Source organism: Burkholderia lata (assembly GCF_902499335.1).
In the GTDB taxonomy this organism is placed as follows: Bacteria; Pseudomonadota; Gammaproteobacteria; order Burkholderiales; family Burkholderiaceae; genus Burkholderia; species Burkholderia lata_B.
In genome coordinates this window covers 228764-286434 of sequence record NZ_CABVQK010000006.1, presented here as the reverse complement: position 1 = coordinate 286434, position 57671 = coordinate 228764, and the positions used below count along the sequence as shown (strand labels likewise).

49 protein-coding genes and 2 riboswitches (1 of these 51 cut by a window edge) are annotated in these 57671 nt (G+C 66.8%); of the genes, 31 read left to right on the top strand and 18 right to left on the bottom strand.

All coding sequences use genetic code 11. From position 1 onward, the window contains the following. Nucleotides 1-7: 7 nt before the first annotated feature. Nucleotides 8-141: riboswitch (guanidine-I (ykkC/yxkD leader) on the bottom strand. 432 nt (nt 142-573) lie between these two features. After that, nucleotides 574-695, top strand: a riboswitch (guanidine-I (ykkC/yxkD leader). Between the two features lie 137 nt (nt 696-832). The 3 genes from BCO18175_RS16975 (at nt 833) to pal (ending at nt 4164) form a co-directional block, all read left to right on the top strand. Beyond that, the gene (locus tag BCO18175_RS16975) at nt 833-1855 is read left to right on the top strand and encodes an ABC transporter substrate-binding protein (RefSeq protein WP_174982635.1); all 1023 of its coding nucleotides are present in this window, start codon (nt 833-835) and stop codon (nt 1853-1855) included. A 198-nt stretch (nt 1856-2053) separates the two neighbouring features. Beyond that, complete coding sequence (locus BCO18175_RS16970) at nt 2054-3265, top strand: porin (RefSeq protein WP_438820502.1); 1212 nt, start codon at nt 2054-2056, stop codon at nt 3263-3265. Nucleotides 3266-3672: 407 nt separating this feature from the next. After that, a complete protein-coding gene (pal, locus tag BCO18175_RS16965; protein ID WP_174982634.1) occupies nt 3673-4164 on the top strand; it encodes a peptidoglycan-associated lipoprotein Pal in 492 nt (163 codons plus the stop codon). 141 nt (nt 4165-4305) lie between these two features. Here pal and BCO18175_RS16960 read toward each other — a convergent pair whose 3' ends face one another. Beyond that, entirely contained in the window at nt 4306-4770 is a 465-nt protein-coding gene (locus tag BCO18175_RS16960; RefSeq protein ID WP_174982632.1) for a hypothetical protein, read from the bottom strand. Between the two features lie 208 nt (nt 4771-4978). Between BCO18175_RS16960 and BCO18175_RS16955 the strand changes: the two genes are divergently transcribed. Continuing rightward, nucleotides 4979-5149, top strand: a complete 171-nt coding sequence (locus BCO18175_RS16955) for a hypothetical protein (RefSeq protein ID WP_174970111.1) — start codon at nt 4979-4981, stop codon at nt 5147-5149. Nucleotides 5150-5238: 89 nt separating this feature from the next. On the opposite strand, the gene BCO18175_RS16950 is transcribed toward BCO18175_RS16955, so the two are convergent. Genes BCO18175_RS16950 through BCO18175_RS16940 form a run of 3 tightly spaced genes read right to left on the bottom strand, consistent with a single transcriptional unit; the run spans nt 5239 to nt 10069 of the window. After that, complete coding sequence (locus BCO18175_RS16950; protein WP_174982630.1) at nt 5239-6498, bottom strand: cytochrome c; 1260 nt, start codon at nt 6496-6498, stop codon at nt 5239-5241. Next, nucleotides 6495-7196 (bottom strand): (2Fe-2S)-binding protein, encoded by a 702-nt coding sequence (locus BCO18175_RS16945; protein WP_174982628.1) that lies wholly within the window; start codon nt 7194-7196, stop codon nt 6495-6497. Before BCO18175_RS16945 ends, BCO18175_RS16950 begins: the two co-directional genes overlap by 4 nt. Next, complete coding sequence (locus BCO18175_RS16940; RefSeq protein WP_174982627.1) at nt 7193-10069, bottom strand: xanthine dehydrogenase family protein molybdopterin-binding subunit; 2877 nt, start codon at nt 10067-10069, stop codon at nt 7193-7195. Before BCO18175_RS16940 ends, BCO18175_RS16945 begins: the two co-directional genes overlap by 4 nt. Before the next feature lie 499 nt (nt 10070-10568). Between BCO18175_RS16940 and BCO18175_RS16935 the strand changes: the two genes are divergently transcribed. The 11 genes from BCO18175_RS16935 to BCO18175_RS16885 all read left to right on the top strand — a co-directional run bounded on the left by BCO18175_RS16935 (nt 10569) and on the right by BCO18175_RS16885 (nt 21918). Continuing rightward, the gene (locus tag BCO18175_RS16935; protein WP_174982625.1) at nt 10569-12119 is read left to right on the top strand and encodes a sensor domain-containing diguanylate cyclase; all 1551 of its coding nucleotides are present in this window, start codon (nt 10569-10571) and stop codon (nt 12117-12119) included. Between the two features lie 244 nt (nt 12120-12363). After that, entirely contained in the window at nt 12364-12639 is a 276-nt protein-coding gene (locus BCO18175_RS16930; protein ID WP_174970106.1) for a hypothetical protein, read from the top strand. A 255-nt stretch (nt 12640-12894) separates the two neighbouring features. After that, nucleotides 12895-13935 carry a succinylglutamate desuccinylase/aspartoacylase family protein gene (locus tag BCO18175_RS16925; protein WP_174982623.1) on the top strand — a complete coding sequence of 347 codons (1041 nt, stop codon included), beginning with the start codon at nt 12895-12897 and terminating at the stop codon, nt 13933-13935. 103 nt (nt 13936-14038) lie between these two features. Beyond that, a complete protein-coding gene (locus tag BCO18175_RS16920; protein WP_174982621.1) occupies nt 14039-14335 on the top strand; it encodes a type II toxin-antitoxin system MqsR family toxin in 297 nt (98 codons plus the stop codon). A gap of 2 nt (nt 14336-14337) precedes the next feature. Next, nucleotides 14338-14739, top strand: a complete 402-nt coding sequence (locus BCO18175_RS16915; protein ID WP_174915582.1) for a type II toxin-antitoxin system MqsA family antitoxin — start codon at nt 14338-14340, stop codon at nt 14737-14739. 317 nt (nt 14740-15056) lie between these two features. Further along, nucleotides 15057-15617, top strand: coding sequence for a GNAT family N-acetyltransferase (locus tag BCO18175_RS16910; protein ID WP_174970102.1), 561 nt, complete (start codon nt 15057-15059; stop codon nt 15615-15617). 55 nt (nt 15618-15672) lie between these two features. Then, nucleotides 15673-16620: an ABC transporter substrate-binding protein gene (locus BCO18175_RS16905; RefSeq protein ID WP_174982619.1), complete on the top strand. Its 948-nt coding sequence runs from the start codon at nt 15673-15675 to the stop codon at nt 16618-16620. Nucleotides 16621-16683: 63 nt separating this feature from the next. Next, nucleotides 16684-17733 (top strand): LLM class flavin-dependent oxidoreductase, encoded by a 1050-nt coding sequence (locus tag BCO18175_RS16900; RefSeq protein ID WP_174982618.1) that lies wholly within the window; start codon nt 16684-16686, stop codon nt 17731-17733. A gap of 7 nt (nt 17734-17740) precedes the next feature. Next, nucleotides 17741-19093: an LLM class flavin-dependent oxidoreductase gene (locus BCO18175_RS16895; protein WP_174982616.1), complete on the top strand. Its 1353-nt coding sequence runs from the start codon at nt 17741-17743 to the stop codon at nt 19091-19093. Between the two features lie 64 nt (nt 19094-19157). After that, complete coding sequence (locus BCO18175_RS16890; protein WP_174982614.1) at nt 19158-20948, top strand: amino acid ABC transporter permease/ATP-binding protein; 1791 nt, start codon at nt 19158-19160, stop codon at nt 20946-20948. Between the two features lie 34 nt (nt 20949-20982). Next, complete coding sequence (locus BCO18175_RS16885) at nt 20983-21918, top strand: ABC transporter substrate-binding protein (RefSeq protein ID WP_174982612.1); 936 nt, start codon at nt 20983-20985, stop codon at nt 21916-21918. A 106-nt stretch (nt 21919-22024) separates the two neighbouring features. On the opposite strand, the gene BCO18175_RS16880 is transcribed toward BCO18175_RS16885, so the two are convergent. Together BCO18175_RS16880 and BCO18175_RS16875 are read right to left on the bottom strand one after the other, a co-directional pair. Then, entirely contained in the window at nt 22025-23119 is a 1095-nt protein-coding gene (locus BCO18175_RS16880) for an LLM class flavin-dependent oxidoreductase (RefSeq protein ID WP_174982610.1), read from the bottom strand. A 52-nt stretch (nt 23120-23171) separates the two neighbouring features. After that, complete coding sequence (locus BCO18175_RS16875; RefSeq protein WP_174982609.1) at nt 23172-24137, bottom strand: ABC transporter substrate-binding protein; 966 nt, start codon at nt 24135-24137, stop codon at nt 23172-23174. Between the two features lie 301 nt (nt 24138-24438). Here BCO18175_RS16875 and BCO18175_RS16870 point away from each other — a divergent pair, with 301 nt between their 5' ends. Beyond that, nucleotides 24439-25356, top strand: a complete 918-nt coding sequence (locus BCO18175_RS16870; protein WP_174915573.1) for an alpha/beta hydrolase family protein — start codon at nt 24439-24441, stop codon at nt 25354-25356. Beyond that, nucleotides 25353-25784 (top strand): MarR family winged helix-turn-helix transcriptional regulator, encoded by a 432-nt coding sequence (locus BCO18175_RS16865; protein ID WP_174970095.1) that lies wholly within the window; start codon nt 25353-25355, stop codon nt 25782-25784. The genes BCO18175_RS16870 and BCO18175_RS16865 overlap by 4 nt, the downstream gene beginning before the upstream one ends. A 51-nt stretch (nt 25785-25835) precedes the next feature. On the opposite strand, the gene BCO18175_RS16860 is transcribed toward BCO18175_RS16865, so the two are convergent. Together BCO18175_RS16860 and BCO18175_RS16855 are read right to left on the bottom strand one after the other, a co-directional pair. Then, a complete protein-coding gene (locus BCO18175_RS16860) occupies nt 25836-26792 on the bottom strand; it encodes a Rieske 2Fe-2S domain-containing protein (RefSeq protein ID WP_174982606.1) in 957 nt (318 codons plus the stop codon). A gap of 18 nt (nt 26793-26810) precedes the next feature. After that, nucleotides 26811-27977, bottom strand: coding sequence for a Rieske 2Fe-2S domain-containing protein (locus BCO18175_RS16855; RefSeq protein WP_174982604.1), 1167 nt, complete (start codon nt 27975-27977; stop codon nt 26811-26813). 121 nt (nt 27978-28098) lie between these two features. On the opposite strand from BCO18175_RS16855, the gene BCO18175_RS16850 reads away from it, so the two are divergent. The 4 genes from BCO18175_RS16850 (at nt 28099) to otsA (ending at nt 35597) form a co-directional block, all read left to right on the top strand. After that, nucleotides 28099-28998: a LysR family transcriptional regulator gene (locus tag BCO18175_RS16850; protein ID WP_174982602.1), complete on the top strand. Its 900-nt coding sequence runs from the start codon at nt 28099-28101 to the stop codon at nt 28996-28998. Between the two features lie 402 nt (nt 28999-29400). Further along, nucleotides 29401-31461, top strand: coding sequence for a TonB-dependent receptor (locus tag BCO18175_RS16845; protein ID WP_254608102.1), 2061 nt, complete (start codon nt 29401-29403; stop codon nt 31459-31461). A gap of 466 nt (nt 31462-31927) precedes the next feature. Then, nucleotides 31928-33547, top strand: a complete 1620-nt coding sequence (locus BCO18175_RS16840) for a methyl-accepting chemotaxis protein (RefSeq protein ID WP_174982600.1) — start codon at nt 31928-31930, stop codon at nt 33545-33547. Nucleotides 33548-34190: 643 nt separating this feature from the next. Next, nucleotides 34191-35597, top strand: a complete 1407-nt coding sequence (otsA, locus tag BCO18175_RS16835) for an alpha,alpha-trehalose-phosphate synthase (UDP-forming) (RefSeq protein ID WP_174915568.1) — start codon at nt 34191-34193, stop codon at nt 35595-35597. 5 nt (nt 35598-35602) lie between these two features. On the opposite strand, the gene BCO18175_RS16830 is transcribed toward otsA, so the two are convergent. Both BCO18175_RS16830 and ftsH read right to left on the bottom strand, forming a co-directional pair. Then, nucleotides 35603-36070, bottom strand: coding sequence for an OsmC family protein (locus tag BCO18175_RS16830; RefSeq protein ID WP_174970090.1), 468 nt, complete (start codon nt 36068-36070; stop codon nt 35603-35605). A 122-nt stretch (nt 36071-36192) separates the two neighbouring features. Further along, the gene (gene ftsH / locus BCO18175_RS16825; RefSeq protein ID WP_174982598.1) at nt 36193-38175 is read right to left on the bottom strand and encodes an ATP-dependent zinc metalloprotease FtsH; all 1983 of its coding nucleotides are present in this window, start codon (nt 38173-38175) and stop codon (nt 36193-36195) included. Nucleotides 38176-38655: 480 nt separating this feature from the next. Between ftsH and BCO18175_RS16820 the strand changes: the two genes are divergently transcribed. After that, nucleotides 38656-40320 carry an acid phosphatase gene (locus BCO18175_RS16820; RefSeq protein WP_174982596.1) on the top strand — a complete coding sequence of 555 codons (1665 nt, stop codon included), beginning with the start codon at nt 38656-38658 and terminating at the stop codon, nt 40318-40320. Nucleotides 40321-40421: 101 nt separating this feature from the next. Here the strand turns inward: BCO18175_RS16820 and BCO18175_RS16815 are convergent, their stop codons facing one another. After that, nucleotides 40422-41918, bottom strand: coding sequence for an FAD-dependent oxidoreductase (locus BCO18175_RS16815; protein WP_174982594.1), 1497 nt, complete (start codon nt 41916-41918; stop codon nt 40422-40424). Between the two features lie 252 nt (nt 41919-42170). Continuing rightward, complete coding sequence (locus BCO18175_RS16810; RefSeq protein ID WP_174970086.1) at nt 42171-42380, bottom strand: hypothetical protein; 210 nt, start codon at nt 42378-42380, stop codon at nt 42171-42173. Nucleotides 42381-42841: 461 nt separating this feature from the next. Here BCO18175_RS16810 and BCO18175_RS16805 point away from each other — a divergent pair, with 461 nt between their 5' ends. Genes BCO18175_RS16805 through BCO18175_RS16785 form a run of 5 tightly spaced genes read left to right on the top strand, consistent with a single transcriptional unit; the run spans nt 42842 to nt 46759 of the window. Then, complete coding sequence (locus BCO18175_RS16805; protein WP_174982592.1) at nt 42842-43258, top strand: nuclear transport factor 2 family protein; 417 nt, start codon at nt 42842-42844, stop codon at nt 43256-43258. Nucleotides 43259-43261: 3 nt separating this feature from the next. Beyond that, on the top strand, nt 43262-44119 hold the full coding sequence (locus tag BCO18175_RS16800) for an SDR family NAD(P)-dependent oxidoreductase (protein WP_174982590.1): 858 nt from the start codon (nt 43262-43264) through the stop codon (nt 44117-44119). 40 nt (nt 44120-44159) lie between these two features. Beyond that, on the top strand, nt 44160-44918 hold the full coding sequence (locus BCO18175_RS16795) for an SDR family oxidoreductase (protein ID WP_174982588.1): 759 nt from the start codon (nt 44160-44162) through the stop codon (nt 44916-44918). 40 nt (nt 44919-44958) lie between these two features. Beyond that, nucleotides 44959-45792 carry an SDR family NAD(P)-dependent oxidoreductase gene (locus BCO18175_RS16790; protein WP_217483918.1) on the top strand — a complete coding sequence of 278 codons (834 nt, stop codon included), beginning with the start codon at nt 44959-44961 and terminating at the stop codon, nt 45790-45792. A 58-nt stretch (nt 45793-45850) separates the two neighbouring features. Next, nucleotides 45851-46759 carry an NAD-dependent epimerase/dehydratase family protein gene (locus tag BCO18175_RS16785; protein ID WP_174982584.1) on the top strand — a complete coding sequence of 303 codons (909 nt, stop codon included), beginning with the start codon at nt 45851-45853 and terminating at the stop codon, nt 46757-46759. Between the two features lie 97 nt (nt 46760-46856). Here BCO18175_RS16785 and BCO18175_RS16780 read toward each other — a convergent pair whose 3' ends face one another. The 5 genes from BCO18175_RS16780 to BCO18175_RS16760 form a co-directional block, all read right to left on the bottom strand. After that, complete coding sequence (locus BCO18175_RS16780; protein ID WP_174982582.1) at nt 46857-48722, bottom strand: phosphoenolpyruvate carboxykinase (GTP); 1866 nt, start codon at nt 48720-48722, stop codon at nt 46857-46859. A gap of 525 nt (nt 48723-49247) precedes the next feature. Beyond that, entirely contained in the window at nt 49248-50024 is a 777-nt protein-coding gene (locus BCO18175_RS16775; RefSeq protein ID WP_174982580.1) for an SDR family NAD(P)-dependent oxidoreductase, read from the bottom strand. Between the two features lie 99 nt (nt 50025-50123). Continuing rightward, a complete protein-coding gene (locus tag BCO18175_RS16770) occupies nt 50124-50879 on the bottom strand; it encodes an SDR family NAD(P)-dependent oxidoreductase (RefSeq protein WP_174982578.1) in 756 nt (251 codons plus the stop codon). A gap of 9 nt (nt 50880-50888) precedes the next feature. Continuing rightward, complete coding sequence (locus tag BCO18175_RS16765) at nt 50889-51755, bottom strand: SDR family NAD(P)-dependent oxidoreductase (RefSeq protein WP_174982576.1); 867 nt, start codon at nt 51753-51755, stop codon at nt 50889-50891. A 50-nt stretch (nt 51756-51805) separates the two neighbouring features. Next, a complete protein-coding gene (locus tag BCO18175_RS16760; RefSeq protein ID WP_174982574.1) occupies nt 51806-52306 on the bottom strand; it encodes a nuclear transport factor 2 family protein in 501 nt (166 codons plus the stop codon). A 212-nt stretch (nt 52307-52518) separates the two neighbouring features. Here BCO18175_RS16760 and BCO18175_RS16755 point away from each other — a divergent pair, with 212 nt between their 5' ends. The 4 genes from BCO18175_RS16755 (at nt 52519) to BCO18175_RS16740 (ending at nt 56930) form a co-directional block, all read left to right on the top strand. After that, nucleotides 52519-53031 (top strand): nuclear transport factor 2 family protein, encoded by a 513-nt coding sequence (locus BCO18175_RS16755; RefSeq protein ID WP_174915553.1) that lies wholly within the window; start codon nt 52519-52521, stop codon nt 53029-53031. A gap of 50 nt (nt 53032-53081) precedes the next feature. Next, the gene (locus BCO18175_RS16750) at nt 53082-53798 is read left to right on the top strand and encodes an EthD domain-containing protein (protein ID WP_174982572.1); all 717 of its coding nucleotides are present in this window, start codon (nt 53082-53084) and stop codon (nt 53796-53798) included. Nucleotides 53799-54141: 343 nt separating this feature from the next. After that, the gene (locus BCO18175_RS16745) at nt 54142-55542 is read left to right on the top strand and encodes a hypothetical protein (RefSeq protein ID WP_174982570.1); all 1401 of its coding nucleotides are present in this window, start codon (nt 54142-54144) and stop codon (nt 55540-55542) included. Beyond that, the gene (locus tag BCO18175_RS16740; RefSeq protein WP_174982568.1) at nt 55539-56930 is read left to right on the top strand and encodes a trypsin-like serine protease; all 1392 of its coding nucleotides are present in this window, start codon (nt 55539-55541) and stop codon (nt 56928-56930) included. The genes BCO18175_RS16745 and BCO18175_RS16740 overlap by 4 nt, the downstream gene beginning before the upstream one ends. A gap of 188 nt (nt 56931-57118) precedes the next feature. Here BCO18175_RS16740 and BCO18175_RS16735 read toward each other — a convergent pair whose 3' ends face one another. Beyond that, nucleotides 57119-57671: the 3' portion of a TetR/AcrR family transcriptional regulator gene (locus BCO18175_RS16735; RefSeq protein ID WP_174982567.1), read on the bottom strand. It continues 137 nt past the right edge of the window; only the last 553 of its 690 coding nucleotides appear in the window; its start codon lies off the right edge, out of view; it ends in the stop codon at nt 57119-57121.

The following is a 57671-nucleotide window of genomic DNA, read 5'->3' as shown; positions in this document are numbered from 1 at the left end:
CATCGCGACCTCCCGGGCTTTTATCCCTCCGTGGAGCCTCGCCGTTTCCTCGAATCGAGGAGAAGACAAGACCGGATTGCTCTCGGACCAGCCATCGCGCGGCGCGAACGCCGCACGACCGGAACCCTAGCGATCCTGAAGATGATGCAAATTGCTTCGCACCTCTCGGGCAACGACTAAGCGAGTTGCGTGCCAGCGTGTGCGGAATCGCCACGCCACGCGGCTTCCCGGCATGCGCGCGTTGACGCTCACCGCACCGGATTCGGATGGCTGCCCTCGCGGCGGGCGTGCCGCGCACCATGCAAACGCGCTCCCGCACCGGCGCAGTGCGCGCCGCGCCCGCCTGCACGACACGATCGGCGATGGCATGGGCATTGCTCGATGCATGCACCTTCACTCGTTACGCGACACCTCATGAACAAGCTCGACCTGCTCCGGCGCGCGCTGAGCGCGCTCTTCTCCGCCCGCTTCATCGAACTGCAGCGCACGTCGCGCCGCCGCTGAGTCCACCCGCCGCGCGCCGTTGGCACGCTTCTCGCTCGGCATGACGCCGAGAGGTGCGGCGGCGTCGCATCTTAGGGGTGCTAGGGTTCCGGTTCATCGAACGTCTGGTCCGAGAGCAGCCCGGCGCGGGTTCGTCCGATCGCGAGACCGGACACGCACGCGCTACACGGCGGGACAAAAGCCCGGGAGATTGGCGATGGCAACGGCCGTCGCGCCTCTCCGTGGCCGCTTCATTCGTTCCGCATCCGCAGGAACCGGCCACGCGGCCGGACCGTGCATCGGCATGGTCCGTATCGACGATCCCGATCCCGGTCTCCTGGAGAAAACGATGACCCGCCCCGCCCTGGCGCTCCGCCGCCTGCTGTCCCGCCGTTCCGTCCGTCACGCATTGGGGGCCGCTGCCACGGCCGCCACGCTACTCATGGCACCCGCCGCGCACGCGGCAGCGCCGCTCAAGATCGGCTACAGCGACTGGCCCGGCTGGGTCGCGTTCCAGGTCGCGCTCGACAAGGGCTGGTTCAAGGAGGCCGGCGTCGATGTCGATTTCGAATGGTTCGATTACTCGGCATCGCTCGACGCGTTTTCCGCGGGCAAGCTCGACGCGGTCGCGGCAACGAACGGCGATGCGCTCGTGACGGGCGCGGCGGGCGCGAAGAACGTGATGATCCTGCTCACCGATTATTCCGCCGGCAACGACATGATCGTCGCCAAGCCGCCGCTGCGCAGCGTCGAGGCGCTGAAGGGCAAGAAGGTCGGCGTCGAACTCGGTCTCGTCGATCACCTGCTGCTCGAAACCGCGCTGCAACAGCACGGGCTGAAGGACGGCGACGTGACGCTCGTAAACGCCAAAACCAACGAACTGCCGCAGGTGCTCGGTTCATCGACCGACATTGCCGCGGTGGCCGCGTGGCAGCCGAACGCCGGCGAGGCGTTGAAGCGCGCCCCGGGCGCACGCGCGATCTTCACGTCGGCGGATGCGCCAGGGCTGATCTACGACGCGATCACGGTCGCGCCGGCGAGCCTCGCCGCGCGCCGTGCCGACTGGGCCAAGGTGATCAAGGTCTGGTATCGCTGCGTCGCCTACATCAACGATCCGAAGACGCAGGCCGACGCGGTCAGGATCATGTCCGCACGCGTCGGGCTCGCGCCGGAGCAATACCTCCCGCTGCTGAAAGGCACGCACCTGCTCGACGAGGCTGCCGCGAAGCGCGCGTTCCGCAAGGGTGACGGGCTCGACTCGATCTACGGCTCGACGCGCAACGCGAATGCGTTCAACGTGCGCAACGCCGTGTACAAGCAGTCGCAGGACATCGACGCGTATATCGACCCGCGCCTGGTTGCACCGCATTGACGAACGCGGGGCCGGGCTTCGTGCGCCGGCCCCGCACGCGGTCGCACACGCACATCCTCCTGTTGCCGCCGCGCCGCGATTCTGCGCGATTTCGCAGAGGACCTTTCCTGTGCAACGCCTTAATCGACCGCCACACGATCTCCAATAATGGCCGCTCGATCCGCCGGCCACCGGGCCGGGAAAACGATAAAAACTCCTATGCATTCCTACACGATGAACAAGCACGCCAGCACTCGACTCGCGGGGACCGCCATCGCCACCTGCCTGACCGCCCTCGCGTCGGGCGGTGTACACGCACAGAGCAGCGTGACGCTGTACGGCCTGATCGACACGTCGATCACCTACGCGACCAACCAGCGCACGCACGGCGCCGGCTCGCCGGGCAGCGGCACCGTCGCGATGACGAGCGGCGCACTGAACGCGTCGCGCTGGGGGCTGCGCGGCCGCGAGGATCTCGGCGGCGGGACGGCCGCGGTCTTCACGCTCGAAAACGGCTTCTCGGGCACCACCGGCGCGCTGTCGCAGAAAGGCGTCGACATGTTCGGCCGCCAGGCATGGATCGGCCTGAGCTCGCAGACGGCCGGCACGCTCACGTTCGGCCGCCAGTACGACCTGATCCTCGATTTCGTGACGCCGCTCGGCGCGTCCGGCCCCGGCTGGGGCGGCAACCTCGCGGTGCATCCGTACGACAACGACGATTCGAACCGCAACCTCCGCATCAACCAGGCGGTGAAGTACACGAGCCCGACGTACCGCGGGCTGACGTTCGGCGCGATGTACGGGTTCTCGAATACGGCCGGCCAGTTCTCCAACAACGCGGCGTGGAGCGCGGGCGTGTCGTATGCGAACGGGCCGCTGAAGCTCGGCGCCGGCTACCTGAAGATCAGCCGCGACCGCAATGCCCCTAACCCGAACGGCGCGCTGAGCACGGTCGACGGCTCGGCGACGATCACGGGCGGCAACCAGCAGATCTGGGCCGCGGCCGGCCGGTATGCGTTCGGGCCGCATTCGGTCGGCGCCGCATGGTCGCACTCGACCACCGACGGCGTGACGGGCGTGCTCCAGGGCGGCAGCATCGCGCCGCTGAAGGGGGAATCGCTGGTGTTCGACAACTTCACGGTCGACGGGCGCTTCTTCGTCACGCGTGCGTTGAGCCTCTCGGCCGCGTACACGTACACGATGGGCCGCTTCGACACGCGCACCGGCCAGACCCGCCCGAAATGGAACCAGGTCGTCGCACAAGCCGACTATGCGCTGTCGAAGCGCACCGATGCGTATCTCGAAGGCGTCTACCAGAGCGTGAGCGGCGGCAACGGCAATCCCGCGTTCAACGCGACCGTCTGGACGCTGACGCCGTCGGCAAACAGCAACCAGGTCGTCGTCGCACTGGGGCTGCGGCACAAGTTCTGACGGTGCAACACGGGGCGGCGCAGCGCAACGCTGCTGCACCGACCGTGTCGGGCACGCATTTCCAGCACCGCTCGAACGTCATGCCCCGAGCCGGAAAGGCCGCGCCCGTGCGCGGCCTTTTTCGCTGTGGCATCGCCCCGCGCGACGGCAGGAATGCCGGCCTATCTGTCTCGTCCGCGCAAATAAATGCGGAGAAACTGGTCACGCTGTGACATTTTTCCTAATCTGTTTGCAGCGACGCCGAGATTTGGCGTTCCGGTCGCAACACTCTTTCATATGGCGCACCACCGGCTTACGAACATGATTCGCGTCGTGGATGCCGGACCTTTCGCGCCATTGCGGCCGGATACGGACGTGCCGATCGCACGTCCCACGCGTTCAACGCAGTCAACCGCTGGAGGCGAACGATGAGCAAAACGAACCGATTTGCGGTCCTGGCAACCGTGGTACTGCTGGCCGGTTGCCACCATGCGGCGAAGACGCCCGAGAATGCCGGCACCGCGCCGACGCCCTCCAGCGAAGCCGTCGCAACGGTGACGGCCGACGATCTCGACAATCCGAACAGCCCGCTCGCGAAGCGCAGCATCTACTTCGATTTCGACCAGTACTCCGTCAAGCCCGAATACCAGTCGCTGCTGCAGGCGCACGCCGACTACCTGCGCAGCCACCCGGCGCGGCACGTGCTGATCCAGGGCAACACCGACGAACGCGGCACGTCCGAATACAACCTCGCACTCGGCCAACGCCGTTCGCAAGCCGTGATGAGCGGGCTCGAAACGCTCGGCGTGCCGGCTACGCAACTCGAGGCGGTCAGCCTCGGCAAGGAAAAGCCGGTCGCGCTCGGCCACGACGAGGATTCGTGGGCACAGAACCGCCGCGCCGATCTCGTCTATCGTTGATCGCGGGCCGCCGTGACGGCGGCATCCGCAACCAGTGAAGCATGACAGCGCGCGGGCCGCCGTTGCGGTCACGGGTACCGTTCGGTTCGTCCCGTTCATACGGGTCGCCGCTCACGCACGCGACCTCACCCCGCGTCGCGCTCAACGCCGGCGTTCGAGCCGCCGATGGAGCCAGCTCGACAACACCGCCGACGTCACGATCGCATCGATCGTGGCGATCGCGTTGATGTCGCCAACCTTGTCGGCGTTGATCAGCCAGGTCTGGAACAGCACGTAGCCGATCATCGTGGCGGTGCCCACAACCATCCCCAGCAGTACGTACCAGCGCCGCCGGATCCGCGTGCCGATTGCGCCCATGATGCCGCCCGCGACCGTCGCGGGCAGGAAATAGCCGAATACGAACGACGCGATAAAAATCATCGGCACCATGCCGGCACTGACTTTCAGGACGTCCCACGACGGGCCGTCGATCAACGACCATGCAATCAGCATCACGCCGGGCCAGACGAGCGCCGCGACCAGCGGGCCGCCGACGGCGAACGACATGCAGCCGAGCACGACGGGATGGGACGGACGCGATGGCGGACGTTCGGAGGTAGCACTCATGTTTTTTGTAGTCGGAATCGGAATGGCGGCGTGCCGGAGTGTACCAAGGCACGGTGCGATGGCTCCGGTCCGGCCCCTTTGCGTTCGACGATCCGCAATCAAAACACATGGAATAAACAGCCTGCCCGAAACGTTTCGTCAGCGTGCAGACGCGCGGTTCACGCGAACCGGGGTTTCCCGCGGCCTGCGCGTGGCAAGGAGGCGGAAAATGAAATCGTCAACGTTGGCCGCGGCGCTGATCGCGGCGCTGGTGCTCGTGCTGTCGGCGGGATGTACGTCGTCGGATCGCGGCGTATCGCAAGGACCGGGCATGAGCCGGTACGGCGGCGGTGGCGCGGGAGGTAGCGGAGGGGGTGGCGGAGGAGGCGGCGGCTACTGAAGAACCGCCGCAAAAAATCGGGCGACGCGTCGCGCGCGAGCACCGGAAACCGGCTGAATCGCGCGCGACGCCCCGCCCTGCGGCACGACTTAACGCATGGCCTTCACGTCGGCCGGCGTGACGCTCGCGGGCTGGCCGCCCCACGTCGCACGCAGGTAGTTCGCGAGCTGTGCGAGTTCGTCGTCGCTCAGCGTGTGCGCGAAACCGGGCATCGGCTGCAGGTTCTCGAACCCGGCAAACTTCTGCTCGCCGATGCCGTCGAGCATCGCGACCAGCAGGTTGCGCGGGTCGCCCTGACGCACCGTCGAATTGCCGTTCATCGGCACCGCCACGTGCGGCTTGCCTTCACCGTCGAAACCGTGACAGCCCGCACAGACCGCGAGATACACCGAGCGGCCGGCCGCAAGTTGCGCGGCGTCGGCCGACACCGGCTTCACCGGTTGCGGCGCGGGCGGCGTATCGCCCAGCAGGTACACCGACAGCGCGCGCAGGTCGTCCTTCGTCATGTACTGCGTGCTCAGGTGCACGACCGGGTACATTTCGCCGAATGCCGAGCCTTGCGGCGCGATGCCGACGCCGAAGAACGTCTGCAGGTCGGCGCCCGTCCAGCCGCGCGCGGCGAGGCCCGCCGGCGTGATGTCGGGCGCGGCCACGCGGCCGAGCGCGGCGCCTGCAAGCGGCTTCGCGCTGTCGAGCTGGCCCGTGAACGCGCGCGGCGTATGGCATTCCGCGCAGTGGCCGAGCGCGCCCGCCAGATAGCGGCCGCGCTGCCAGTCGGCGGACTGGCCCGTCGATGCATCGGGCAGGCTGTCCTTCAGAAACACCATGTCCCAGAAGACCATCCCGAAACGCAGGTTGTACGGGAACTTCAGCTCGTGCTCGCGGTTTTCCAGTGCGACCGGCTTGACGGTCTTCAAGTACGCGTACATCGCGTCGGAATCGGCACGCGTGAGCTGACGGTACGACGTGTACGGCATCGACGGATACAGGCGCTTGCCCGGCGCCTTGCCGTCATGCAGCGCGGCGTAGAAATCGTCCGCGCTCCAGCTGCCGATCCCGTGATCCTTGTCCGGCGTGATGTTCGAGCCGTAGAACGTGCCGAACGGCGATTCGAGGGGCGCGCCGCCGGCGAACGGCGCGCCGTCCTTCGCGGTGTGACACGCCGCGCAGTCGGCGGCCTTGACGAGATAGCGGCCGCGCGCGATCTGGTCGGCACCGGGCGCACCGGACGCCGCGTTCGAGACCGGTGCGTCATGGCCGCCGCACGCGGCGAGCAGCAACGCGCTGGCCACGGCCAACACGGGGAGGCCCGCGGCCCGCGCGACACGATGAGCGAATGTGCGTTTCATGCGGCGTCCTTCACGAGTCCCGGCGTCGTCAGCACCACGTCCTTGACGGCTTCGTAGTAGCGGACATAGCCCGTGCAGCGGCAGAGGTGCGCATCGAGCGCCTCGGTGATCGTGCGTTCGACGTCGGCCTTCGCAATCGGCTCGCGCTTCAGGCGTTCGATCAGCACGGTCGCCGCGTTGACGAAGCCCGGTGTGCAATAGCCGCACTGGAAGCTGAAGTGCTCGAGGAACTTCTGCTGGATCGGCGACAGCTCGACCACTTCGCCCGCTTCGTTGCGCTTCGCGTGACCTTCGATCGTGCGGATCGAGCGGCCGTGGAAGAAATGCGCGCCGGTGATGCAGGTACGCATTTCCTCGCTCGTGCCGTCCGGCTTGTCGACGATCACGACGCACGCGTGGCAGATGCCCTGCCCGCAGCCGAGCCGCGAACCGGTGAGGCCCGCGTACTCGTGCAGGAACTCGATCATCATCAGCCCTTCCGGCACCTGCATCGGGCCGACGGACTTGCCGTTGATATTGATCGACAGCGGTTTCGACTGGAACCGGACGAGCGGACGCTCGACGGCGGCCGGCGCAGATGCCGATGCCGGCACGGCCGGGACCGATGCCGGTGCGGCCGAAGCCGCGCTCGGCGCGGAAGCGCCGGTCGCAGCGGCGCTGGCGCTCGCGGCCGAAGCCGCGGTTTGGGCGGTCGTCATGCGAGCACCTCCTGAATCTTTTGCGGGGTCACCGGCAGGTCGGTGAAACGATGGCCGATCGCGTGCGCGATCCCGTTCACGATCGCGCCGACGACGGGGATCATCACCACTTCGGCGACACCCTTCGGCGGATCGGTCTCGGACAGCGGCGGCAGCACGTCGCCCGTCTGCGTCCAGACGGCGACGTCGGACGCGCGCGGCAGCTGGTAACGGTTGAAGTTCCACGTGCCGTTGCCGGGGCCGTCTTCATACAGCGGCAGGTATTCGTGCAACGCGTGGCCGATACCCATCGCAAGGCCGCCCTGCAACTGGCCCGACACGAGCTGCGGCGAAATCTGGTTGCCGCACTCCATGATCGAGTGATGCGTGAGCAACTCGACCTTGCCGGTCGCTTCGTGCACGGCCAGCTCGACGAGCGTGCCGACCGCCGTGTAGTACGTGACGGCCGCGTTGTTGCGGCTCGTCGGCGGGATGAACACGCGCTTGCGGTCCAGCACGCGGTAGCCGTTCGCGGTCGGCGCCAGCGTGCCGCGCATCGCGGTCGCGCCGGCCGGCGCGGCGGTGCCGGGCACCGGGCCGTTGTCGCCCGTCTTCGGCGCGCCGACGCGCAGCGACAGCCCGTCGATCGGCAAACGCTCGACCGTGCCGCCCACTTCGAACTCGGCGTCGGTCCACTGCCAGCGGTTGAACACGTGCACGACGGCGCCGGTCGGCAGGCCGAGTGCATAGGCCTGCTTCGCGAGCTGTTCGAACGACAGCGGCTCGAGGCCGTCGGCGGTCAGCTTGCCGTCGACCCAGCGCGCGTCCTCGATGCGGATCGCATACGGCGCGGCCTGGCCGCCGCCGAGGCCGCGGGTCCAGATCGACATCGCCGCCGGCCACAGGCCGTAGCGGAACACGGCGCGCGCGGCTTCGCGCGTGCTGTGCGTGAAGTAGTACGCGGAGTTCGTCGCGCTCGACGGCGACGCATAGCTCGGCGACCAGCGCGGGTTCGCGCTCAGGCGATCCTGGTCGGCCTGCGACATGAGGTACGGATCGCCGCTGGTCTCGACCGGCAGGTCCGGCCATTCGGTCACGGCCACGCGCACTTCCGTCGCCGGGCGGCCCAGCCATTTCGCGACCGCGACGGCCTGCGACGTCGACATCCCGGTGCCGATCTCGGCCGCCGTGTGCTGCAGCGACACCTTGCCGTTCTCGTCGAATTCGACCTTCGCGAACGACGCTTCCGCGCCCGTACCGAAATCCTTCTGCACGCATGCGAAGCCGACGCCGTAGCGCTTGCCCGGATTCGCGGCCTCGAATTCGGCCTTGCGCGCGGCGCGGCGTGTCCACAGCGGATGCTGCTTCGAGCGCTCGAGTACCTCGTCGACGCGCAGCGCGCCGGCGGGAATCGCCCCTTGCGTGTTCTTCATCCCCGAACGCAGCGCGTTGCGCAGGCGGAAATCGATCGGGTCGATGTTCAGCTGCGCGGCGATCTCGTCGACCGCCATCTCGGTCGCCGCCATGCTCTGCAGCGTGCCGTAGCCGCGCGCGGAGCCGGCATCGATCGCGCGCGACGCGATCGCGACCGCGGCCAGGTCGCTCTTCGGGAAGTAGTAGATCGATTGCGCGGCCGTTGCGCCGACCATCGCGACCGACGGCGAGAAATTCGAGCGCCCGCCGCCGTTCGCCTCGAAGTCGCCCTTGAACGACTGCAGCAGGCCCGTGTTGCGGTCCACCGCGATCCGGTAGTGCATCTTGAACGCGTGACGCTTCAGCGACGTCTGGAACTGCTCGTAGCGGTCGTTCGCGAAACGCACGGGGCGGCCGTCCGCGTACAGCGCGCAGACGAGGCCGTAGAACGGCACGTTGAAGTGATCCTTGGAACCGTAGCCGACCGTGTAGCACGGATGCACGAACAGCTTCTTCACCGGGAAGCGGCACTTCGCGACCATCGCGGCCGCGTTCTCCGCCACTTCGAGCGGCGACTGGGTCGGCACGACGAGGTGCAGCGACTGCGTCGCGGCGTCGTACCAGCAGTTCGCGTTGTCCGGCTCGAGCGCGGACGTATCGACCGACTGCGTGTTGTACTCGCGGTCGAACACGAGCCAGTCGGCCGACGGATGGTCGAGTTCGCTGGCGATCTGCCCGGCCAGGAACATGCCCTGCTCGTCGAGCTTGCCGTGCTCCTTGCCGTCCGGCCACACCGGCAGGTGCTTGCGCATCATGCTCGGGAAGATCGGCGCATCCTTCAGGCTCGAATAGACGTCGTCGTCATAGGCCGTCTTGCCGCCCACCCGCACGTAGCGGAAGGTGCCCCACGGATCGCGCTCGAGCGGGCCCGTGACCGCACCGTAGCGGATCACGTCGTCGCGGAACTTGAGCGTGTTCTTCGCGAAGCGGAAGCGCGCGAAGTCGTGGTAAATGAGGATTGCGACCGCATGACCGAGATACGCGGGTGTCTTGCCGGCGGGCAGCAACATGTCGTCGCCGTAGAACGTCGGGAACGCAACGCCGTCGCGCGCGAGATCGTCGGCCGTGACCACGCGGTCCGGCTTCAGCTCGTCGCCGAGCAGCGAAAGGTCGAAGCCTTCGTACGTGCGGTCGGCCTGCGTGACGCGCAGGATCAGCGCATGCGACTGCTGCTGCGGCCAGTGCGGCATGTCGGCTGCGCGCACGTCACGGGCGAACACTTTCGAGCCCGTGACCTTCGCGATGCCGTCGATGCGGAATTGGGGGATGCCGGTGACGCTATCCCATTTGACGGGGGTGAGGAGTTTTTCTTCGAAGAGCGCCGCGAATGCGCGGCTGCCCAGGGGCGCGACATACACCGCGACGCCCGCCAGCACGCTGGCTTTCAGAAAACCCCGCCGTGACAGGCCGTGGTTTTTCATTGGGGGGAACCTCCTGATGCGGCTCGGACGGCGATCGGGTGTCGCGACGTTCGGAGCGGCGCGCATTCTGGCATTGTTTTAGATATATCGCCTATAGTATTTCTCGCATGAAATACTTATTGAATTTCTTATAACGGTATTCAGCCGGGCTGCGGCAGCCGGTCGCGGGCGGCAACTCGACCGCGTCGCGTACCCGGTTGCAGCGGCTTCGATCATGCCGGCCGCGCCGGGCGCGCACGCGCACCGTGCGTGGCGACCGGTCTCCTGCCGGTCGCCGGGCCGCATTCGTTCGCAACGATGCTGCCCCCGCCCCGGTGAATGCGCAAGGCTTTCGCGGGCGTGGTTTACGACTAGTGGCGCCGCTCTGCCGGGCAACCCGCGCCGCCCGCGTTTCATGGTAATGTCGTGCGCATCCGGCCTGGCCGGGCTTCCGCCATGTGCCGTGCGGGCGCCGCCAGGCATCGCGACATCACGCGACACCGTGTCGAGGTCAAAAACCATGGCAGTCAGGACATCTCTCCTGCACTCCGTTCTCGCCACTCCTCCCTCCGGCAACCACCGTGTGACGGCCGCGCTGCGCCCGTCGATGCTCGTTACCCTGTTCGAAGACGTCCGCCCGATGGCGCTCTCCGGGCTCGCGAGCGGCTTCGTCGCGGCCGTCGCGCTGATCCGGCTGCAGCAGCTCTGGTGTCTCGCGTGGCTGATCGTCGACGCCGGCCTGCTCATCGCGCGGCTCTCGATCGCGCGTGCATACACGGTTCAGCGCGACGCCGGTGACGACCGCGCCGAATACTGGGCGATGCGTTACGCGCCCGTGTCGCTCGTCGCATGCTTCGTGCTCGGCCTCGGCGTGATGGGCTGCGTGCAGGCCGTCGACGTCGAGCTCGGCACGCTGTCGGTGATGGTCGCAGGCGGCGTGTTCGGCGGGATCGCGTCACGCAATTCGGCGTTGCCGCGGCTTGCGATGATGCAGGTCACGCTCGGCGTGCTGCCGATCGGCGTCGGTGCGCTCCTGGCCCACCGGTCGGGCGCGTGGCTGCTGCTGCCGCCGCTCGCGATCTATCTCGCCGCGATGCGCACGGTCGTCCAGCGTCACTATCGCGTGCTCGTCGCGCTGATCGCCGCGCGCCAGCGCAACGCCGAACTCGTCGCGCGCTTCGACGCCGCGCTCACCTACATGCCGCACGGCCTGTGCATGATCGACGGCGAACGGCGCGTGATCGTCGCGAACCGGCGCACCGCGCAACTGTTCGGCTCGCCGCGCGAGATCATGCTCGATACGCCCCTGCCTGCCGTCGTCGCGGTGCTCGGCGCGAACGACGCGACCGATCCGGGCGGCGCCAGTCTCGCCGCGCAGTGCGAGCTCTGGCTGACCTGCGACGAACCCGCGCCGCTCGACGTCGTGCTCGCCGACGGCCGCCAGCTCGAACTGACGCGCCACCGCGTGCCGGACGGCAACGCGGTGATCATCGTCGAGGATGTCACCGCGCGCCGCCAGACCGAGCAGCACATCCGGCATCTCGCGCGGCACGATGCGCTGACGGGTTTGCCGAACCGTCACGAACTGCATGCCCAGCTCAAGCGGATGCTCGCGCGCCGGCCGCGCATGCCGGGCCCCGCGCTCGCCGTCATGTATCTCGACCTCGACGGCTTCAAGGCGATCAACGACCGGTTCGGCCACCAGGCCGGCGACGACGTGCTGACCCAGGTCGCCGAGCGGCTCGGCAAGACACTGCCGCCCGGCGAGCTGGCGGCGCGCATCGGCGGCGACGAGTTCGTCGTCGCGATCGACGACACGACGATGCACGCGTGTTCGATCCTCGCCGCACGCATCATTCGGCAGATCTCGGCGCCGTACACCCTGTCGATCGGCGAGACCGTGAGCCTGGGTATCAGCATCGGCATCGCGCTCGACGACGGACATGGCTCCCCCGATGAACTGATCCGGCAGGCCGACAGCGCGCTGTACGACGCGAAGTCGGCCGGCAAGGGAATCTACCGCTTCTATTCGAGCGGCAGCAGCCGGGTCACGCCGGCCACCGCGACCTGATCCGGCTGCGCAGCCGGCTTTCACCCTTCTCCGCCTCCTCCCGACGATTCAATTCCGAAACGCTTTGCGTGGTCGCACGTGGCGCCGCGCGTTCGCGTGTCACGTGACGTGTTCCGTAACATCGCCGCTCGCCACCCGTCACATTGGCTGCAGAAGCCGGCACGATCGAAGCAGCGCAAGGCTTTTCGAGCCTGGCACTCTTATTGCTCCTTGTCATGGAAACAGGTTGTCAGGGAGACCCAACATGAATACCGTCGAAGTCCTCAGCCGCAGCGAAACCATCGACGAACTGGATGTGATCGACGGCGCCTCGCTGATCCGCCGGCTCGTTTCCGAACGCCGCATGCCGGCCGCGCGCGAAGCCCGATGCGTCGACAATCCGCCGCTGACGCTGTACGGCGCATTCCGCCAGGGCGTCGCCGATCACGGCGCGCACCGCGCGAATCCGTATCGCGCCGGCAGCCGTTTCTGGGCACTGTGGGAAGAAGGACGTCTCGAAGCTGAAACATCGGGCCGGTAAGCCGGTTGCGCGCGCCGGCCCTGCCGCGGCAAGGGGCCGGCGCGAAACATCACACCCGAATGCGGCCGGCCGGCGTGCCGGCATGTGTTCACCGCTGCAACATCGCACGGGGTCTCGCGTATCGGCTTTGCAACTCGCCCGTACGCATCCATGCGTTTGCCGCTTGATGGCGTTCGGCGTTGCGCTCGCCCGGCGCGCCGCGCGGCGGTCGTTTCCCGATAAGATGGCAGATTCCGTTCATCGAACGATGCCGCCATGACCGCCTCTTCCTCACATCGCAATCCCATCCACTGCGAAATCGATCTTGACGCACCAGGCAAGCACGCGGGTTACCTGCGGCTGCCGCATTCGGTACACCGCTCGGCATACGGCTGGCTGCCGATCCCGATCGTGTCGATCCGCAACGGCGACGGCCCGGTCGCGCTCGTGATGGCCGGCAACCACGGCGACGAGTACGAAGGCCAGATCATCGTGTCGCAGCTGATGCGCGAGATCGAACCCGAGATGGTCAGCGGGCAATTGATCCTGCTGCCGATGGCGAATTTCCCGGCGGCGGATGCGGGCCTGCGCGTGTCACCGCTCGACGGAGGCAACCTGAACCGCAGCTTCCCCGGTGATCCGACCGGCACGCCGACGCAGATGATCGCGCATTACATTGAGCATGTGCTGCTGTCTCGCGCGCAGTATCTGGTCGACCTGCACTCGGGCGGCAGCTCGCTGCTGTACCAGGGCGGCAACATGCTCGCGATCGATCCGCTCGACGCCGACGAAGCCGTGAAGCTCAACGGGCTGCTGGTCGCGTTCGGGTTGCACAATGGGCTGCTGCACGCGCCGAATCCCGTTCATTCGGCATCGGCCGCGCGCCGGCAGGGCGCGATCTCGATCGTGACCGAACTCGGCGGTGCGGGCATGGCCGATCCTTCGCTGATCCGGATGGGCCGCCACGGGCTACTGCACTACCTCGGCCATATCGGCCTGCTGCACGGCGCGCTCGTGCCCGATGCACCGCCGACCACTACGCGCTTCATGCGTGTCGACGGCGACCGCCATTTCGTCTACGCGTACGAGCGCGGGCTGTACGAGCCGCTCGTCGAACTCGGCGACCAGGTGAAGGCTGGGCAGCCGGCCGCGTGGGTGCATTTCCCCGATACGCCGCTGCGCGAGCCGGTGCTGCACCGCTTCAAGGGTGACGGCGAAGTGGTGTGCAAGCGCGTGCCCGCGCAAGTACAGCGCGGCGATTGCCTGTTCCAGCTGGCGGAGCTGTCGGCGCCCCCGAGCATCGGCCAGACGGCCTGAATCCGGACCCATCTCTGTTCCTTGCTGTCTGCCAGTCATGGCGGACGGCATGCGCTCGCCATTAACCAACTTGACAAATTAACTTACTTGGTTAGTATCGCAGATGGAAAAGAGAACGCCTCATTGCAAGCTGCCCCGCGTCAAGGCGCTCGTCGAATCCGGCAAGGTCCGGTTGACCGCGAGTGCGGTGCTCGGCGCCCGACTATTGGGTTTCACGGAAAAGGAGGCGCTCGATGTCGTGCTATCGCTGACCGACCTCGACTTCCACAAGAGCATGACGACGTACGCCGACCACACGATCTGGCAGGACGTCTACCGGCCTTTCACGGTGCGTGGCGACGTGCACCTGAAACTGACCGTGATCGACGATGTGCTGATCGTGTCATTCAAGGAGCGATGAAAATGAAATGCCCTGCATGCGGCGCCGCCAAGCTGGTCCGCGACACACGCGATATCCCCTATACCTACAAGGGTCAGTCGACTGTCGTCCGCGACATCACCGGCGACTTCTGCCCGGCCTGCGGAGAGTCGGTACTGGAGCTCGACGAGGCCACCCGTCTCGGCGAAGCGATCACCGAGTTCAACAAGCAGGTGAACGCCACCATCGTCGACCCGAAGTACATCGCGAAGGTGCGCAAGAAGCTGAGGCTGGATCAGCGCGAGGCTGCCGAGCTGTTCGGCGGCGGCGTCAACGCGTTCTCCCGTTACGAGACAGGCAAGACGAATCCGCCGCTTGCCCTCGTGAAATTGCTGAAGATCCTGGATCGTCACCCCGATCTGCTCGCCGAAGTTCGAGCGGCATAGGCGCTCGCAAGGCGGCACGCGCATGCGTCGAGCACCGGCTTCGACGCATGCGCACTCCCCCCGCCACACTCACCCCACTCCCGCTGCAAGCCTTCTGACGCCCGCCGCGAAATCCTTATCGAAATTGCTTCGTTCGCCTTTGCCGGCCGCGCCGCTAACGTGTTCAAAACGGCGGCGGCCCGCCATCTGTATCGCAGCAGGATTCGCACCGGCCGCCGCCATCACGACAACCGCGTCGCGATAACGGAACAGACCGGACGGGCCGCGTGCCCGCACCCCGCCAGGAACGTCCGCATCGCGCGCCCTTCGCGATGCCCATGGCCACGACCGACCGCATCATCGACACGACGCCGCTCGACGTCCGCGCGCAACCGCTGATCGACGCGCTGATCGACGAATATTCGACCCGTTACAACGCGTACCGCCCCGACAGCCACGCGTCCGCGCGCGATGAGCTCGCACGCTACCCGGCCGAACTGTTCGCGCCGCCCGAAGGCGCGTTCGTGCTGCTGCTGCGCGACGGCGAGACGATCGGCGGCGGCGCATTCAAGCGCTACGACGCACAGACCGCCGAGCTCAAACGCATCTGGACCCGCACGGACCTGCGCCGCCAGGGCCTCGCCCGCGTCATCGTCGAGGCGCTCGAACTGCGCGCCGCGCAGCAAGGCTATCGCCGCGTCTACCTGACCACCGGTTTTCGCCAGCCCGAGGCATGGGCGCTGTACGACCGCACCGGCTATACGCGGCTGTTCGATTCGTCGATCGACCCGGAAGCGTATTTCCACCTGCGGTTCGGCAAGGATCTCGCCGATCCGTCGCGCACGTCGACGCTGGCCGACCTGTGGGCGCCCGTGCCCGAACCCGTGCTGCCGCGCTGACCGCGCCCGCCCCCTCTTTCCCTCCGATCTCCGCTTGCCACCACAGGACGCTTTCATGCAACGAGCCGTACCGCTTTCCTCCCGTGCCGCGCGCACGCTGGCCGCCGCGCTGATCGGCCTGACCGCGTTCGCCGCAGCCGCGGCCGCCGCGACGTTCGACCTGAGCCCCGAACAGCGCGGCCGCCCGCGCGGCATAGCCGATGCGGCAGTCGAGCGCGCGGTGCCCGCGTCGTTCAAGTTCGCGGAACCCGGCACGCTGACGATCGGCGTTGCGCCGAGCCTGCCACCGATCAGCTCGTATGCGACCGACGCGCGCACGGTGATCGGCTTCGACGCCGACGTCGGCCAGCTCGTGTCCGACAGCCTCGGCCGCAAGCTGAAGATCGTCGCACTCGCATGGGCCGACTGGCCGCTCGCGCTCGAATCGGGGAAAGTCGACGCGGTGATCTCGAACGTCACCGTCACCGAGGAGCGCAAGCAGAAGTTCGATTTCTCGACCTACCGCAAGGACCAGGTCGGCTTCTACGTGCGCAACGACAGCAAGATCCAGGCGATCCGCGAGCCGAAGGACGTCGCCGGGCTGCGCGTCGTGACCGACGCCGGCACCAACCAGGAAAAGATCCTGCTCGCGTGGGATCGCGAGAACGTGGCTCACGGGCTGAAACCCGTGCAGATCCAGTACTACGACGACCAGGCGATGCGCATCGTCGCCGTGCAGTCGGGCCGCGCCGATGCCGTGTTCAGCGTGAACTCGGTGCTCGCGTACCAGAGCGCGCAGCAAGGCAAGACGCGCCTCGTCGGCGCAATCAGCGGCGGCTGGCCGCGCACGGCCGACATCGCGATCGCGACGCGCCGCGGCAGCGGGCTCGCCGATCCGCTCACCGTCGCGCTGAACGGGCTGATCAAGAACGGCCGCTACCAGCAGGTACTCGACCGCTGGAACCTCGCGTCCGAAGCGATCGACCAGTCGCGTACGAATCCGCCCGGGCTGCCGAAGAGCTGAACGCCGCGCACGCTCACCGTCCATTCCCGCTCACTTCACGCTCACGCAGGAACGCCGCCCACCATGTCTTATTCGCTTTCGTTGCTGGACAAGAGTCCGATCGCCGACGGCGCGAACGCCGCCGATGCGCTGCGCTTCACCACGACGCTCGCGCAACGCGCCGAACAGCTCGGCTACGAGCGTTTCTGGGTCGCCGAACATCACGGCACGCCGGCCTTTGCAAGCTCGGCGCCGGAGATCGTCGTCGCGCATCTGCTCGCACATACGTCGCGCATCCGCGTCGGCTCGGGCGGCGTGATGCTGCAGCACTACAGCCCGTTCAAGGTTGCCGAGACCTTCAAGGTACTCGCCGCGCTCGCGCCGGGCCGCGTCGATCTCGGCGTCGGCAAGGCACCCGGCGGGTTGCCGCTGACCACCCGCGCGTTGCAGTGGTTCCACGACAAGGCGCGCAAGCCGGACTTCGCGGGCCTGTTGGCGGAACTCGATGCGTTTCTCGGCTGGGGCGTCGCCGAGGATCACCCGCTCGCCGGTGCCGTCGCACTGCCCGTGCCGCCGCAGCCGCCCGAACGCATCCTGCTCGGCGGCTCGCCGGACAGCGGCGCACTCGCCGCGCGCAACGGCTGGCGCTTCTGCTACGCGGGGCATTTCAACGGCGACGACGCGAACCTCGAACGCTCGCTGGACGCGTACCGCAGCGCGGGCGGCACCCGGCCGCTGGTCGCGCTGTACGCGGTGGCCGCGCCGACGCGCGACGAGGCCGAGCAACTGATCGGGCCGCTGAAGATCTTCAAGCTGCAATTCGCGGGCGGCCAGAGCTTCAATCTCGCCAGCGCGCAGGCAGCCGCCGAGTTCGCGCGGCAGAGCGGCGCGTCCGACTACCGGATCGACGAGCTGCGCCCGACGGTGCTGGCCGATACGCCCGAGCGTGTGCACCGCGCACTCGATGCTCTGAGCCGGCGGCTCGACGTCGATGCGTTCGTGATCGATTCGCCGGTGACCGACTACGCGGCGCGGCTCGCATCGGCCGAATGGCTCGGCGGCGCGCTGTCGGCTACACCGTTGCAGGCGGCCCTCGCGGCCGACGGCTCCCTCTCCCCTGACCAGAACGCGTAACGCTCCCATGACGACCCGACGATCGATCCCCTTCGGCCTGATGCTGCAAGGCGCAGGCAGCCACATGAACGCATGGCGGCACCCGAGCAACCCGCCGGACGCGAGCATCAACCTCGATTTCGCGATCGGCATCGCGCGCAAGGCGGAAGCCGCCGGCATCGCGTTCGCGTTCGTCGCGGACGGCCTCTACATCAACGAGAAGTCGATCCCGCACTTCCTGAACCGCTTCGAGCCGCTGACCGTGCTGTCGGCGCTCGCGGTCGCGACGAAGAAGATCGGGCTCGCGGGCACGATCTCGACGTCGTACAGCGAGCCGTTCACGGTCGCCCGCCAGCTCGCGTCGCTCGATGCGATCAGCGGCGGGCGCGCGGGCTGGAACGTCGTGACGACGCCGCTCGAAGGCACCGCGAAGAACTTCGGCAAGGCGCATCCCGATCACGAACTGCGCTACGAGATCGCCGACGAATACCTCGACGTCGTGCAGGGCCTGTGGGACAGCTGGGACGACGACGCCTTCGTGCGCGACCGCGCGTCCGGCCGCTTCTTCGATCGCGACAAGCTCCATACGCTCGACCACCACGGCCGCTTCTTCCAGGTCGCGGGCCCGCTCAACATCCAGCGCTCGCCGCAGGGGCAGCCGGTGATCTTCCAGGCGGGTTCGTCCGACACCGGCATCGGGCTCGCGGGCAAGTATGCGGATGCCGTGTTCACGCATTCGCCGTCGCTCGACGAAACGGCCGCGTTCACGCGGCGCGTGAAGCAGAGCGCGATCGAGCACGGCCGGCAAGGCAGCGATGTGAAGATCTTCCCCGGCATCGGGCCGATCGTCGGCCGCACGGCGGCCGAGGCCGAGGACAAATACCAGGCGATCCGCAACCTGCTGACGATCGACGAGGCGCTCGCGTATCTGGGCCGCTATTTCGATCACCACGATTTCACGCAGTACGCGCTCGATGCACCGTTCCCGGAACTCGGCGAGCTCGGCCGCAACAGCTTCCGCTCGACCACCGACCGGATCAAGGCCGACGCGAAACAGCAAGGCCTGTCGCTGCGCGAGACGGCGCTCGCGGTCGCCACGCCGCGCCCGAACTTCATCGGCACGGCCGAGCACGTCGCCGACGAGCTGATCCGCTGGCACGACGCCGGTGCCGGCGACGGCTTCATCCTCGGCTTTGCGGTGCAGGCGCAGGGGGTCGAGGATTTCGTCGAACTCGTGATCCCGGCGCTCGAGGCGCGCGGCCGCTACAGCCGCGATCTGCCCGGCGCGACGCTGCGCGACCACCTCGGCCTGCCGCGCAAGGCCAGCCGCCATGCGGTGCCTGGCGCGTCGCACGAAACCGCGGCCGAAGCGCACGCCTGACACCCGCCGCCGCGCCGCCCGTGCGCGGCGCGCCCGCCCGACCGATTCGAGGATCTCCACCGACATGAGCGACACGACCCACCTCGGCGGCGCGCTGCCGCCGCTCTCTTCCCCCGGCGCGCGCGACGCCGGCACGCGTTTCCGGATCGTGCCCGCGCGCCACCGGTCGCGCACGGTCGGCACCGTGCTCGCCGTCGCGCTGATCGCGATCGTCCTGCATTCGATTCTCGGCAACCCGCAATGGGGCTGGCCGGTGTTCGCCGAATGGTTCCTGTCGCCGCCGGTGCTGTCGGGGCTCGCGCGCACGCTGGTGCTGACGCTGCTCGGCGCGGTATTCGGCCTCGTGCTCGGCGCGTTCGTCGCGCTGGCCCGGCTGTCGCGTTCGCGGCTGCTGTCGGCGAGCGCGTGGACCTTCGTGTGGCTGTTCCGCTCGATTCCGCTGATCGTGCTGCTGCTGATTCTGAACAACCTCGGCTACCTGTACGAGCATGTCCGGCTCGGCGTGCCGTTCACCGACATCGTGTGGTTCGACACGCCGACGACCGACCTGATCAGCCCGTTCCTCGCGGCCGTGCTCGGCCTCACGCTGCACCACGCGGCGTTTTCCGCGGAGGTGATCCGCGGCGGCATTCTCGCGGTCGACCAGGGCCAGCTCGAAGCGGCCTCCGCGCTCGGGCTGCCGCGCGGCCGCCAGACTACGCGAATCGTGCTGCCGCAGGCGATGCGCGCGATCCTGCCGACCGCGTTCAACGACCTGATCATGCTCGCGAAAGGCACGTCGATGGTCTACGTGCTCGCGATGCCGGAGCTGTTCTATACGGTGCAGGTGATCTATCGCCGCAATCTCGAAGTGATTCCGCTGCTGATGGTCGCCACCGTCTGGTACCTGATCATCCTGACCGTGCTGTCGGCCATCCAGGTGCAGGTCGAGCGGCACTATGCGCGCGGGGCGCTGCGCAACCCGCCTCCGTCCGTCATCACGTTCGCGCTTGCGCGCCTCGGCGTGCTGTGGCGGCGTGTCGCGTCCCGTCACGCGGCATCGGTCGCGCGGCCCCAGGACGAGAAAGACGCCGCGACCGTCGTAGCTCCACGCGCCGGCGGCGAAGTGGCCGTGCATGGCGTATCGAAGCAGTTCGGCATGCAGCGCGTGCTCGACAACGTGTCGTTCGTCGCGCCGCGCGGCAGCGTGACCGTGATCGTCGGGCCGTCAGGCTCGGGCAAGTCGACGCTGCTGCGCACGATCAACCATCTCGAGCGCGTCGACGACGGCTTCATCGACATCGACGGCGAACTGATCGGCTATCGCCGCGACGGTGACGTGCTCTACGAACTGAAGGAACGCGACGTGCTGACGCGGCGCACGGCCGTCGGGATGGTGTTCCAGAACTTCAACCTGTTCCCGCACCTGACCGTGCTCGAAAACCTGGTCGAGGCGCCGGTCGTCGTCGGCGGCGTCACGCGCGACGCGGCCGAACGCATCGCCCGCTCGCTGCTCGCGCGCGTCGGTCTCGCGGATAAGGCCGATGCGTATCCGCGCCAGTTGTCCGGCGGCCAGCAGCAGCGCGTCGCGATCGCGCGGGCGCTCGCGCTGCGCCCGAAGGTGCTGCTGTTCGACGAGCCGACGTCGGCGCTCGATCCCGAGCTCGTCAACGAGGTGCTCGACGTGATCAAGGAGCTGGCGCGCTCGGGCACGACGCTCGTGATCGTCACGCACGAGATCGGTTTCGCGCGCGAAGTCGCGGACAACGTTCTGTTCATGGAGCGCGGGCGCATCGTCGAGGCCGGGCCGCCGGCCGTCGTACTCGACGCACCGACGCATCCGCGTACGCGTGCGTTCCTGTCGCGGGTGCTGTGATGCACGCCGCTCCCGACCTGCGAGGTGCCGCACGATGACCGACCGACGCCAGTTCATGACCGCCGCGCTGGTCGCGGCAGCGGGTAGCCTTCCATGGCACGCGGTGCATGCAGCCGCCGCGACCGCGGATCTCGATCCGCGCCAGGCCGGCCGCATTCGCGCAACACGCGATGACGCCGCCGTTCGTGAGGCGGCCGGCTACCGCTGGGTACGCGACGGCGCGTTCACGGTCGCGATTTCACCGCATGCGCCCCCCGTGTCGACCTACGCGACCGATGCGCGCACCGTGGTCGGCGCCGATCCCGACTATGCGCAACTGGTCGCCGACGCGCTCGGCCGCACGCTCGTGCTGCTGCCGATCGCGTGGGCCGACTGGCCGCTCGGGCTGACGTCCGGCAAGTACGACGCGGTGATCTCGAACGTCGGCGTGACCGAAAAGCGCAAGGAGAAATACGATTTCACGACCTACCGGCTCGGGCTGCACGGTTTCTACGTGCGCACCGGCAGCCCGATCGAGAAGATCGCCGAGCCGAAGGACATTGCCGGCCTGCGCGTCATCACGGGCGCGGGGACGAGCCAGGAGCGCATCCTGCTCGAATGGAACAAGCGCAACGCGGCACAGGGGTTGAAGCCGGCCGAGCTGCTCTATTTCGACGACGATGCGGCGTCGCGCGTCGCGTTGCTGTCGGGCCGCGCCGATGCGGAGTTGAACCCGAACGCGTCGCTCGCGTACGAGGCCGCGCGCACCGGCAAGATCCGCCGCGTCGGCGTCGTCAATGCAGGCTGGCCGGCCAACGCCGACGTGGCGATCGCGACGCGGCGCGGCAGCGGGCTCGCGCCCGCGCTGACGCTCGCGACGAACGCGTTGATCGGCAACGGCCGCTACGGGCAGGCGCTCGCGCGCTGGGGCTTGCAGAGCGAAGCCATTGCACGCGCGGAAACCAATCCGCCGGGGTTGCCGTCGTTCTGACCGCGTCGAAACGTCGGCGACCAAAAATGACATCGCCCCGGCATCCCGTAACGGAAATGCCCGGGCGAATCACGGAGGCCGCGTACGTCGTTGCGCCGCGATGCGTCTACGCCAGCACCGCCGCGTGATACCGGTCGAGTTCCGCGACCTGCGCATGAATCGCCGGAATCAGGTCGCGCCCGTAATCGAGTGCATCGTCGAGCGGATCGAACCCGCGAATCAGGAACGTCGATACACCGAGCCGGTAATACGCGCCGAGCGCCCGCGCGACCTGTTCGGGCGTGCCGACCAGCGCGGTCGAATTCCAGCGCGCGCCGGTCAGGTTCGCGACGCCCATCCACAGCCGCTCGTCGAGCACGTCGCCCTGCGCGGCGGCCGCCATCAGCCGCTGCGAGCCGGCATTCTGCGGCGCATGGCCGGCGATCGGCTGGCCATTTGCGAGCCGTGCCGCGCGCACGCGCTCGCGGATCGCCTCGGCCTTCTCCCATGCGGCAGCCTCGGTGTCGGCAACGATCGGCCGGAACGACACGCTGATGCGCGGCGCACGCCCGAACGGCGCGGCGGCAGCCCGCACCCGCGCGATCTGCTCGCGCACCGACGCGAGCGGCTCGCCCCACGTCATGTAGACATCGGCATGCTCGCCCGCGACCGCCAGCGCGGCCGGCGACGAACCACCGAAATAGATCGGCACGTGCGGCCGTTGCGCGCCCTTCACGAGCGGCGACGCGCCACGCAGCCGGTAAAACGCGCCGTCGTGGTCGACCGGCACATCGGCCAGCCAGATCCGTTTCAGCACGTCGAGATATTCGCCGGTGCGGCGGTAGCGCGCATCGTGCGACACGAAATCGCCGTCGCGCTGCAGGTCCGCATCGTCGCCGCCGGACACGACATTCAGCGCGAGCCGGCCGCCGCTGAACACGTCGAGCGTCGCGATCTGCCGCGCGGCGGCCGACGGCACGATCACGCCCGGCCGGTGCGCGAGCAGGATGCGGATGCGTTCGGTCGCGGCGGCCGCGAACGACGCGACGATGAAGCCGTCCGCCGCGTTGCTGAAATGGCCGACCAGGATCTGGTCGAAGCCGGCGGCCTCGTGCGCCTGTGCGAAGCGGCGCACGTAGTCGGGCTGGACGGCCTCGCCGCCCGGTACGTCGACCTCCGCGCCGGGCGTCGCGGTGATCATGCCGATGATGTCGACTGGCATGTCGGATTGTCCTTGTGGTTCTCGATCGAAAATCGCGGCCGGGATGGCCCGCTTACTGCGCGGCGGCCGTCTTCTGCACGGGCGCGGCGAACGCGCCCGCATACGAGCGGTCGAGCAGCTTCGACGTGTCGTATGCGGCCGGGATCACACCGGCCTTGTGCAGGAAATCGGCCGTGTTCTGCGCGTCCTTCGCTGCCGCCTCGTCGACCGGGCCGACGCGCTGCTTCGCGTTGTTGAGCCAACGGTACGCGACGTCGGGTTCGAGCTTCGCGCGCTTTGCCCACAAGTCCGCGTATTCACGCGGATGGCTGTCGACCCACTGGCGCGCGACAACGACGCGCCGCAGGAAATCGGTGATCTCGGCGCGCTTGCCCGAGGCGGCCTGCTCGTTCGCCGCAACGAAACTCAGCGCCGGCATCAGCCCCTGCGCGGTCGTCACGGGCCGCGCACCCTGCCGCAATGCGAGCGTACTGACGAACGGCTCCCACAGCGACACGGCGTCGACCGAGCCGTTCGCGAGCGCGTTGGTCGCATCGATCGGCATCAGGTACGCGTACTTGACCGAATCGGCGCGCAGCCCCGCGTGTTCGAGCGCACGCAGCACGAGCTGCTGGCTCCATGCGCCGCGCCACACAGCGATGGTCTTGCCCTGCAGGTCAGCCACGGTGCGCACCGGCGAATTCTTCGGGACGAGGATCGCGACGCCGTCGAGGCTCTGCCGCGACACGGCGACGACCTTCACCGGCGCTCCGCGCGCGGCCAGCGTGAGCAGCGCGGAATCGCCGAGGAAACCGACGTCGATCGCATTGCCGTTCAGCGATTCGGCAACGGGCGCGGCGGCCTGGAAATGCTTCCACTCGATCGTGTAAGGCAGGTCCTTCAGCACACCGGACGCCTCCATCGACGCCTGGATGTTGAAGTAGTTCTGTTCACCGACGCGCAGCGTGACGGTGTCTTTGGCCATACCCGGCTGCGCGGCAAGCGCCAGCAAGAGTGCCGTGACGATTCGGCTCAGCAACGTGATCTCCCGTAGGGTTGGCGGGCGGCCGCGCGATGGCGGCGCCTCGTGTTCCGCCTTGCACGACGGCCGGCGGAACGGATGGAACCGGTGAAGATACGTCGATCCGCTTCATGAAACAAACGCAATATTATTCTATGCAAAGATGCAAATATTTTATGAAGTGACCGGTATCGCCTGATGCCGCCTGCCGCCCTCCCGGGAACCCGGTTCGAATGAATCCTCGACAGATATTTCGCGCGCGAAATAAATCACGGACTATATTTCGCATACGAAATAACTACCCGTGACGAGGATGGCCATGACCTCCCAACCCATCGAGTTTTCCGCCGCCGACGGCTACGCGCTGCACGGCACGCTGTGGTCGCCGGACGCGCCGCCGCGTGCGCTGGTGCTGATCCATCCGGCGACGGCCGTGCCGGAGCGGCTGTATGCGGGCTTCGCGCGCTTCCTGACCGAACGCGGCTTCGCGGCGCTCACCTACAACTATCGCGGCATCGGCGCGTCGCGGCCCGCGCGCCTGGGCGCGCTGCAGGCCCGCATGCGCGACTGGATGGAACTCGACGTGGGCGCCGCGACCGCGTGGGCACGGCAGGCGTATGAAGGGTTGCCGCTGCTGGCCGTCGGCCATAGCGTCGGCGGGCATGCGATCGGGCTGTCCGCCGCTACGCCGCACCTGCGCGCGGCGGTGCTCGTCGCCGCGCATGCGGGCAGCACGCGGCTGATCACGCAGGCGGCCGAGCGCCTGAAGGTGAGGCTCATCCTGCGTGTACTCGGCCCGCTGATGTCCGCGCTGCTCGGCTACGTGCCCGGCAAGCGGCTCGGGCTCGGCGAGGACATGCCGGCCGGCGTGTTCCGCGAATGGAGCCGCTGGACGACGCTGCCGCACTATTTCTTCGACGATCCGACACTCGGTGCGGCCGAGCGTTACGCGAAACAGCAGTTGCCGATCCTCGCGCTCGGCTTTGACGACGACCCGTGGGCGAACCCGACCGCCATCGGGCTGCTGGTAAGCTATCTGACCCGCGCGGCGGTCGAACGCCGCCAGATCGATCCGCACGCGGCGGGCAGCGGCCCGGTCGGGCACATGGGCTTCTTTCGCAGCCGCCCCGGCACCGTGCTGTGGCCCGACGTGGCCGACTGGCTCGCGCAGGCGCTGGACACGCCGCGAGCCGCGGGCCGTCCCTCCCTTTCCATTGCAGCCGGGAACCCAGCTTGAGCGAAGACCGACGACTGTTTTTCATGTTGAACATCGGCCAGCGGCGCGTGCAGCGCTGGATCGACCGCAAGGCGGAGACCGAGACCCGCGCGAGCGCCGCGCAGGCCGGCGCACTGTTCTGTCTCGCGAAACAGGATGGCGCGCTGATCGGCGAGATCGGCGCCGCACTGCAGCTTGCGCCATCCGCGATGACGGGGCTTGCCGACCGGATGGCGAAAGCCGGCCTCATTACGCGTCATGCCGATTCGGACGACGGCCGCGCGACACGGTTGTACCTGACCGACGACGGCCACGCGGCGCTCAAGCGTGCACGTGTGCTGCTGCGCGAGCTGAACGGCAAGCTGTGCGACGGGTTTTCCGACGACGAACTCGATGTCGTCGCACGCTGGCTGCATGCGTTGCAGGACCGGTTTCCGGCGGAACGCTGAGCGCGCGACGCGGGATTCGCACCAGCCGGCCCCGCCTCGCGCGTGCCACGCTCAGTTCGCCGGCAGCCGATCCTCGAAGAACTGCCGGTACCAGTCTCGCAACTGGAACAGCGGACCGTCGCCGTCGCACAACAGCGGTGCCGCACGATAGATCTTCCGGCGCCACAACACGACATCCTGATCGAACGCATCGTGCGCGTAGCGCGCGTATTCCTGCGCGATCGCATCGGTGTCGGGCAGCGCGGGATCGCGCTGGATCTTGATGCCGTAGCAAACGTCCACGTGCTCGGTATCGATCGGCGTATGGATGTTCACCTGCTTGCTCGCGTAGGTTCCCTCCATCGTCACGTGCATCACGGCCGGGCCGTAATAGGTTGCTTCGGTCGTGAGCTGCTTGCCGAGCGTCGGATGCCCGCCGATCGTCGAGCGTTGCGACGCGACGTGACCATCGAAATGCACCGAGATGTCCTCGATCGGCGAGCCGTGCACGTAGGTGAAATGCGGCGCATCGACGAGGTTCTCGATGATTTCCTTGCCCTGCGTGCGCACACGCCACCGCTTGAAATACCACCGCGTCCAGCCGTCGGCGCCGTTCATCGCGGAATCGACCGGCAGTTCCCATGTCGGCGACCCGCCGGCCGGATCGAACCACATGTGAACGATCTGGTTGACCTCGCGCACCGGATGCGCGGCCAGCGCGCCCTCCTTCGCCTTGATCGGAATGCGCTTCGCGTAGGGCACGTCCACGCACGCGCCGGTTTGCGAGAAACGCCATTCGTGGAACGGACAAACGATCGTGTCGCCCTGACACCGACCGTCGCCCAGATGCGCGCCGAGATGCGGGCAGAACGCATCGAGGATCGATACCTGTCCGCTCTCGCCGCGAAACGCGACGTATTCCCGGCCGAAATAGCTCAACGACTTGATTTCGCCCGGTTTGATCTCATCAGAAAATAGGACTGCGAACCAGCCTTTCGGGTATTTTCCGGAGAAATAATCCGATGTCATACATGTCTCCTGTTTTATTTACTTGCCAGACGTTGCCGCTTCCTGCTGCACCTTCGCCGCCCCTCGCACTTCGTCGAACGAGCGAACGATCCGGACGGGATCCTGGCGGTCGAGATCGAAGCCGTGCTCTTCCATCACCCACTGGCGCGTGTCCTCGCGACGACGGGTCACGTAGACGTGCTTGTCGGCGATCGACGGCGGAATGTCGCCCCGGTCGACATAAAACTGCTGATACCAGTCGCGCAGCTGATAGACGGGGCCGTCGCCGTCGCAGAGGATGGGATTGTCGACCCGCGTCTTCTGATCCCAGATGCGCAGATCCTGAAAGAAGGTTTCCTGCCCGTTCGCGATGTACGCGGCGATCAGTTTCTGGTTCTCGGAAAACGAGAGTTCCGGAACCGCCCGGACCTTCATCCCGAAATGCATCATGAACTTGTCCTGATGAATCGGCACGCTGCCGATCATCATGATGCATTCGAGGCGATGCCCCCACATTTCCGCGTCCATGTCGGCGATGACATACGACGGGCCGTAGTAGTAAGCGATGCTGCGCAGACTGTCGCCGGTTCCGATCAGCTGATTGCCGCCCGTCAGCATCTGGCAATACGTATGCCCTTCGGCAACGTTGATGAAGCTGCTCACGGGAGAGCCGTGAACCGGTTCGAAATGGTAGACGTCCGACAGATTGTCGATCAGCTCGCGACAATTGGTATTCGCCGGCCGGCTGATGACGACCCAGTCCGACCAGCCGGCCTCATTGCAGCACCGATGCGGCGGAATCCGTTGTTCGTCGATGGACGGCCTTTCTTCGTGATCGTGCCAGACGAACAGCAATTCGTTTTCGATCATCGTTTCCCATTCGCGAATACGCGCCTTCATCGGAATGCGCGACGCATAGGGAATATGCTCGCAGTGGCCGCCGTCGCCCCACTGCCAGGAATGAAACGGACACTCGAGGTTGTTCCCCTTGACCGTCCCGAGTGCGAGATTGGCGCCCATGTGCGGGCACACGCCGTCGAACACCCGAATTTTTCCGTCTTCGCCGCGATACGCCACCAGCTTCGTGCCGAATGCTTCGAGACTGGCGATTTCGCCGGTGCGAATATCGCGCTCCAGTCCGAAGCAGTGCCAACCACGTGCGTATCGAGTCGGTGTCCAGGAAATGATTTTTGCATAATGCGGCATTCAAGGCTCCTGCATGTTGATTGAACGGTTCAGTAACTATCTGGTCGCATAGTTCGATACACTTTGGCCAAGTGTAGAGAACGCCGAACAACCAGAAAATGAGTTTATTTGCACCCCCGCCATGCAAAAACACACACATACCGCAGTCAAGTGGGATGACCTTCGGTATTTCCTCGCCGTCGCGAAATCAGGCTCCTATCTTGCTGCCGGAAAGGTGCTAGGCGTCGACCGGACCACCGTCAGCCGGCGCGTGGACGTGCTGGAAAAATCAGTGGGATCGCAGCTGTTCGTGCTCGACGACGGCGGTTTTCAGTTGACGGTCGCCGGGCGCACAGTGCTGTCGGTCGCCTCACGCATGGAGGAGGAAGCGAACCTGCTGTCCACGCTCCGGCAACGGACCCACGGCGGGATCGATGGCACGGTGCGGCTCGCCGTTTCCGCATCGCTCGGCGATGCATTCATTGCCGACATCGTCGCGTTTCATCAACGCAACCCGTTCGTCAATCTCGAGGTGAGCAATGTCGGCGATCCGCTTGCGGTCGTGACGGAACGAAGCGCCGATCTCGGCATCTGCGTTTCGCACGAAGCCCCTGCACGACTCGACAGCGTGGCACTCGGCGAAGTTGAAGTTGCAGTCTACGGCCCTGCCGGATGTCGCGAGCCGGAGATAACCGGAACCTGGGTCGGCTGGAGCGGCGACATCCCGAAGCCGTTCGCTGACTGGCTGCGCGAATACGCGCCTCACGACGCGCGCGTCAGCACCAAGGTCAATTCATGGGATGCGCTCAAGAGCGCGGTCCTGTCCGGCGGAGGCGTCGCGCCGCTGTGGTGCATGCTCGCGGATCGCGAGCCGGGCCTCGTCCGCGTGTTTCCCGACGCGAAAAAGCACTATCTGACGCTCTGGCTGGTATCGCATGAAAGTGCCAAGCGCAATGTGGCCCAGCAGGCGGCGTGGCTATTTCTCACTGAACAGCTCCGACGGGCGTTGCGCACTGACGATCGGCCCGCGAGCAGTCCATGACGGACATCGCTGTTGGGCTCACCTCGCCCGATGTTTTTTCGCGGCGCGCCTGAAACCTGAAAGACCGGTCGCATCGTCACGACCGGACGCGCACACGACGCGTCCATTGACGCGCCCGGCAGCTCATCACGCCACCATCAAGCCAGCGCCGATCGCGTCATCCTCCATTTCGATCCCCCGACGGAAATCTTGCGACTGGTCTCGATGTTGCTTGGATTATGTAATGATATAACATATCATTTCGCGTGCTCGTCCGCCTGACGCCGTTCCACTTTGGGTGGTCGAGCCTCGCCGAGCCATATTCCAACGGGTCACTGCGCGTCGCATACGCAACAATATATCGTATCCAGCCGTGATCCGCATCGCTCGTTATCCGATCCGATTCCAACCGATTCACCGACCATGCGCGACCTCCCTCGTCTACCGCTTCGCCCGCTCTCGTCCCTGTCGCTGATGCTGTTCGCCGCCGTCGCGCACGCGCAGACCGATACGCCGCCGACCACCTCGCTCGCCCCGATCTTCGTGACCGCGAACCCGCTCGGCGACAACGAACTGATCGCGCCGACCGTCCAGCTTTCCGGCGATGCGCTGACGCGCCGCCAGGCCGATTCGCTCGGCGAAACGCTCAACGGGCTGCCCGGCGTGTCGACCACCACCTACGGGCCGATGGTCGGCCGCCCGATCATCCGCGGGATGGACGGCGACCGGATCCGGCTGCTGCAGAACGGCGTCGCGGCCTACGATGCGTCGTCGCTGTCGTACGACCATGCGGTGCCGCAGGATCCGCTGTCGATCGAACGCGTCGAGATCGTGCGCGGCCCGGCCGCGCTGCTGTACGGCGGCAACGCGGTGGGCGGCGTCGTCAACGCGATCGACAACCGGATTCCGCGCGAAGCGATCCAGGGCGTGACGGGGGCGCTCGACGCGCGCTACGGCGGGGCGAACTCGGTACGCGCGGGCGCCGCGCAGGTCGAAGGCGGCAACGGCCGCTTCGCGTTCCATGTCGACGCATTCGACCGCGAAACGAGCAAGCTGCGGATTCCCGGCTACGCGCGCAGCGGCGCGCAACGCGCGATCGACGGCCCCGACACGCCGCAGCCGGAAGGCAACGTGCCGAACAGCGACGGCCGCGTGCACGGCGGCGCGGTCGGCGCGTCGTACACGTGGGCGGACGGCTTCGCGGGGCTGTCCTACAGCGGCTACGAATCGAACTACGGCTCCGTCGCGGAAAGCGACGTGCGGCTGCGGATGCGCCAGGAACGCCTCGCGCTCGCGTCCGAGGTGCGCAACCTGAGCGGGCCGCTCACGAAGCTGAAATTCGACTTCGCGTACACCGACTACCGCCACAAGGAAGTCGACAACGGTGAAACCGCGACCACCTTCCGCAATCGCGGCTACGAGGCGCGCATCGAGGCAACCCATCGCAAGATCGGCCCGTTCGAAGGCGCGATCGGCGTGCAGTTCGGCCAGAACACGTTCTCCGCGCTGGGTGACGAGATGCTCGTGCCGTCCACGCGCACGAACAGCGTCGCGCTGTTCGGCCTCGAGGAATGGCAGGTCGTCCCGGCGCTCAAGCTGAGCCTCGGCGGCCGTTTCGAGCACGTGAAGGTCGATCCCGATCCGGCCGGCGTCGAGAAATTCGCGGGGGCTCAGCCACGCGAATTCAACGCGGGCAGCCTGTCGGCCGGCGCGCTGTTCTCGCTGACGCCCGTGTGGTCGGTGGCGGCCAACGTCGCGTACACCGAACGCGCGCCGACCTTCTACGAGCTGTATTCGAACGGCCCGCACGATGCGACCGGCCAGTTCCTGATCGGCAACCCGAACGCGTCGAAGGAAAAGGCCGTGTCGACCGACCTTTCGCTGCGCTATGCGAGCGGCCCGAATCGCGGCAGCGTCGGCGTGTTCTACAACCGCTTCTCGAACTACCTGGCCGAGTACAACACGGGCCGCGTGGTGAACGACGACGGCGAACCGGTCGCGCCCGGTACCGATGGCTCGCTGAACGAGGCGATCTACCGCGGCGTGCGCGCCGAGTTCTACGGCATCGAGCTGGACGGCAAGTGGCGCGCCTTCGCGCGGCGCGGCCATACGGTCGACCTGGAACTGACGGCCGACTACACGCATGCACGCAACGTCGACACGGGCCAGCCGCTGCCGCGCATCGCGCCGCTGCGCGCGACGCTCGCGGCCGACTACGGTTACGGCCCGTTCGGCGCGCGCGCGCAGCTCACGCATGCGTGGTCGCAGCATCGCGTGCCCGACAACGACTTTTCGACGGACGGCTACACGTCGCTCGGCGTGATGCTGACCTACAAGTTCCGCGTCGGCCCGACGCACTGGCTCACCTACCTGCGCGGCGACAACCTGACGAATCAGGAAATCCGCTATTCGACCTCGGTCGTGCGCGGCTTCGCGCCTGCGGGCGGCCGCAGCGTGATGGCCGGGCTGCGCACCACGTTCTGACCCTCTCATGGTCCGCGGCGCCCGCCGCGGGCCGCTTTCCGGCGCCTCTTTCCGCCGCGATTTTCCGTTAATCGGTTATCACCGCCAATTGCGCGGCACACGCCGACAACGCGTATCGGTTCCCTCCCCAATTAGGCCGAAACGAAATTCCCTTATTTACCCATAAATCGAAACAAATTCATCAGACAATTATTATCAAAAAGCCTGTTTTTGTTTCACCCAAGAAAACCGGTTTCAAATTCCACGTATAAACCTTTGAATCACGGGCGCTCCGCCGAATCTTGATCAAAATCAGGAACGCCCACCTGGCAACGATTCCAGCGCTAAAAAAACTAATATCAGGGTTTTCGAAGGGTAAAGAATCATCCCGTATACCCGTTAATGCCGGCACGAGCCCGTATCTGGTCGAACAATAAATTCAATTCGTCAACCACACGCACAGAGGCACACTGTGAAAATCGCCAGAATGAGCATCAAGACCAAACTCCTTGGCGGCTTCGGCCTGCTCGCCGCGGTCGTCGTGATCGTGTCGGGCATGGCACTCAAGGCGCTATCCGATACGAACGCCGAATTTTCCCGCTACATGAACGGCGTCAGCGCGCGGGCCAACCTGTCCGCGCAGATCCGTACGGCAGTCGACCGGCGCGCGATCGCCGCGCGCAACCTCGTGCTCGTGACCAAACCGTCCGACCTCGAGCTCGAACTGGCCGAAGTGAACCAGGCGCACAAGGACGTGCAGGAACGTCTCGCGAAGCTCAAGGACATGATGGCGAACGCGACCGACACCTCCGATCGCGCGCGCGAACTGGTGGCCGACATCGTGCGCATCGAAGGCAACTACGGGCCCGTCGCGCTGCGCATCGTCGGGCTCGCGCAGGCCGGCAAGAAAGACGAGGCGACCGCCGACATCGACGACAACTGCCGCCCGCTGCTCGCGCAGCTGGTGCGCGCGACCGACGCCTACGCAACCTACACGCATGAACGCGAACTCGCGATCGCGCAGCAATTCGCCGATCGCTATGCGATGGAGCGCAACCTGCTGGCCGGCATCTGCCTGGTCGCCGTCGCGGTCGCGGTCTGCGGCGGCCTGTGGCTGACGCGCAAGATCACGGTGCCGATCGGCTCGGCCGTGGACGTCGCGCGCACGGTCGCGAACGGCGATCTCGGCAGCCGCATCGACGTGAGCGGCAACGACGAGACGCGCGATCTGCTCGACGCGCTGCGGACGATGAACGAGCGGTTGATCGGCATCGTCGGCCGCGTGCGCGATTCGTCGAACAGCATCGCGCATGCGGTGGGCGAGATCGCGTCGGGCAACCTCGACCTGAGCCAGCGCACCGAGGAACAAGCCGCATCGCTGCAGGAAACCGCCGCGACGATGGAGGAATTCACGTCGACGGTGCGGCTGAATGCCGAGAACGCGCAACAGGCGAGCACGCTCGCCGCGAACGCATCGGATGTCGCGCATCGCGGCAGCTCGGTGGTCGGCCGCGTGGTCGACACGATGACGGAGATCGGCCACAGCTCGTCGAAGATCGCCGACATCACCGGCATCATCGAAGGCATCGCGTTCCAGACCAACATCCTTGCGCTGAACGCGGCCGTCGAAGCCGCGCGTGCGGGCGAACAGGGCCGCGGTTTCGCGGTCGTCGCGAGCGAGGTGCGCAGTCTCGCGCAGCGTTCGTCGACGGCTGCGAAGGAGATCAAGGAACTGATCTCCGCGTCGGTGCAGACGATCCGCGACGGCTCGGCACTCGCCGGCGAGGCCGGCAAGACGATGTCGGACGTCACGCAGGCCGTTGCGCGCGTGACGGACATCATGGGCGAGATCGCGGCCGCATCGGCCGAGCAGAGCCGCGGCATCGACCAGGTGAACCTGACGATCACGCAGATGGACGAGACGACGCAGCAGAACGCCGCGCTCGTCGAGCAGGCCGCGGCCGCATCGAAGTCGCTCGAGGCGCAAGGCCGCGAGCTGTCCGAAACGGTTGCCGCGTTCCGGATGCCGTCCGGTTCGCACCTGACGTCGCCGAACGCGCACGCGCAAGCACCCGCCGCACATCACTGGCAACCGGCCACCGCGTAACGGATACCGCAAGGAGACGACGATGCGCACATGGTTCCGCCGCCCCGCCTGCGTCACGCTTGCGCGCACCGCGCGAAGCGCGGCCGCACGCGGCACGCGGCACGCGGTGCGGCCGTGCATCGTCGCCGTCCGGCGCGGCCGGTTCGCACGCGCGACGTCGCGCTTCGCCGATTCGCGCCGCACGCTCGCGGCACGCGTACATGTAGCTCGCACATCGGCATCGCTGCATCGTCGCCGGTCGTTTCTACCGACCGGCACGACATCGTGCGTGTGTCCGGAAAGGCGCATTGTCACGACCGATCTCGCGCGATGCGTTCTCCTCCTCCGCATCGCATGACGCATGCTGCGTTTGCAGCGTGGCGCAAGTTTCGATCCCGCGTGTGTCTCTCGCGTTGCCACACCGGCGACATGGAGATCGCGCTGCATTCGCACGCGCATCGCTTGCCGATGCAGACTTTTAAATCGAACGAATGACGAGTATGCTTAAAAAAGCACTCCCCGTTCGGACGGCGAATCGCGTGCCCTGACTCCCGTCCGATCGTATTGCGGCCCCATCGCTTCGCGCACCGCGTGTCGATGGCGGCGTCTGCTTCTCGCGCCACGGCCGCACGAACCTTTCCCCCAACAATCGTCAGGAGAGCTGGTGAGCCGACTCGTCGTCGTATCCAATCGCATTGCAGATCCCCGTAAAGCCGCGGCCGGCGGGCTCGCCGTCGCCGTAAAAGACAGCCTGCAGGAATCCGGCGGTGTCTGGTTCGGCTGGAGCGGGAGGCTGCGCGGCGGCGACGATCAGCCCACGCATGGCGACGAGGTGCAGATCCAGAACGTCGGCGGCATCCAGCTCGCGACGATCGATCTCGACCCGCAGGATTACGACGCCTACTACCTCGGTTATTCGAACAACGTGCTGTGGCCGGTGTTTCACTACCGGCTCGATCTCGCGCAGTTCGACCGCCGCTTCGCGGACGGCTACCGGCGCGTCAACCAGCTGTTCGCGCGCAAGCTGCGCACGCTGCTGCGGCCCGACGACACCATCTGGGTCCACGACTACCAGTTGATTCCGCTCGCCGCCGAACTGCGCGCGATGGGTTGTACGAATCCGATCGGCTTCTTCCTGCACATCCCGATGCCGCCGCCGCCGATCATGGCCGCGATCCCGGAACACGAATGGCTGATGCGCTCGCTGTTCGCGTACGATCTCGTCGGCTTCCAGACCGAGTCGGATCTGCTCCACTTCGAGCACTATGTCGAAGCGGAAGCCGGTGCCGCGCGACTGCCCGACGGCCGCCTGCGCGCATTCGGCCGCACGCTGTCGGCCGGCGCCTTCCCGATCGGCATCAACGTCGACGAGTTCGAATCGCTCGCACGCGATCGCGACGGCATCGACATGTTCGAGCGGATGCGCGACGAATACTCACGCCGCCAGCTGCTGGTCGGCGTCGACCGGCTCGACTACACGAAGGGGCTGCCGCAGCGCGTGAATGCATTCCGCCAGCTGCTCGAACAGTATCCGGAGAACCGCAACCGCGCGACGCTGATCCAGATCGCCGCGCCGAGCCGCGAGGATCTCGGCGCATACGACGACCTGCGGCGCGAGATGGACAGCCTGTGCGGTGCAATCAACGGCGACTACGGCGAACTCGAATGGATGCCGATGCGCTACATTCACCGCACCGTCGCGCGCAAGCGCTTGCCAGGCCTCTATCGTGCGAGCCGCGTCGCGCTCGTCACGCCGCTGCGCGACGGGATGAACCTCGTCGCGAAAGAGTTTCTGGCCGCGCAGGACGCGGCCGATCCGGGCGTGCTCGTGCTGTCGCGTTTCGCCGGCGCGGCCGAGCAGTTGAAGTCGGCGCTGCTCGTCAATCCGTACGACACGCAAGGCACCGCGCAGGCGATCCAGCGCGCGCTCGCGATGCCGCTCGAAGAACGCCGCCAGCGTCACGCGGCGCTGATGGCGATCGTGCGCAAGACCGACGTGCACTGGTGGCGCACGCGCTTTCTCGACGCACTCGCCGAAGCGGCCGAAATCGCGGCCGCGACCGAATCCTGACGCGCTCACACGCCGGTCGTCTCGCGGTCGAGCACCGCTCCATTCACGTCCTGCACCGTCACCGAGATCGGAATGCCTTCGCGCATGCTCTCGGTCACCACGCAATACGCATCGAACCGGTGAAGCATGCGTGTCGCCGCCGCGAGATCGGCCCACGCCTTGCCGACCGACAGCGTCACGGCCATCGCGCCGACCCGCACCCTCCCCGCGTCGTTCTGTTCCATGTCGACGTCGATATGCGCGGCCACCGGCTGCGGATCGACGCGCTGTTTCTCGAGCGCGAACAGCAGGCTCGCCGCGAGACAGCTGGCGACTGCCGCGGCCAGCAGCCGGACGGGGTTCGGGCCGCGGCCGGCGCCGAGCGGCGGCGGCTCGTCGGTCAGCACCGGCGAAAGATCGGTACCGGCAAACGTGACCTCGAAACTGAAACGCGCGTGCTGCGCGGCATCGACCGATACGTGCGCCTCGCTCATGGCGACTCCGTGACTGAAAAGAGGAAATGGATGGCCGGCGCAGTGCCGCGCCGACGCGCGTGAGTGGCAGCCCGGCGCGACGCGGTCATGGCCGCCCGCCGGCTGCGCGCGAGACCCGGACTTCAGCGCTCGGGTTCGCGTGGCGGCCCGTACGCGACGAAATCGCGCTCGACCGCTGACGCGTGCTCCGTTTCGATCGCGCCGCCGCGTGCGCCGGCTTCGTCGTCCGGCGCCGCCGACGACGCCGTGGCGGACGACGGCTCGACACGCCCGTCGATCAGCGCCTGCAGCGTGTCGCGTTCGAGCACCTCGCGCGCAAGCAACCGCTGCGCGATCCGCTCGAGTGCGTCGCGACGTTCGCCGAGCGTTGCCGCGACGCGCGCATGCGCGTCGGTCAGCAACGTATGCACCTCGTCGTCGATCAGCCGCGCGGTGTGCTCGCTGCAGCGGCCGTCTCCCGCATGCCATACGCCCGGTATGCCGGTACGCGTGTCGCCGTCGTCGAAGGTCACGAGCCCGATCTTCTCGCTCATCCCGTACTGCATGACCATGTGACGCGCCATCGCGGTCGCGCGTTCGAGATCGTTCTGCGCGCCCGTCGACACGTCGCCGAACACGAGCTCTTCGGCCACCCGCCCGCCGAGCAGCGCATCGATCCGGTCGAGCAGTTCGCTCCTGCGCAACACGTAGCGATCCTCGGTCGGCACCTGCTGCGTATAGCCGAGCGCCGCGACGCCGCGCGGAATGATCGACACCTTCTTCACCGGATCGCAATGCGCGCGGCTTTCCGCGACGAGCGCGTGGCCGGCTTCGTGATACGCGATGGTCAGCTTCTCCTGTGCGTTCATCACGCGGCTCTTGCGCTCGAGGCCCGTCAACGCGCGGTCGATCGCCTCGTCGAAGTCGGCCATCCCGATCGCCGGCTTGCCGAGTTCGGCCGCATGCAGCGCGGCCTCGTTGACGACGTTCGCGAGATCCGCACCGACGAAGCCCGGCGTACGCGACGCGAGCTCGCCGAGATCGACGTCGGCCGCGAGCTTCACGCGCTTCACGTGCACGCCGAGGATCTGCCGGCGGCCGTTCACGTCGGGCCGGTCGATCGCGATGTGGCGATCGAAGCGGCCGGGCCGCAACAGTGCGGGATCGAGGATCTCGGGGCGGTTCGTTGCAGCCATGATGATCACGCCGGAGCCGGCCTGGAAGCCGTCCATCTCGACAAGTAGCTGATTGAGCGTCTGCTCGCGTTCGTCGTTGCCCGACATCGGGCCGACGCCGCGTACCTTGCCGAGCGCATCGAGCTCGTCGACGAACACGATGCACGGCGCCTTCTGCTGCGCCTGCTCGAACAGGTCGCGCACGCGCGCCGCGCCGACACCGACGAACATCTCGACGAATGCCGAGCCGCTGATCGAGAAGAACGGCACGGCCGCCTCGCCGGCCACCGCGCGCGCGAGCAGCGTCTTGCCGGTGCCCGGCGCGCCGACCACGAGCACACCCTTCGGGATCTTGCCGCCGAGCCGCTGGTAGCGGTCGGGGTTGCGCAGGAACGCGACGAGCTGCTGCAACTCGGCCTTCGCTTCGTCGATGCCCGCGATATCGTCGAACGTGATGCCGGTTTCCTGCTGCACGTACACGCGCGCGCGGCTCTTGCCCATCCCGGTGAAATCCTGCAGCCCGCCGCGCCTGCGCAGCATCATGTTCCAGATGAACACGAACAGCACGAGCGGCAGCAGCCACGACGCAAGCGATGCGATCCAGCTTGTATCGGGCGCACCGTGATAGCGGATACCGGCGGCGGTCAGTGTGTCGGTCAGGTGCTCGTCGGTCACGCGGTTGGTCGTGAAGCGCCACGGCGCGCCGGCCTGCTGCACGGCCGTGACTTCGGACGCCGGCAGCATCGTGCCGGCCTGCGGCATCTTCAGCGTGCCCGAGATCGACACGGGGCCGACTTCGAGATCATCGACGAGCCGTGCGGCGACGAGCCGGTGGAAATCGCTGTACGCGATCGGCGCCGACGACGGGCGCAGCATCAGCAACTGCGCGGCGAACAGCACGAAGAAGCCCGCCGCGATCAGCAATCCCGGGTAGTCGAATTTCCTGTCCATGGCATCGGGCCGGACGTGCGCGCTACGCTACGCTGCGCGACACGGCGGACGTGTGCGGACACGCGCGCAACCGGCGCGCGCCATCGGCGGCCATGCGGAAGCGGCAGTCAAGCGCGCCATCGTCGCCTCGCTTCATCGCCTCGTTCGTCGCATCAATGGCGCCACGGCGACGCCATCGGCCGGCGCCGCCGGGCAATCCTCGCCCGGGCGGCACGCCGCGACGCGCCGCCCCTGAATCCAGTCTAGCTCGCGCACGGGCGTCGCGCATCGCCCGAGGCGCGACTCGAATCGTCCGACAAACACCTTTCATCTGCCCCCGTTGCCGCGTTATAGTCGCGTTCGTGACATTTTTGTGACAGATGCATCGCGCCTGCCCATACGCAACACGGGCCGTTGCTTTCCGTCCCGCGGCGCGGCAGCCTGTGCAACGCCGCCGCGCATCACGCCCCCGTCCACCCGCCCATTCGAGGAACCCACGACGTGAACGACACCCCCGATCGCCCCGACGACCTTCCCGCCGATCCCGACCGCCGCCGAGTGCTCGGCGGCCTCGCCGCGCTCGGTGCGGGTGTCGCGCTCAGCGGCTGTGAAACCACGGCAGGCAGCGCGCCCCGTTCCGCCGCCGACCTGCGCATCGACGAGGCGTTGCGCCAGCGCGTGCGCCACATCGTCGTGATCTACGCGGAAAACCGCAGCTTCGCGAACCTGTACGGCGATTTCCCGGGCGTGCGCCATCCGCTGAGCGAGGTGCGGCCCGAGCACGCGCAGCAGCTCGATCGCGACGGCAAGACGCCGCTGCCCGTGCTGCCGAAAATCTGGGGCGGGCTCGTGCCGCAGGCGCAGGAAGTGGACGGCAAGCGCTACGCGATCGCCGAGCGCGACATCGACAAGCTGCCGAACGCACCGTTCCTGATTACGGACGCACAGGGCAAGGCGCTGCCGAACGGCGTGATCACGCGCGACCTGTGGCACCGCTTCTACCAGAACCAGATGCAGATCGCGGCAGGCCGCAACAACCAGTTCGCCGCGTGGGCCGACTCGGGCGGCCTCGTGATGGGCCACTATCGCAACTCGGCCGACACGCTGCGGCTGTGGAATCTCGCGCGGCAATACACGCTGTGCGACAACTTCTTCATGGCGGCCTTCGGCGGTTCGTGGATGAACCACATGTTCCTGATCTCCGCGCAGCCGCCGCTGTATCCGGACGCGCACAAGCATCCGCATGCGGCGAAACTGCTGTCGAAGGTCGAAGGCGACGATCCCGCCGGTACGCGCCTGAAACTCGCGCACGATTCGCCCGCGTCCGCGCTCGACGGCCCGCCGAAGTTCGCGGCCGACGGCTCGCTGACGCCGGACGGCTACGGCGTGAACACGATGGCGCCGCCGTACCAGCCGAGCTACGTGCCCCCGCCCGATCCGGGCAACGCCGCGTATGCGGATCCGGCCGACCATCGCGTAATGCCGCCGCAGGGCTATGCGACGATCGGCGATCGCCTGTCGGAAAAGAACGTCGACTGGGCGTGGTACAGCGGCGCATGGCAGTACGCGCTCGAGCATCGCGACACGGGCACCGTGCCCGATTTCCAGTACCACCACCAGCCGTTCAACTATTTCGCGAACTACGCGCCCGGCACCGATGCGCGCAGCAAGCACCTGCGCGACGCGGGGCTCGGCGACGAGCCGTCGACCAACCGTTTCATCGCCGACATCGACGCGGGCCGCCTGCCGGCCGTCACGTTCTACAAGCCGCAGGGCAACCTGAACATGCATGCGGGCTATGCGGACATCGAATCGGGCGACCGCCACATCGCGACCGTGATCGACCACATCCGGCGCGGGCCGCAGTGGGACAACACCGTGATCGTGATGACGCACGACGAGAACGGCGGCTGGTGGGATCACGTCGCGCCGCCGGAAGGCGACCGCTGGGGCCCGGGCTCGCGGATTCCGGCACTCGTGATCTCGCCGTTCGCGAAGAAGGGTTTCGTCGATCACACGCTGTACGACACGAACTCGATCCTGCGCTTCATCAGCCGCGTGCACGGGCTCGCGCCGCTCGACGGCGTGGTCGCGCGCAACAAGGCGTTCGCCGCGCGCGGCGCGACGCCGCCGGGCGATCTCACGAATGCGCTCGACCTCGGCTGACGGCTGATCGGCTTGGCCGATTAGCCACCTGGCGACTTGAAACGACGACGCCCCGGGCAATGCGATTGCCCGGGGCGTCGTTCATTTCCGGCCGGCAAACGCTACGCGGCACTGCGCAGCGCGTCGCACCCCGCCTGCGCGGCGTGACGGCCCGCCTGACGGCCGAAGAACGTCGCATCGGCCAGCGACAGCCCCGAGCTGTACCCGGCGCCCCAGCGCGGCAGCCCGCAGGTCGTGCGGCCGGCCGCATAGAGCCCCGGCACCGGCGCGCGCGCCGCATCGACCACCTGCCCGGTCGGCAGCGTGTCGAGCCCGCCGAGCGTGAAGTGCGGATAGAACGCGTAGTCGATCCGGCAATCGAGCGCGACGAACGGCGGCTCGATCAGCGGTTGCAGCCACTTCTTCGCCTTGTGGAACAGCGGATCGGCGCCTTCGGCCGCATGGCGGTTGTAGACGTCGACGGTCGCCGTCAGCGTGCCGGCCGGCATCTGCAGGTCGCGTTCGACTTCCTCCCACGTTTCGCCAGCCGCCGCGATGCCGATCCGTGCGATCGCCGGCGGCTCCTGATATGTGGCCTGGTCGACCAGCAGGTAGATCCGGTCGTCGGCCTGGTGAAATGCGTGATGCCCCGTGCGGCCGTGATAGCCGTCCTCGTTGATGAAGCGCTGGCCACGCGCGTTCACGAAGATGCCCTTGATCAGCGATTCGGGCGCATAGAACGGCAGGCTGACGAATCCCTGGTCCATGTGAATCGCCGCACCGCCCGCGCCCTGGCCGAGCAGGATGCCCGAGCCGTCGTCGCCGGGGCTGCCGATCGGCTCGTCCGAGCGCAGGAACTGCGGCGCATGCCGGCGCACCATCTCGCGATTCATCGCGAAGCCGCCCGCGCAGAGGATCACCGCGCGGCGCGCCCGCACGAATGCCGTCTCGCCATATGCGCGCAGCACGACGCCGCGCACCGCGCCTCCGTCGTCGACGATCAATGCGAGCGCGCGCGTGTCGTAGCGCGTCGCGACGCCGAGTGCCGCGACGCGTTCGGCCAGCACGCGCATCAGCATCTGTCCGCCACCCCAGCCCGGCCATTGCGGCGTGTGGCCGCGCGGGCACGGTTTCGCGGCCTCGCTGAACGGCCAGGCTTCCTCGCTGCCCGACCAGATCAGGCAATCGTCGGTTTCCGGTTCGACGATCCGCTCGGCGATGAACGTGTTCTTGTACGTGAGGCCTTGCGCGACGAGCCAGTCGTGGTGCGCCAGGCTTTCGTTCGCGTACAGGCGCACTTTCGCGTCGTCGGCGTCGCGGCCGCCGGCCAGCATCAGGTAGCGGTACAGATCCTCGGTGTCGTCGGTAAAGCCGGCCTGCCGCTGCGCGGGCGTGCCGCCGCTGCCGCCGAGGTAGATCTCGCCGCCCGACAGCGCGCTCGTGCCGCCGTAGCTCGACGCGCGCTCGACGATCAGCGTGTCGGCGCCGGCGCTCGCGGCTTCGATCGCCGCGCAGGCGCCGGCCGCGCCGAAGCCGACGATCACGACATCGTGTTCGGCATCCCAGCGATGCACGTCGCGGGTATTCAAGGGGTGAGTCAGGGAATAGTCGGATGACATGAGGAATAGGTCAGCGTGGTGGAAATCCGCGGAAAGTGGTGATTGCGGTGAATGCCAGGCAGGCGGCCCGACACGGCCGTCGCCGCGGTGCCCCGTTACCTGGACGGGCGTGTGACGGTGCGCGTGCAACGCGCACGCTATCTCATTCCCGGTTGAAGCCGAACCGCGTGATGCGGGATCGGCGCGCGACGATTGCGCCGTGGTCGGAGTCGCCACGGCTTCCGCCCGGTGCGGCGCGCGGCCGCGCCGGCGTCACATGCCGCGCATCGCGGCGAAACCGAAGTGCGACGGATCGATCGGCACGCAACCGGTCGGCAGGCCGTTCACGTCGACCGAGCGGCATTGCAGGATGCCGGCCGCGTACGGCGGCGACGGGACCTGATCGGCGCCGTATCGCGCCATCGCCATGGCAGCGAACGTGCCCATCGCCAGTACGCACAGCTTGCGAGTCGTCAGTCTCATGATCGTCGTCTCCTCCGGTTGTCCGCTGGTGCGGTTCGTGTCCGGCGTGCATCGCATGCGGCACCGGATGACTGCACGGTAGCCAGCGCCCGGCCGTCGGCCATCGTCCGTTTCGACTAGGGGCAAACGCTGAGCGGACGATGCGCGACCTGCCGCATCGCAACATCGCGCGCCGCGGCTTCGCATACATGAAGGAAACGCGACGCGTCGCGCGCCTCTCGCAGCCGGCCGCACGAATCGTCAGACGCATGTCGCGCACCGGTCGCTGCGCCGCACCATCGATACACCCTCGCGTGACACGCGGCGGCCTGCCCCGGTGTTTTCCCCGACCCTCGCCCTGCTCCGTATGGATGATGAATCCCGGCCTGCCCGGTGCGAACCTGCGCGTCGACGTCGCAATGCCGCCGCGTCGGCCCGCCTCACGCGGCCGACGCGTTCCGTTCTTCCACGGGAGCCCACGCATGACCGATTCCAATCCCCACCACGCGCTGTACGAACTTGCGTGCCGCTACGCGCAAGCCGTCGACCGGCGCGACTGGCCACGACTCACTGGCCTTTTCACCTCCGATGCAACCCTGGCCGGCCCCGGCTTCCGCTTCGACGACCGCGACGCGATCGTCGCGGGCATGCGCGTGATCGAGCGCTACGAAGCGACCCAGCATCACGTGCACAACCAGCTCGTGACGCTCGATGGCGGCGAGGCCGACGTCGAGACCTATGGCGTCGCATGCCACGTCTACGTACGCGACGGCGTGAAGCGCAAGCTCGACTGGGGGCTGCGCTATCGCGACCGCTGCGTGTTCGACGGCGGCACGTGGCGCTTCGCCGCGCGCACGCTGCATGTCGACTGGGCGCAAGACCTGCCGCTGGAGGGCTGAACGATGCACACCTCTGCTCCCCTCGACGGCCGCACCGCGCTCGTGACGGGCGGCGCCGGCGGCATCGGCGCGGCCTGCGCGCACGCGCTCGTCGCCGACGGCGCGGCCGTCGTGCTGATGGGCCGCCGCCGCGATGCGCTCGAACGCACGCAGCAGCAACTGACCGACGCCGTGCCCGGCAGCCGCGTCGCGATCCATGCTGGCGACGCCTGCGACGAAGCCGACCTGCAGGCCGCACTCGACTGCGCATGGGCCATCGACCATCGCCTCGACATCGTCGTGCCGACGGTCGGCGGTGCGGGCTTCCGGCCGCTGCTGCTGCACGACGCCGACACTTTCCGCGCGGAAATCGACCTGAACCTGCACAGCGCGTTCGCCGCGATCCGTCATGCGGCACCGCGGCTCGCCGACAGCGGCGGCGGCGCGATCGTCTGCATCTCGTCGACGGCCGCACAGATCAACTTCCGCTGGCTGTCCGCGTACTGCACCGCGAAGGCCGCGCTCGAAGCGCTCGTGCGCGGCGCGGCCGAGGAACTGGCCGGCGCGAAGATCCGCGTGAACGCGGTGCGCCCGGGCCTCACGCGCTCCGAAGCCACCGCGCCGATGTTCGACAACCGCGCGCTCGTCGACAGCTTTCTCGAGCAGATCCCGCTCGGCACGCTCGGCGAACCGGAAGCGATCGCGCATGCGGTGCGCTATCTCGCCGGCCCCGAGTCGGGCTGGGTGACGGGCCAAAGCTTCGCCGTCGACGGCGGCCATGAGCTGCGTACCAACCCGCGCGTCGACGACACGATCGCGCAGATCTACGGCACGGCCGCGCTCGACGCGATCAAGGCCGGCCGCGCGCCGGGCGCCGCATGAGCGCCCGCCTTCTTTCAACATCAAAGGAATCCGACCGACCATGAATCGAGTCGCAAACAAGGTCGCGCTGGTCACCGGCGCGGCAAGCGGCGTCGGCCGCGCGGATGCGCTGCTGCTCGCCGCCGAAGGCGCGCGTGTCGTGCTCACCGACATCGACGAAAACGCAGGCCGTGCGCTCGCACGCGAAATCGGCGACGCGGCATTGTTCGTCCGCCACGACATCGCCGACGAGGACGGCTGGCGGCACGCGATCGCATCGACGCTCGATCGCTTCGGCCGCCTCGACGTGCTCGTCAACAACGCGGCGATCTGCCCGGTCGGCTCGATCGAGGACACGAGCCTCGACACATGGCGGCGCGTGATGCGCACCAATGCCGATGGTTATTTCCTCGGCTGCAAATACGCGATCGGCGCGATGAAGGGCAACGACACGCCGGGCTCGATCGTGATGATGTCGTCGGTCGCCGCGCTCGGCGGACTGCCGATGATGTGCGCATACACGGGGTCGAAAGGCGCGGTGACGGCGCTCGCGCGCAGCGTCGCCGTGCACTGCAAGCGCAGCGGCTACCGGATCCGCTGCAACTCGATCCATCCGGACGGGATCTGGACGCCGATGACGCAGGCGCTGATGCCCGATCTCGACCCGGCCGCACTCGGCATCGGCAGCGATCCGATGGCACGCATGTGCGACCCGCAGGACGTCGCGAATCTCGTGCTGTTCCTCGCGTCCGACGAATCGCGTTTCGTGAACGGTGCGGAACTGCGGATCGACAACGCGCAACTGGTGTCGTCGCTGTGACGCGGCCCACTGCTTTCCCGTACAGAGGAGTCCATCGATGATTTCATTCACCGGCAAGACCGTGCTGGTCACCGGCGGCGGCGCAGGCATCGGCCGTGCGTGCGCGGAAGCGTTCGGCGCGGCCGGCGCGCGCGTCGCAGTGGCCGAGATCGACCCGGCCCGCGCGCAGGACGTGCGCCAGGCGCTCGAAGCGGCGGGCGTGGAGACGCTCGTCGGCACCGTGGACGTCACGCGCCGCGACGAGGTCAATGCGTTCGCGCGAACCGTCGACGCGCGCTTCGGCGGCCTTGACGTGCTCGTCAACAATGTGGGCGATTTCCTGCAGATCGCAAAACCGTTCGACGACTGCACCGACGACGACATCGCACGGCTGTTCGACGTGAACCTGCGCCAGGTCTTCATCGTCACGCGCGCGATGCTGCCGTTGCTGCGCAAGCGCGGCGCGGGTAGCAGCATCGTCGGCGTGTCGTCGATCGAAGGCTTTCGCGCGATTCCGAACTGCACCGTGTACGCGTCGTTCAAGGCCGCGCTGACCGGTTTCACGAAGAGCCTTTCCCTCGAACTCGGGCCGGCCGGCATTCGTGTGAACCAGATCGCCCCCGAAACCACCGAGACGCCGCAGGTGCCCGTCAGCGCGATGGTCGCGGCCGAGCATCGCGACCACATCCCGCGCTGGATCCCGCTCGGGCGCTTCGGCGCGGCCGGCGATATCGCGGGCGCCGCGCTGTTCCTCGCAAGCCCGCTCGCCGCGTGGGTCACGGGCACGACGCTGCATGTCGACGGTGGCGCGCTCGCGGCGGCCGGCTGGTATCGCGACCCGAACGGTTTCTGGACCAACATGCCCGTCGTCACGGGCAACGGCTTCAATTTCTGAGCGGCATCGCTCGCCTGTTCCTTTCACGCGGCGCGGTTGCGCCGCTACCGGAGACTCCATGAAGATCCTGATCGTCGGCGGCACCGGCCTCATCGGCGGCCATGCCGCGCTGCACCTGCACGCGCAGGGCAACCACGTCACGCTCGCCGCGCGCAAGCCGCCCGCACCCGGCAGCGCGCTCGCGCAGTTCGACGTGCTGCTGCGCGACTACGTAGCCGGCAACTTCACGCGTGACGATCTCGCGCCGTTCGACGCGGTGGTATTCGCGGCCGGCAACGACATCCGTCACCTGCCGCCCGGCACCGACGAAGCCGCGCACTGGGAACGCGCGAACGTCGACGCGGTGCCGCGCTTCTTCGCGCTCGCGCGCGACGCGGGCGTGAAGCGCGCGGTGCTGGTCGGCAGCTTCTATCCGCAAGTCGCGCCGGCGCTGGTCGATACGGTGCCGTACGTGCGCTCGCGCCATCTCGCCGACGAGCGCGTGCGTGCGCTCGCAACGCCGTCGTTCGCCGTGTGCAGCGTCAATGCCCCGTTCGTTGTCGGGTCGGTACCGGGGCTGCGCAACGAGATGTTCGCTGCCTACACGGGCTATGCGCAGGGCCAGTTCGCGGGGCTGCCCGTGTTCGGGCCCGCCGGCGGCAGCAACTTCATCTCGACGCAATCGCTGTCGGAATCGATCTGGGGGGCGCTGCAGCGCGGCGAAGCGGGCAAGGCCTACCTCGTCGGCGACGAGAATCTCAGCTTCGCCGACTACTTCGCGGCCTTCTTCCGCGCGGCCGGCAATCCGCGGGACGTGCCGTCGCTCGACCAGGAGCACCCGCTGCTGCCCGACATGGCGATCTACACGGGGCGCGGCAACGTCGTGTCGTACGAGCCCGATCCGGCCGACAGCGCGCTGCTGCGCTACCGGCGCGGCGACGTGCAGCGCGCGGTGAACGAAGTCGTCGCGCATTGCCTGGCGCAATAAGCGAACGGCGCGTGCCTGGCGCGGATGCAAAAACGTCCCGCCGCCGGCGATGAATGCCGGCGGCGGGACGTCATGACGACTATGCGGAGGCGGACCGTCAGGCGCCGATGCGCTGCTCGATCTTCTTCATCGTGTCGGTCATTTCGGCCGGCAGGCGCAGCTTCAGCGTATCGAACAGCGCCGCATGCAGCTTCAGCTCCTCACGCCATTCGTCGGCGTTCATCGACGTCACCGCATCGAACTGCTCGCGCGTGAAATCGAGGCCGTCCCAGTGCAGGTCTTCATACGCGGGCGACACGCCGAACGCATGCTCGCCACCACCACCCGTGCCTTCGAGACGGTCGAGCATCCACTTCAACACGCGCATGTTCTCGCCGAAGCCCGGCCACACGAACTTGCCGTTCGCATCCTTGCGGAACCAGTTCACGCAGTAGATCTTCGGCAGCTTTGCGCCCGCGTCTTCGAGCTGCTTGCCGAGTTTGAGCCAGTGCGCGAAATAATCGCTGACGTTGTAGCCGCAGAACGGCAGCATCGCGAACGGGTCGCGGCGCACGATGCCCTGCTGGCCGACTGCCGCGGCAGTCGTCTCCGAACCCATCGTCGCGGCCATGTACACGCCTTCGACCCAGTCGCGCGCTTCGGTCACCAGCGGCACGGTCGTCGAACGGCGGCCGCCGAAGATGAACGCGTCGATCGGCACGCCGGCCGGATTCTCCCAGTCGCCGTCGATCGACGGGCACTGCGCGGCCGGCGCCGTGAAACGCGAATTCGGATGCGCGGCCTTGCGGCCCGTTTCCTTACCGATCTCCGGCGTCCACGGGTTGCCTTGCCAGTCGGTCAACTTCGCGGGCGGCGTGTCGGTCAGCCCTTCCCACCACACGTCGCCGTCTTCCGTCAGCGCGACGTTCGTGAAGATCACGTTTTCGGTGAGCGTCGAAATCGCGTTCGGGTTGGTCTTCACGCCGGTGCCCGGTGCGACGCCGAAGAAGCCGGCCTCCGGGTTGATCGCATACAGTCGGCCATCACGGCCCGGCTTCAGCCACGCGATATCGTCGCCGATCGTCGTGACCTTCCAGCCATTGAAGCCCTGCGGCGGAATCAGCATCGCGAAGTTGGTCTTGCCGCACGCGGACGGGAACGCAGCCGCGACGTGATACTTCTTGCCCGCCGGCGACGTCACGCCGAGGATCAGCATGTGCTCGGCGAGCCAGCCCTGGTCGCGGCCCATCGTCGATGCGATACGCAGCGCGAAACACTTCTTGCCGAGCAGCGCGTTGCCGCCGTAGCCCGAGCCGAAGCTCCAGATCTCGCGGGTTTCGGGGAAATGCACGATGTACTTGACCGGGTTGCACGGCCACGGCACATCCTGCTGGCCGGCTTCGAGCGGATGGCCGACGCTGTGCACGCACGGCACGAATTCGCCGTCCTCGCCGAGCACGTCGTACACCTCGCGGCCCATGCGCGTCATGATCCGCATGTTCACGGCGACGTACGGGCTGTCGGACAGTTCGACGCCGACGTGCGCGATCGGCGAGCCGAGCGGGCCCATCGAAAACGGCACGACGTACAGCGTGCGGCCGCGCATCGAGCCGCGGAACAGGCCGTTGAGCGTGTCGCGCATTTCGGCGGGCTCGACCCAGTGGTTGGTCGGGCCGACGTCGTCGCGCGATGCCGCGCAGATGAACGTGCGATCCTCGACGCGCGCCACGTCGGACGGATCGGATTGCGCGAGATACGAATTCGGGCGCTTCGCCGGGTTCAGGCGCGTGAGCGTGCCCTGGTCGACCATCGCCTGGCACAGCGCATCGTTTTCTTCCTGCGAACCGTCACACCACACGACGCGTTCGGGCTCCGTGAGCGCCGCGATGCGCGACACCCAGTCGATCAGCTTGCGATGTTTGACGAAAGCCGGCGGAGCGATCAGCGGGCCGTGTGTTGCTTCGGCCAGATTGTTTTGCGACATGAGGATGTCTCCAGATTATTGGGCGGGGATGGGGGTTGCGGGGCGAGCCCGCGAGATGGGGTATGCGATTGGAGCGCAGGGTGCGGCGGCGCGCAGGACGGGACGCGCGAGCGGAGCGCGCGTCGATGCCGCGATGCGAGCGAGAGAAGGTGATGTCTCTTTAGTAGGTGCGAACGCGAGTTTCGCCATACAAGCAACCTGCCGTACAACTCCATGACGGCCAGCATACCATCGCCGTTATTCGGCAAACGTTGCGTTGCAACAAGAAACAACTATGTCGGCGAGCCGGCACGCCGGTTGCCGGTGCGTTCTTTTTACAGCGCCATTGCGTGCGCTTTGGGGACGAAACGGCCAGGACGGCCGTCCAGCAAGGGTTTCGCGGGAGCGGAAAATTCGGCGTGCTGCTCCCGCGTGAGGCCAACGCAAACGCGGGCCGTGCGAATTCACGTTTTCGCTACTCAGGCAAACCCTGAATTAGGTTGCGTACACAAACATCTGACGTGAGCGTGTAGCAAGCACCCCTGCTCAAAACGGCGCGCCAGGCAATCCGGGGTAATACGCGCCTGCCGCCATCCCGCCGTCGACGGCCAGCTCGGCACCGTTGCAGTACGACGCTTCGTCGCTCGCGAGGAACAGCGTCGCGCGTGCGATTTCGTCCGGCAGGCCGACGCGTTGCAGCGGCACGTTCGCATAGTGCTTGTTGATTTCCTCGAGCGGCGCGCCGGTCGGGTTCGACATCGCGGTGTTCACGCCGCCCGGATGGATCGAATTCACGCGCACGCCCTGATGGCCGAGTTCGAGCGCCGCGACCTTCGTCAGCCCGCGCACGCCCCACTTGCTCGACACGTACGCGGCCAGCACATTCACGCCGCGCAACCCGTCCACCGACGAGATGTTGACGATCGACCCGCTCTTCTGCGCGATCATGTGCGGCGCGATCGTCCGGATTCCGACGAACGTCCCGACGAGGTTGATCGACACCGCGCGCTCGAAATCACGTTTCGACAGCTCGGTGATGCCGCCGAACGTCAGCACGGCCGCATTGTTGACCAGCACGTCGATACGGCCGAACTGCTCCATCGTCGCTTCGGTCACGCGCACCCAGCTCGCTTCGTCGGCGACGTCGAGTCGCATGAAGCGCGCCGAGTCGCCGAGTTCGCGCGCGAGCGTTTCGCCTTCCACGTCGAGCACGTCGCCGATCACGACGCTCGCACCCTCCGCGACGAACAACCGGCACGTCGCCGCGCCCATGCCACGCGCACCGCCCGTGACGATCGCTACCTTTCCTTCCAGTCGACCCATGTCGTCCTCTCTTCGATTCCGGTTTTCCGGCCGTCACACCGCGCCCACGCGCGTGTTTGCCGAATCATGATTGGCGCGTGGCCCCAGTGCCGCGCGCCTTCAACCCCAGTACGCCTGCCCGCCATCGAGCGGCAGCGTCGCACCCGTCAGGTATGCGGCGTCTCGGCTCGCCAGGAACACGATCGCGCGCCCGATGTCCTGCTCGCAGTCGCCGACGCGGCCGAGCGGAATCGTGCGGAAGAACGCGGCGGCTTCCTGCGGATTCGCGTCGACCCAGCCTTTCAGGCCCGGCGACAACGCATGCGGCGCGACCGCGTTCACGCGGATGCCGTCCACGCCCCATTCGCAGGCGGCCGCACGCGTCAGTGCACGAATCGCCTCCTTGGTCGCCGCGTACGCGCCGTAGCCGGACGCATCCCAGCGCACCGCGGCCGACGAAGCGAAATTGACGATCACGCCATCGCCCTTCAGATGCGGATGGCACGCGCGCATCATGCGCAGCGTCGCGATCGGCCCCGATTCGAGCCCAGCCATGAAATCCGCATCGGTCACGTCGAGCAGGCGGCCGAGCGGCACGACCTGCGCGTTGTTGATCAGGATCTGCACGCCACCGAACCGCGCGACGACGCTGTCCACGCACTGCGCGATCTGCGCGGCGTCCATCACGTCGCACACGAACGGTTCGGCCACGCCGCCACGTACGCGGATCGCTTCGCAGGTCGCGAGCAGCTTGTCCCGCGTACGGCCGACCACCGCGACCTGCGCGCCTTCCGCTGCAAGCGCCTGCGCGACGCCCTGGCCGACGCCCTGCCCCGCGCCCGTCACGAGCGCGACCTTGCCTTTCAGGATGCCCATGCGTGCTCCTCAGGCAACGATTGCCGGATGCGCCTGCACGGGCCCGCCGAGCAGTTCGCGGTACGACGGCGGCTGCTTGCCGTCGAGATCGGCGATGCCGTACTGCAGCGCGGCTTCCGCGCCGACGAGCACTTGCCCCGACAGCGCCATGCGCTGCGGATCGCCGTGGATCGCGTGAATCACGCGGCCCGTGAATTCGGGGCTCTCCGCGACGAGCGAGAATTCCTTGTACAGATCCGGGTGTTCCTCCCACACGCGCGTCGTGCGCTCGGTGCGCAGCGGGCCCATCCAGATCGACACGGCCGCGACGTCGAACGGCTTCAGGTCGACGGCCATGTCCTTCGCGAACTTGTCGACGCCGGACTTCTGCGCGCCGTAGGCCGCGCCGTGCATGTAGCAGCTAGCGCCGAACGACGACGTGAACGCGATCAACCCGCTGCGGCGCTTCGCCATCAGCCGTGCCGCATGCCAGCTCGCGACATAGGCGGAGCGCAGCCCGACATCGAGGATGTTGACGAGATCGAGCGACTTCTCCCAGAACGGGCCCGGCAGGATCAGCTGATCGTGCAGGTAAGTCGCGTTGTTCACGAGAATGTCGAGCCGCCCGCTGTCGCGTTCGACGCGCTCGAACAGCGCCTTCACCTGCGCGTCGTCCGCGTGGTCGCAGACCACCGCGATCCCGCGGCCGCCGAGCGCATCGATCTCGCGTGCGGTCTCGTGGATCGTGCCGGGCAGCGGCGCATCGCCTTCGTTCTGCGAGCGGCCCGTTACATAAACGGTCATGCCGGCCGCGCCGAGCGCGCGCGCGATGCCCTTGCCCGCGCCGCGCGAGGCGCCCGTCACGACGGCGACCGGCGCCTCGTGGTTCTGTGTCATGTTCGATGTCTCCTGTGGAATGTGCGCCACGTGCGGGGCGCGGGCGAGCGTCAGGCGGCCGGCGGTTGCGCGCCGGCGAACAGCACGCCCGGCGCATCGCCTTCGTAGCGGGCCGACAGCGTCGACGTGACGACGCAGCGCGTGCCCGCGATCTTCCATTCGCCGTCGACCTTCCGGTATTCGTCGTCGTAGTACGCGCCGAGCTGCGTGAGCGTGCGCGCGTTCGTGTCGATCATCTGGTAGTGCAGGCCCCACGTGCCGCGAGCATGCGTGTCGTCGAGCACGTCGATCTCGGGATTCACGCCGTGGTGCATCTCGACGATGTGCGGATGGCAGCCGAGTTGCGCGAAGATGTCGACGAGCCCGTCGCGCGTGTCGAACGTACCGATCCGGCCGTAGTCGATGTGCACGCGGCCGGGCGCGAAGCAGTCGCGCATCCCTTGCGGATCCTTGCGGTCGCAGCACGTGAAGTAGCGCGCCTTCAGCCGGCGGATTGCGTCGGCGTCCTCGAGCCGGCGCACGCGCGCTTCCAGCGATTCGATGAGGGTCATCCTGTCTCCTTGTTCGGTGCCGGCGCGGTTCGAACGCCGCGTCGATGCCACGTTACCGCCGCGCGAAGTGCCGGCCATCACCCGTTCGGATGAAGCTGGCGATTCGTCTCGGCGGAGCTGGCCGTATGCGTGAGCCACGTTCGTCCGAACAGACGATGTGATGCAGGCGGCTTCGTTCCTACCATCGAACGACACCACCACGAGACCCGGCAATGGACGACACGACCCGCACGCTCCATGAGTACGAGCAGATCCGACAGCTGAAGTACCGGTATTTCCGCGCGGTCGACACGCACGACTGGGCGCTGCTCGCGGATTGCCTGACCGAAGACTGCGAGGCGCGGCTGTACGGCGGCCGCTATGCGTACGACGGCCGCGACGCGTTCGTGTCGAGCCTGCGCGAGCTGATCGGCAAGCCGACCTTCCTGACGATGCATCACGGCCATCACCCGGAGCTCACGCTAGTCTCAGCCGATCACGCGTGCGGCGTGTGGTTTCTCGAGGATCACGCGATCAATCTTGAGGATAACTACCTGCTGCACGGCACTGCGTTCTATGACGACCAGTACGTGAAACGCGATGGCGTGTGGCGCATTCACGCGACGCGTCATGAACGACTGTTCGAAACCGTCACGTCGCCGATACCGCCGTCGTTCTCGCTGACCGCGAACCGGTTCGCGCCGGGCGCGCACCAGACGGCCGGATCGCCTGAAACCGCTTCCTGAACCCCGGCGGCCACGCCGCCGATCCCGTCATTCCCCCTGGAGCCGGAACAATGGAGAAAGTCATTTACGTGTTGTGGCGCGATACGCAGGCCGCGCCCGATCAGTGGAGCCGCACGGTGCGCGCGCAACTCGCCGACACGCTGCTGTCGCTCGGTGCGCACGGCGTGCAGGTGAACGTCGCCGATGCGGATGTCGCGCCGGCGGCCGGCCTGAAGCAGACCAATACTCACCCGGGCATCGACGGGATCGTCGCGGTGTGGGTCGATAGCGCGAACGCGATGTTCCGTCAGCCGTTCGACGATGCAGTGCGCGCAGTCGTCCCGCACATGGCGGCGTATCTCGTCACCGAGTCGCAGCCGATCCCGAATACGCGTTTTCCGGCGCGGCCGGGCGAGCGGACCAGCGGGTTCTCGCAGCTCGCGTTTCTGAAGCGGCCACCGCGGCTTACGCATGAAGCGTGGCTCGACGTGTGGCACGGGCATCACACGCGCGTCGCGATCGATACGCAGGACAATTTCCTGTACGTGCAGAACGTCGTCGTGCGCGCGCTCACGCATGCGGCGCCTGGGTACGACGCGATCGTCGAGGAATGCTTCCCCGCTGAGGCGATGACCGATCCGCATGCGTTCTTCGACGCGGTCGGCGATGACGAGAAATTCAAGCGGAATGTGGCGGAGATGATGGACAGCTGTGGACGCTTCATCGACTTCGACAAGATCGATGTGGTGCCGACGAGTCAGTATGTGGTGAAGGCTGTGCGGGGGTAAGGTCAGGTGATCGCGTGGTGCAGTTGCATTCGTTGAGCAGGGTTGCCATGTTCATGTCGGACCCGGCGATACGCGATTGCGTATCGCCGACCTGTTTCGATCCCGAACGTCCAGCCTCTGCGCTCTCGATGCGCAATCGCCCGGAAGCCTCAGACATGGATACGGCTCCAGTCACTGTGATTGATATCGACCACGGATCGCACCGCCATATTTCTAGACAAAGCCTGAAACGTTTCCTATTCTCCCCCTCAGCAGCGGCATTTTTTCTCGTTCGGACTTAACAATCAATCGAATATCGGACGAACTTCCGTCCTGAAGAAAACCAAAAAAGGGGAAGGCAAAAATGGCAAGTAAACGTGCCGCCTGGCTCGGCTTTGTTTTGAGCATCCCTTTCGTTCTGTCATCCTGCACTTCCGTTTATTCGGTCAAGCGTCCGGGCGATTCCTCGCCGATTTACGGCATTCCTTATTCTCTCCCTCAGAAGATCTATATCGTCTCGGCGAAGTACACGATCATTCAATGTGAATTGCTGAAAAATGGATCGCTTCAGGTTCAAGCGAACAAGCAAATCACGATCACATCCGAGACACAACCCGACCCTTCGGAGCGTTACTACATTCCCTACTCTTCGCTGAGAAACTTCTTCAAAGATACCGATCTGACGGTGGAGAATTTCGATAATTCGACGCTGAAGTCGATCAACGCCACGATCACGGACAAGACGGGACCCACGATTACCGCTGTGGTCGGAACCGCGCTACGGATCGCCTCGCTGGCAGGCGGTGTGACGTTGACCGACGCCGGATCGAACCCGACCACCCAGGACATGTGCAATGCTGATGTGCTCAAGGCGCTGAGTGCGCAAGGCAAATCTCAAGCTTCAGGTTCCGGCAAGACCAAGGGTGCCACGAAGCCCGCGTCGGCCAGCGCGGCTGATGCCGCCTCCGCAACGCAGGCGGCCGGCGCGCCGGACAGCAGTTCTGCCACGACCTTCAGCACAGTGTTCGTGTGGCGTCCTCAGCTGCGCAGCGCGCCTGATCCCAAACATTCCGAAATTACCGGACACTTCTATCCTAGGCAGATCCTGAAGAAATGGCTTACCCCACGGGGCTACAAGGCACTGAACAATAAAGACCAGAATCAGGACACGATCGAGATTCCGGACGCACGCGATGACGTGATACTCAGGTCGCTACAAACTGAACTTCGCATCGATCCGGTCGTGGCGCAGAAAAAAACGACCCTTGATAACACGTCCGTCGAGGGCATCATCCTTCGCGAACCAGCGTACGGCCTCTTGCAAGCATGTGACGAAGTCTGTCCCGATCCGACGCCCGGTGGCGCTGCCCCATCCGGGTACAGCACCCACGGTGTATTTCACGTGAGCGAAGAAACGGTGCCTCAGCTCGGCTCCTACGTGATCCTGCCGCTCCGAAACAGAATGTTCGAAACGCAAACCGCGACGATCGCGCTTTCGTCGGATGGCGCAATCAACAAGCTTGGACTGAAGTCGAACTCGATCGCACCAGAGGCGGCCAGCACGGCCAACACCGATCTCGATGCGCTCCAGAAGGCGCGTGATGCTCGTAAGAAAGCCCGCACGGACACCGCGGCCGCCGAAGCAAACGCGGCACAGGATGCGGCCAAGAAGGTCATCAATGACAACAAGGCCATTTCCGATTGCCTGAGCGCGCAAAAGGCCGTCCGCGAAGCAAACGGAACCGTCGTGGGGAAATGTCAATGATGATGGCGGGCGCATCACGTACCGGAAGATTGACGACGGCGGCAACGCTGCTCGCGGCCGTATCGCTGAACGCGCACGGCCAGGCCGCGGACGAGCATGCGCGGGTGGCGCGCGCCGTCATCCCGCTCGTTGCGGGAGCACTCGGCAAGACGGATGCTGCAGACGCGACGCTACCCGCCTCTGCCGCGCTTCCCGCTCCTGTGATGAACACGTTGACCGAATCGCTTCGGACACGCGTCACCGCCGATCAGATCGTGAACGGCACTATACCGCTCGATGTCAAGCGCAGCTTCGATGCTGAAGTCAAAACCCGCGCCGCGCTGCTGACTTTGGCAAACGCTTCCGGCAATTGCGGCACGCTCCTCGCCGCGTCGCGATCGACGCTGGCCCTTGCCGCGGTAAGCCTCCACGTGGATCCGGATCTCAAGCGTCGCATGGAGCAGCTCTACAGCATTCCGGCGCTCGCCGCTCTTGGACTCGGTGGACCGGAGATCCAGGTGATTTGCCCGAACACCGGCAAGGACCCGAAGTATCCTCCGCCGCATGTCGACCAACACGATAACCATTCCGCCAACAGCCACGTGGCAACGCCATACGAATTTGGCGGCTTCGACGATATCGTTGCGATCAGTCTGGACGGGAAATATCAGTGCTCGGGTACGTTGGCGACCCGCAACTGGATCATTACCGCTGCGCATTGCGTGACAGACGATGCCAACAATCAGAAGCTCGCACCCGATCGCCTGCGGTTCTACAAGTACGGCGAGACCGGGAAGGACGGGTTCTTCGCGACAGCACTGGATGGCTCGAACGTCTCCATCAAGGGGCGAAAGGCGCGCGGCATCAAACAGATCTTCGTCAGTCCACGCTGGTCCGCCACCCCATCGGATGCCACGCCCGATGCGGTCGCGGACCAGGCAATTCTGGCGGTCGATTACGACGGCTCGCCAACCGGGCACGTCGTGTCACTGACTCGCAAGTCGCCTCCGGCCAACACACCGGTTTCGATCATCGGTTATGGATTCACCGGTTCCGTCAACGATGTTCCGGGCGACAACCCTCAACTGGGATGGAATTCGTTGTCCGAGTCGCCCCAGAATCCCGGCAGTGGCGGATGGATCTATCTACAGCCGGCGGGCGTCGGCACCAATTGCCGTGGCGATTCAGGCGGCGCGATATTCTCCGGGCACCTCAATGGCGCGCCGAACGAAACGCATGAACTCGTCGCCATCGTGAGCCGCATGGTCAAAGCCGGTGTGTTCGATGGACCTGTGCCGGTAGGTCGTGCCGCGGAATGCGTTGGCAACGCAAGCATCAACTCTCTCATTACCGAGGAATCGAGACAGTTTCTGTGCAGCACTGCACACAATGATATACACGGATGCTGACGCCGGTATCTCGCCTGGGCATGTTCTCAGCCACCTGTTGATATTTGGAGTTGTCGGCGGGCGGGCACGGAATGATGTGTGGCGATGGAAGCGCTGCCTCGGCACCATAGCGATCGATCTTCAACGACGGAAGCGGCCACATCGACGCACTGCACCGGGCCGACACCGAGCCACCGCAGCGATTCAACTCATGGCGCCTTGGCCAACGCCAGAATGGCCATCACCACATCGTCCTCAATTCCCTTGATATCCGACGGGAACCGATTTCTTTGCGGTATCAGCACGATAAGCCCTTCGATCTGCGCCGTGACCAGTGCAGCTCGCCTGGTGAGCGCTGCTTGTGACAGCGCCGGGTTCACGGCTTCGATGAATCCGGCGATCACGCCGCGTTGAAACCCGTATCCCTCTTCGAGCATTTTCCGCGCGAACTCTTGCGTCTGGGCCAGTGCCCAGAAGTTCACGAACAGGCTTTGGGTCTTGGGCTGCTTTCCGTCTTCGAGCAACAGTCGGACCACTTTCTCCAGACGGCCTTCGGGTGTCAGCGACGTGTCCGCACGCACGCTGTCGTACGTATTGGCATACGCCTCCCGCGTCGCGAAAAGGATGGCTTCGAAGATGTCTTCGCGCGTGGGGAAGTAGTGCTGCAGGTTCGACAGCGCCAGTCCCGCTTTTGCCGCGACCTTCCGCATGGTCAGCCCGCCGTAGCCTTCGACGACGAAGATCTCGATCGCACTGGCCATA

What these genes read in the sequence shown, in the direction of transcription:
- BCO18175_RS16975 (WP_174982635.1), top strand. Translation starts at nt 833, where the DNA reads ATGACCCGCCCCGCCCTGGCGCTCCGCCGCCTGCTGTCCCGCCGTTCC.
- BCO18175_RS16970 (WP_438820502.1), top strand. Translation starts at nt 2,054, where the DNA reads ATGCATTCCTACACGATGAACAAGCACGCCAGCACTCGACTCGCGGGG.
- pal (WP_174982634.1), top strand. Translation starts at nt 3,673, where the DNA reads ATGAGCAAAACGAACCGATTTGCGGTCCTGGCAACCGTGGTACTGCTG.
- BCO18175_RS16960 (WP_174982632.1), bottom strand. Translation starts at nt 4,770, where the DNA reads ATGAGTGCTACCTCCGAACGTCCGCCATCGCGTCCGTCCCATCCCGTC.
- BCO18175_RS16955 (WP_174970111.1), top strand. Translation starts at nt 4,979, where the DNA reads ATGAAATCGTCAACGTTGGCCGCGGCGCTGATCGCGGCGCTGGTGCTC.
- BCO18175_RS16950 (WP_174982630.1), bottom strand. Translation starts at nt 6,498, where the DNA reads ATGAAACGCACATTCGCTCATCGTGTCGCGCGGGCCGCGGGCCTCCCC.
- BCO18175_RS16945 (WP_174982628.1), bottom strand. Translation starts at nt 7,196, where the DNA reads ATGACGACCGCCCAAACCGCGGCTTCGGCCGCGAGCGCCAGCGCCGCT.
- BCO18175_RS16940 (WP_174982627.1), bottom strand. Translation starts at nt 10,069, where the DNA reads ATGAAAAACCACGGCCTGTCACGGCGGGGTTTTCTGAAAGCCAGCGTG.
- BCO18175_RS16935 (WP_174982625.1), top strand. Translation starts at nt 10,569, where the DNA reads ATGGCAGTCAGGACATCTCTCCTGCACTCCGTTCTCGCCACTCCTCCC.
- BCO18175_RS16930 (WP_174970106.1), top strand. Translation starts at nt 12,364, where the DNA reads ATGAATACCGTCGAAGTCCTCAGCCGCAGCGAAACCATCGACGAACTG.
- BCO18175_RS16925 (WP_174982623.1), top strand. Translation starts at nt 12,895, where the DNA reads ATGACCGCCTCTTCCTCACATCGCAATCCCATCCACTGCGAAATCGAT.
- BCO18175_RS16920 (WP_174982621.1), top strand. Translation starts at nt 14,039, where the DNA reads ATGGAAAAGAGAACGCCTCATTGCAAGCTGCCCCGCGTCAAGGCGCTC.
- BCO18175_RS16915 (WP_174915582.1), top strand. Translation starts at nt 14,338, where the DNA reads ATGAAATGCCCTGCATGCGGCGCCGCCAAGCTGGTCCGCGACACACGC.
- BCO18175_RS16910 (WP_174970102.1), top strand. Translation starts at nt 15,057, where the DNA reads ATGGCCACGACCGACCGCATCATCGACACGACGCCGCTCGACGTCCGC.
- BCO18175_RS16905 (WP_174982619.1), top strand. Translation starts at nt 15,673, where the DNA reads ATGCAACGAGCCGTACCGCTTTCCTCCCGTGCCGCGCGCACGCTGGCC.
- BCO18175_RS16900 (WP_174982618.1), top strand. Translation starts at nt 16,684, where the DNA reads ATGTCTTATTCGCTTTCGTTGCTGGACAAGAGTCCGATCGCCGACGGC.
- BCO18175_RS16895 (WP_174982616.1), top strand. Translation starts at nt 17,741, where the DNA reads ATGACGACCCGACGATCGATCCCCTTCGGCCTGATGCTGCAAGGCGCA.
- BCO18175_RS16890 (WP_174982614.1), top strand. Translation starts at nt 19,158, where the DNA reads ATGAGCGACACGACCCACCTCGGCGGCGCGCTGCCGCCGCTCTCTTCC.
- BCO18175_RS16885 (WP_174982612.1), top strand. Translation starts at nt 20,983, where the DNA reads ATGACCGACCGACGCCAGTTCATGACCGCCGCGCTGGTCGCGGCAGCG.
- BCO18175_RS16880 (WP_174982610.1), bottom strand. Translation starts at nt 23,119, where the DNA reads ATGCCAGTCGACATCATCGGCATGATCACCGCGACGCCCGGCGCGGAG.
- BCO18175_RS16870 (WP_174915573.1), top strand. Translation starts at nt 24,439, where the DNA reads ATGACCTCCCAACCCATCGAGTTTTCCGCCGCCGACGGCTACGCGCTG.
- BCO18175_RS16860 (WP_174982606.1), bottom strand. Translation starts at nt 26,792, where the DNA reads ATGACATCGGATTATTTCTCCGGAAAATACCCGAAAGGCTGGTTCGCA.
- BCO18175_RS16855 (WP_174982604.1), bottom strand. Translation starts at nt 27,977, where the DNA reads ATGCCGCATTATGCAAAAATCATTTCCTGGACACCGACTCGATACGCA.
- BCO18175_RS16850 (WP_174982602.1), top strand. Translation starts at nt 28,099, where the DNA reads ATGCAAAAACACACACATACCGCAGTCAAGTGGGATGACCTTCGGTAT.
- BCO18175_RS16845 (WP_254608102.1), top strand. Translation starts at nt 29,401, where the DNA reads ATGCGCGACCTCCCTCGTCTACCGCTTCGCCCGCTCTCGTCCCTGTCG.
- BCO18175_RS16840 (WP_174982600.1), top strand. Translation starts at nt 31,928, where the DNA reads ATGAGCATCAAGACCAAACTCCTTGGCGGCTTCGGCCTGCTCGCCGCG.
- BCO18175_RS16830 (WP_174970090.1), bottom strand. Translation starts at nt 36,070, where the DNA reads ATGAGCGAGGCGCACGTATCGGTCGATGCCGCGCAGCACGCGCGTTTC.
- ftsH (WP_174982598.1), bottom strand. Translation starts at nt 38,175, where the DNA reads ATGGACAGGAAATTCGACTACCCGGGATTGCTGATCGCGGCGGGCTTC.
- BCO18175_RS16815 (WP_174982594.1), bottom strand. Translation starts at nt 41,918, where the DNA reads ATGTCATCCGACTATTCCCTGACTCACCCCTTGAATACCCGCGACGTG.
- BCO18175_RS16810 (WP_174970086.1), bottom strand. Translation starts at nt 42,380, where the DNA reads ATGAGACTGACGACTCGCAAGCTGTGCGTACTGGCGATGGGCACGTTC.
- BCO18175_RS16805 (WP_174982592.1), top strand. Translation starts at nt 42,842, where the DNA reads ATGACCGATTCCAATCCCCACCACGCGCTGTACGAACTTGCGTGCCGC.
- BCO18175_RS16800 (WP_174982590.1), top strand. Translation starts at nt 43,262, where the DNA reads ATGCACACCTCTGCTCCCCTCGACGGCCGCACCGCGCTCGTGACGGGC.
- BCO18175_RS16795 (WP_174982588.1), top strand. Translation starts at nt 44,160, where the DNA reads ATGAATCGAGTCGCAAACAAGGTCGCGCTGGTCACCGGCGCGGCAAGC.
- BCO18175_RS16785 (WP_174982584.1), top strand. Translation starts at nt 45,851, where the DNA reads ATGAAGATCCTGATCGTCGGCGGCACCGGCCTCATCGGCGGCCATGCC.
- BCO18175_RS16780 (WP_174982582.1), bottom strand. Translation starts at nt 48,722, where the DNA reads ATGTCGCAAAACAATCTGGCCGAAGCAACACACGGCCCGCTGATCGCT.
- BCO18175_RS16775 (WP_174982580.1), bottom strand. Translation starts at nt 50,024, where the DNA reads ATGGGTCGACTGGAAGGAAAGGTAGCGATCGTCACGGGCGGTGCGCGT.
- BCO18175_RS16770 (WP_174982578.1), bottom strand. Translation starts at nt 50,879, where the DNA reads ATGGGCATCCTGAAAGGCAAGGTCGCGCTCGTGACGGGCGCGGGGCAG.
- BCO18175_RS16765 (WP_174982576.1), bottom strand. Translation starts at nt 51,755, where the DNA reads ATGACACAGAACCACGAGGCGCCGGTCGCCGTCGTGACGGGCGCCTCG.
- BCO18175_RS16760 (WP_174982574.1), bottom strand. Translation starts at nt 52,306, where the DNA reads ATGACCCTCATCGAATCGCTGGAAGCGCGCGTGCGCCGGCTCGAGGAC.
- BCO18175_RS16755 (WP_174915553.1), top strand. Translation starts at nt 52,519, where the DNA reads ATGGACGACACGACCCGCACGCTCCATGAGTACGAGCAGATCCGACAG.
- BCO18175_RS16750 (WP_174982572.1), top strand. Translation starts at nt 53,082, where the DNA reads ATGGAGAAAGTCATTTACGTGTTGTGGCGCGATACGCAGGCCGCGCCC.
- BCO18175_RS16745 (WP_174982570.1), top strand. Translation starts at nt 54,142, where the DNA reads ATGGCAAGTAAACGTGCCGCCTGGCTCGGCTTTGTTTTGAGCATCCCT.
- BCO18175_RS16740 (WP_174982568.1), top strand. Translation starts at nt 55,539, where the DNA reads ATGATGATGGCGGGCGCATCACGTACCGGAAGATTGACGACGGCGGCA.